Genomic DNA, 57,120 nt, shown 5'->3' on the forward strand with positions numbered 1-57,120 from the left:
GGCACGAGAGTGGTAGCCGAAGGCGGCATCCGGCCTGGACGGCCCGCCACGACCGCTCTGGCCGACCGGTCTCGCCCGGCCGGTGGTAGGACCAGGCGCTATCCGAGACCGCTGACCGCTCTGAGCTACCACGCGCGCGGACCGTGGTAGCCCAGCGCGGCATCCACGCCGAAATACCGCCCTGGCCCACCACTGCCAGCCTGGTCTACCACTCACGTCCGCTCCTACCACCAAACCGCGCCCGGCCACGGCCGCGCCCGGCCACGGCCGCGACCGGCCGCAGCAACGGTGAGCAGGCACCCGGGCGCCTGGCAAGCCGCCCCGACCCCGCACCGGGCGCAAGCGACGGCAACGAGGGTGAGCAGGCACCCCGCCCCGACTCCGCAGGTGGCCACGCTGGCTACTTCGGGCCTCGCCGCCGGCGCGCTGGCACTGACCCCGGGGCCGGCGCAGGCGGCGGCGACCTACGACGGCCAGTGCGGCGCCGGATACAGGCTCGCATCGGAGTTGCAGATCACCGGCGGCACCGTATTCCTGGCCAGGAAACGTGACGCCGGCTGCGCGGTCACCATTCGCACCAACCCTGGCGCCAGAATCCGGATGAGTGTGTGGATCCGGGCCTCCGGCACCACGACGTGGATCAGCGCCCCCGGCAACTACACGCACTACGCCGGTCCGGTCTACAGCTCCAGCCCCTGGCAGTGCTGGGACTACGGCGGCCAGATCAACGGTGCCGGGGGTACCCGGTACGACGTCTGCCCACCTTTCGAGGAGTAGCCGTCAGGTAGACGGTCGGGCCGAGCTGCCGAGGCGTTCCCAAGGCGGAGCTCCGGGACAGGGGTCCTCACTCGAGGGCGCCCCGTGGACCCGGAGCTCCGCCGGCAGCTGTGAGAGCGGCGCCGCCTACCAGGCTCTATGCCGGCGAGCCGCTCAGTTCGGCGCGTCCCTCGCCGATACCGCCGCGCAGGTCATCGAACAGCATCAGCCTGGGTCTTGATCGATACTAAGATCATCTCTATATTGCTGGTGTGAACCATATGCGCGAGCCCACCTTCTGGATCCTCACGTCGCTCGCCTCGGCGCCGCGGCACGGCTATGCCCTGATCCAGGACGCGGAGCGGTTGTCCTCCGGCCGGGTGCGGCTGCAGGCCGGAACCCTCTACGCGGCGCTCGATCGCCTGGTGGCCGAGGGTCTGGTCGCACCGGACCGGGAGGAGATCGTCCGCGGGCGGGCCAGGCGTTACTACCGGCTGACCGACGACGGCGCCGCGGCTCTGGACGCCGAGGCCGCCCGGCTGCAGGCGAGTGTGGACGCGGCCACCGCTCAGCTCTCCGCGCGACGGCACTTCGGGCTCGGGCCCGCCGGCACCGGACTGGTGGCCTCATGACGGCGCACGAGCCGGGCGAGGAGCAGGAGACCACCACGGGGGTACGCCTGGAGCGACGTTACCGCCGGCTGTTGCTCTCCTATCCGCCCGGTCCGAGGCGGGAGGAACTGCTCGACACCCTGATCGAGGGTGCCCACGCCGGCGGACGGCGGCGACCGTCGGTGCGCCAGGTCGCCAATCTGCTGCGGTGCGGGTTGCGCGCCCGGCTGGGACATCCCCGCAGCCGCGGCATCGTGGTCCTCGCCACGCTGATCGCCCTGCTGGCCGGGGTGTTCGGCGCCGCCGCCGTCGCGCCGCTGGGCTGGCGGCCGGCGCCCGCGCTGCCGGGCGGCGCCGAGTCCGACGCGCTGAAACGTGAGGTGTTCCCCGGCCTGGTCGCCTGGGGTGGCGGCGACGCGGCCCGCTGGGTGCCGACCGGTGACGGTGAGGGGGAGCAGTACGGCTTCGCCGACTACTGGGTGTGGCACACGGCCGAGACCCGGGATGTGGCGGCCTACACCACCCGGGTGCGGGACCGGCTCGCCGCGGGCGGCTGGACCATCCGGCACGACGTCGAGCTGACCGGGCCCGAACCGGACAACGTCGGGCCGGCCTGGCGGTCGGCGACCTTCACGGCGACCCGGGACGGCCTGATCCTGCGCTTCGACGACACGGTGGTCGACAAGACGGCCCCGTGGAGCACCGAGGGCAGCGCCGGGTTCGCACTGTCGCGTGCGGCGCCGCCCGTCCTCTGGCTGCTCGTCGCCGTCGCGGGCCTGATCGCCGCCGTGCTCGCCTGGCTGCTGACCGGGTGGGTGGCGCGGCGCGTCGAGGGCCGCCGGCTCCTGCGGGCGGTCATCGTCGTGGCCGTGGTGGCCGGGCTGGCGGTGCTGCTGCCCGCGGCGGCCTTCGCGATGCTGTGGGCGTCGAACAGCGATCATCCTCCGCTGGCCGAGGAGGTCCTGTTCCTCGGGCTGAGGCTGGTCCTCGGGTGGCTCGGGCAGCCGGTCCTGGTCGCCGGGTGCGCGGTGGTCCTGGTGGCGGCGATCCCCGGCCGGAGCGAATGGGCACGGCCGGTGCGCGCGGCGACCTTCGGTGCGGCCGTGCTTGCTCTCCTCGCGGCCGGTTCCGCCGGGCGGCTGCCTGATCTCCTGGACGGCGACCGGCTGCCGGCCACCGCCGCGGCCCAGCCCTGTGTGCCGGTGGCGCCCGCGGGCTCGGGCGCGGTGAGTGAGGACCGGCTCAGCTACGTGTCGCGTGTCTTCGTCCGGCCGGACGCGACACCGGAGCAGCGCAACCTCATCGAGGCGGCGATCGGGCGCACGCCGGGAATCAGGAGCCTCACCTTCTCCTACGACCCCACGTCGCAGGAGTACCGGGACGCCTACTGCCACGGGGCGCCGCTGGTGGCGGGCTCGGGCGGGGCCCTCCCGCACTTCTGGCAGGTCGACCTGAGCAGCCCCGGCGTCCTGCCCGGCCTCGCCGCCGAGGTCGGCGCCATGCCCGGGGTAGTCGCGGTCCGGCCGGCCTGATCCGTCGAGGGTGGCCCGGCACGTCGGGCTGGTGATTCCCGATGGCCGTAAGCGGTCATCCATGCGTTTTCCAACCGTCTCCCATCGTCCTATGGGTACCTGTGGCGCGAGACTGACACTCTCGTAGGTGCGCGAACACGATGAGTGAGGTGGCGATGGCTGACACGATGTCCGACGTTCTCCGGGCCACCGCCGGGCCGGATCTCTATCGCCTGAACGCCTTTCGTGCCAACGGATTGCCGACGGTCGCCGATCGGCGCCTGGTCCGGCAGCGGCGGCAGCAGGTGGTGGCGGCGCTGAGCATGGGCGCCGATGTCGACGGCATCCCGTCCGATGTGGATTCCGACGAGGTGCGCGCCGCGTTCGACCGGATCCTCGAAGATCCGCGGCAACGGCTGATCGACGAGATGTTCTGGCTGTGGGAGGTGCCCGGCACCGACTGCGGCTGCCCGGCCTCGCTGCACGGCGAGCACGACCGGGCCGTGATCGCGCATGGGATGGCGCTCAACCGTGAGTTCCAGGTGACCGATCCGCGCGGCGCCGACCGGGCCGACCTCGATCGGCTCTGGTCCGAGGCGGCCGGCCACTGGGACAAGGTTCTGCGGCGCAACGCCACCTGGGAACACCTGCGCCACCGGGTCCGCAAGCTGGACGACCGCCGGCTGGACGAGTCCTCGGTCGACGAGCTGCGGTCCGGCCTGCCCGCCGCGCTGCTGCGGCCACTGGTCGCGCTGGCCGTCGAGGCCGGCCGCCCGGAGCGGCTGTCCGGCATCATCCGCGGCTGGAAGGGGCAGAACGCCCTGGGACGTGACCTGCTGGCTGAGGCGGCGAGCACGCAGTACGAGGCGGTCGACACCGCCGTCCGGCAGGTTCGCGGACTGCTCGACGAGAGTGCGGTCGACGAGGCGATCCGCACGCTCAACGCGGTCACCGGCTCGGTCACCCGCCTGCGCGCGCTGCTGCCCGCCGACGAGTCCCGCCGCACCGCGAACGCCAGCGAGCTGGTCGCGATCAGCTGGAACAACTGCGCCAACCGGCTGTTCGAGATCAACGGGCCGGTCGGTGAGGATCGCTACGACATGATGTTCGACCAGGCCGAGGCGCTGGCCGTCGTACCGGAGACACGCGCGGCGATCCGGGAGAACCGCGACGACTTCCGGAGGGTCGCCGACGAGCTGGCCGCGCTGCTCGACCGGATCACCCGGCTCGCCGCGTCGGGCCAGCGAGGGGCGGCATGGAGCCTGGCCTCGCAGATGCGCGTTCAGCTGGCGGGGATGCCCGGCGCGGTCGACGAGATCAACCGGGTGACCCGTAACCTCGGGGCGGCCGGCGTGGGCACCAACAGTCGCGCCGTGGGTGCCTGGATCGTCCTGGTCGCGATCGTCATCGGCCTCTGTGTCGGGCTGGCCAACTGCGACGGCGGCAGCGACTCGGCCGCCGGCCCCGGGCCGGAGGTGAGCACGCGGTGGACCGCACGGTAGCGCTGCGGGTCACCGCTCCCGACGGCGCCACGCGCGGCGTCGAGCTCGACGCCGGCACGGTGACCATCGGCCGGCGGGCGCCGGAACAGTCGCCGGACGTGGCGCTCAGCCCCGACCCGCAGCGCTGGGTCGGCCGCCTGCACTGCTCCCTCGACCTGATCGACGGGCGGTGGATGGTCACCGACAACGCCAGCGTCAACGGCACCCTGCTGCGGCGCGACGACACCGTCGAGCGGCTGGTCGGCCGGCGCCCGATCCAGCACGGCGACACGGTTCTGATCCTCGGCGACATGACCGCCGAGGGCGAGCCGGTCTACTGGGAGCTGCTGTTCCTCGACCCGCACACCACCCGGCGGGCACCGATCGAGGCCCGGCCGGCACCCGCCGGACATGGTCCCTGCCTGCGCTACGACTGGGTGTCCGCCCGCGCCTTCCGCTGCGGCGCCGGCGGCGAGGTCCCGGTCACCGGGCTCCGGCCGCAGGGCCACCAGCTGCTGCGCTACATGGCCGGACGCAGCTCGGAGGGCGCCGCCGTGGCCTGCGACCATGCCGAGCTGATCACCGCGTTGTGGGGCGCCCGCGAGGAATGGGCCGCCCACCGGTCGTACAACAGGGGTGATCTGGCCGGGGTGGTCCGGGCCGTGCGCCGCAGCATCGAGGCCGACCCGTCGGTGCCGTTGATCCTGGAAACCGTCAAGGGGATCGGCTACCGCCTCAACGTGTGCGGTGATCCGGCGTGACGTTGCTGTCCAGCGGGGACCGGGTCACCGACACCCTGGTCGTCGACCGGCTGCTCGGCGAGGGCGCGTTCGCCGAGGTGCACCGGGTCCGCCACGAGTATCTCGGCTTCCAGGCGATGAAGGTGTTCAAGCAGGTCGCGTCGCTGGAGAGGACCCGCGAGATGCTCGGCGAGGCGCAGCTGCTGTCGACCCTCGGCCACCCCAACATCGTGCGGTTGTTCGACGCCAACATCGTCGAGACGGCGGCGGGTCTGCGCGGGTTCTTCACGATGGAGTACGTCGCCGGGGGCAGCCTCGAGCGGCTCAACCGGTCGCACAACGGGCAGGTGCCGGTGGACCTGGTCGTGGAGATCACCGAGCAGATCGCCGAGGGGCTGACCGTCGCGCACCGGCAGATCCCGCCGATCGTGCACCGCGACCTGACCTTGGCGAACATCCTCATCGGGTACGACGGCACCGGCATGCGCGTCCGGATCAGCGACTTCGGCCTGGCCAAACGCGCCGACCCGTTCACCCATCTGGCCAGCGCGCAGGGCACGTACGCGTTCATGGCCCCCGAGGTGCTGCGCCAGCAGGGCTACTCCTGCGCCAGCGACGTCTGGTCGGTCGCCACCATCGCCTTCCTGCTGCTCACCAACCACGTCCCGTATCACGACGGCGGGCAGTTCTCGTCGTTCTCGATGGCCCGGTTCCAGCGCCCGCTGCTGCCGCCGAGCGCCTACAACCCGGAGGTCGACCCGGCGCTCGACCGGATCCTGCTGGACGCGCTCGCGGTCGACCCGAAGAGCCGGCTACCCACCGGACGGGCGCTGTCCGAGGCGTTGCGGGAGCGGCGAGCCTCGCTGACACCACAGCCGCGTGCTGTGGGCGTACCCCAGAAAAAGCCGGGCGTGCGCGCCCAGGCCCTCGCCGACGAGGCCTTTGCTCTGTCGCGCCGACCGGGCGCGCTGACGCGTGCCGCCGACCTGCTGGAGGAGGCCGTGAACCTGTCACCGCAACTGCGTGACCGGCATCTGCACACCCTGACCCTGTGGCGCCGAGGGGTGATCATGTGACGTGGCGAGAGCAGTTCCGGCAGCTCCGGCACCACCGGGCCTTCCGCATCCCGCCGCCGGAGTGGCCACCGGAGCAGCAGAAGCAGCTGGCGGCGCTGCTCCGCGCGCTGGACACCGCCAAAGCCGCGGCCGAGCCCGGGCCCGAGATCGACACCAAGGCGCTGGCCACCGCGGCGACCAACCTGTGGCGGGCCCGGCGGCGGCTCGCCCAGCAGACCGGCGGCGACCGTGCCCAGGCCCGGCAGGCCGGTCGCTACCTGCAGGCGTGCCAGGAGGCGCTGGCCGACGCGGGCCTGGTGGTCCGCGATCACGACCGGGAGAGATTCCACTCCGGACGGTCGTTGGAGGCGCTCGTCTTCAACGAGGACCCGGCGGTCGACTTCGAAACCGTGACGGAGACCGTACGGCCGTCCGTCTTCCTCAACGACGAACGCATCCAGATGGGACAGGTGATCGTCAGCTGTCCCGTGCGGGCCGAGAACAACCACGGGAGCAGCCATGCGTGACACCATCGACTTCGGCATCGACCTCGGCACCACCAACAGCGCGATCGCGGTGGTCGAGGACGGCTCGCCGGTGATCGTCAAGAACAACGACGGGTGGGACATCACCCCGTCCGTGGTGTGGATCCCCAAGCCGGGTGTCGTGCACGTCGGCCGGGCCGCCCGCGACCGGGTCGAGTTCGACAGCGGCAACGCGGCCGGCGAGTTCAAGCTGGAGATGGGCCTGGCCGACGCCGGCCGTACCTTCGTCAACGGCCAGGTCACGATGGGTCCGGTGCAACTGTCGGCCGAGGTGCTCAAGTCGCTGCGGGCCGACGCCGCGCACCTCACCGGCGAGGCGCCGGACGCCGCCGTGATCACCGTGCCGGCCGCGTTCGCGCTCAACCAGAACAAGGCCACCACCGAGGCGGCGGCGCTGGCCGGCTTCACCGTGGCCTGCCCGCTGGTGCAGGAGCCGACGGCGGCCGCGTTCGCGTACGGCTTCCAGAAGGCCGAGGACGACGCGTACTGGATGGTGTTCGACTTCGGCGGCGGCACCTTCGACGCGGCGGTGGTCAGCAAGCGTGACGGCGACCTTCGGGTGCTCAACCACGCCGGCGACTCCTACCTGGGCGGCAAGCTGATCGACTGGGCCGTCGTCGAACGGCTGCTCGCCCCCGTCGTGGTCAAGGAACTGAAGCTGACCGACTTCACCCGGGACAACCCGCAGTGGCGGGCGGCGTTCGCCAAGCTCAAGTTCGCCGCCGAGGAAGCCAAGATCATGCTGTCCCGGCGTACGTCGGTGGAGATGCTCGTCGACCTCTCGCTGCCCGGCGGCCGCACCGAGACCATCGAGCACACGCTGCACCGCGACGACGTCGACCGGGTGGCCGAGCCGTTCTACGTGCGCGCGATCAACCTGTGCCGCGGCGCCCTGGCCGAGGGCGGCCTCGACGTCGACGACATCGACAAGCTGCTGCTGGTCGGCGGCGTCACGCTCAGCCCCGGCCTGCGGGACCGGCTCGCCGACCCGGGCCAGGGCCTGGGCATCGAACTGGACCACAGCCTCGACCCGACCACGGTGGTGGCACGCGGCGCGGCGATCTTCGCGGGCACGTTGCGCCGGCCGGCGACCACGCCCGCCAAGGTCGCCGCCGGTGAGTTCGCCGTCGAGCTGGCCTACGACCCGGCCACCACGATCAACACGCCCACGGTGGCGGGTCGGCTGCACTCACCGGACGACGTCGACTGGTCCACCTACCAGGTGACGATCAAGAGCGCCGATTTCCGTACGCCCGCGGTCACGCCGAACGCGGCCGGAGCCTTCGCCACCGAGGTCTTCGTCGACGACCTGACGACCGCCCGGTTCACCGTCGAGCTGCTCAACGGCGCCGGCGAGCCGCAACGCATCACCCCCGACGGCCTGTCCATCACCCACCGCAACGTCGAGTTCGGCGGGGTGCGGCTGGCCCACTCGCTCGGCATCCAGCTGGCCGATCGGGCTTTCGCGCCCCTGGTCCGCAAGGGCGCCACCCTGCCCACCCGCGAACGCGAGGTCTTCCGCACCTCCACCGCGCTCAACCGCTCGGACGCCGACGCGGTCATCCGCATCCCCGTGGTGCAGGGCGAACGGCCGCGCGGCGACCGCAACCGGCAGGTCGGCATCCTGGAGATCCGGCCCAAGGACGTACGCATCGACCTGCCCGCCGGCAGCGAGGTCGAGGTGACCTTCGAGGTGGACGAGTCCAGCCTGGTCACCGTCGTCGCCGACGTGCCGCTGATCCAGACCCAGTTCGAGGCGGAGATCGCGCTGGACGACGTGCGCACCCCCGAACCGGCGGCGCTGACCGGCATGCTGGATGACGCCGAACGGCGCATGGCCCACCTGCGCGGCGCGGTCGGCTCGGGCGACTCCACCGAGGCCCGGGACCGGCTCGAAGCCCTCGACCGGGAAGGCGCCATGACCGGGGCGCGCGAGCAGGTGCAGGCCGCCGGCGTGGACGCGGGCGCGGCCGCCACAGCCGAGGACCGGCTGCGCAACGTGCAGGCCGAGATGGACCTGATCGAGGACGCGGTCGGGCTGCCCGACCTGACCCGCCAGCTGCGCGAGGCTCTGACCGACGCCGACGAACTCGCCGCCACCGACGCCGACCGGCGTGAGGTGGGTGAGCTGCGCCGGCGTGCCCAGGCGGCGATCGACGCCCAGGACCGGGCCGCGATCCAGGCCCAGCTCGACCGGGTGCACGAGTTCCTGGTCGACGTCGAACGGCGGGCGCCCGACTGGCCGGTCAAGGTGTTCTTCATCCTCTGCTCGGAACACGAGAAGATCGGCGTCACCGGCCAGGCCGACCTCCTGATCACGCAGGGCCGGCAGGCCATCGCCGGCCAGAACCCGCGTTCCCTGGACGCGGTGAACCAACGGCTGATCCGGCTGCTGCCGACCGAGGTGGCGGGCAAGATCGGCGGTCTCCAGCGGTGACTGCCCCAGGCCCGCACCACACGCTCGGCGAGGACCTCGACCTCGACCGGGCCCGCCAGGCGGCTCGCTCGGGCGACCTGCACGGCGCGCTCGCCCTGCTGGCCGGCGCGAACTCGGTGGCGGCGCTCGACCTGCGGGCCCGGGTGCTGGCGCAGCGGGGCGAGTTCGCCGAGGCGGACGCGGCCTGGGAGCGGGTGCTCGCCCTCGACCCGGGCCACGAGGGCGCCGCGGCCGGGCGAAAGGCGATCGCGGCGCGCCCCCGGCGGCGTTTGCTGGCGCCGGCCGCCGGCGGGGTGGTCGTTCTGATGCTCCTCGGCGGGGTGCTGTGGTGGGCCCGGCCATCGGGTCCGCCGCCGCCGTCGCAGGCGCTGCCCGCGGCCACGCCGACCACGGCACCGGTCACGCCCACGCCCTTGTCCCCGCCCTCGCCGTCGGCCGGTGATCGGCTCGCGGCTCGGCTCGAGGGTCCCGATCGGACGGTGACGCGGGCGGGGGAGGACGTGCGGGTGGTGTTCGACGATGGGCTGTTCTCGCGTGGCGAGGTGCTCGCACCCGAGGCGGCCGGCCGGCTCGGCCGGGTGGGCCGGGCACTGCGTGGCACCGACGTGACGGTCACGGTCGTCGGCCACGTCGTGCCCGTGGCGGGCGGGCGCACCTCCGGCGGGTCGACCGTGGCGCTGGCCCGCGCCCAGGTGGCCGCCGCCCGGCTGTCGGCCGCCAGCAGACTGCCGCTGACGGCATTCACACTGGTCAGCGCCGATCAGAAAGGCGGCCCGCACGAGTCGGCGGCCCGGAACCGCACGGTCACCCTGCTGATCCACCCGTCATCATGAGGTTCCGCCGGGTGCCGAGGCGGCGGTAATTCTTGCTGCCCGTGGATCGGGGATGAGTCCGTCATGGACTGTCCTTGGCGGACCGGTGGTCCTGGAGCGGGCGACATTTCCTTTGTGTTTCTCTTGCGAGTCGTCTGTGACCCATGGCACAGTCAGTGGCACTCAGTGCCGCGCATCAATGGATTGGCGGCACAGCGTGCTTGCCAGGAGGTCGCAAATGAGTCGAATAGTGCTGGTTCGTGAGCGATCGAAGTGGCTCCCTGCCGGGCTGGCCCTCGCGACCGCGTTGCTGGGTGCGACGGTGGTCTCCGGTCCGGCCACGGCGGCGGTGAGCGCTGCGGCAGCGGCGAGCACAGCCCCGAGATGCGCGGAGCTGGCGGGGGTGGAGATTCCGTCGTCGGCGATCAGCCTGCCGACCCGCGGCGGCCGCGTCGAGTCGGCGTCCCTGGTCACCCAGGTCGTGAGCGGCAGGACCATCGAGTACTGCAGCGTCCGCGCGGCGCTCTTCCCGAGGGACCCGGCCGCTCCGGACATCAAGCTCCAGATCGGAATGCCGGTCGGGTGGAACCGCGCCACGATGATGTTCGGCGGCGGCGGTTACAACGGAACGATCCCCGACGTCACCCAGAACGTGCCGTTCGGCCGTCCCGACTCGCCGGCCCCGCTGGCTCGCGGATATGTGACGTACGGAAGCGATTCCGGTCACCAGGCAGGTCCCACGGCGTCCCTGGACGGATCCTTCGGCCGGAACGACGAGGCCCTTCGGAACTTCGCCGCCGGCGATGCGCTCCGGAAGACCCACGACGCCGCCCAGTACCTCGTCCGTCGTGGCTACGGCGTGAGATCCGGGCGGGCGTTCTTCGCGGGCGGCTCGACGGGTGGTCGCGAGGCTCTGGTCGTCGCGCAACGGTGGCCGGACGCCTTCGACGGCGTCATCTCCGCCTACCCCGCGTGGAACAACATGGCCGAGATCCTGTTTCTCGGGTACCTCGCGCAGCTGATGTCCCGTCCCGGCGCGTTCCCGGGGCCCGCCAAGCAGACCCTGCTCTACAACAGCGTCATGGCGGCATGCGACGGACGGGACGGCGTCGAGGACAGGATCATCTCGAATCTGGCCGCCTGTCACTTCAACCCCCGGGTGCTCCGCTGCCCGGCGGGTGCCGACACCGGGCCCACCTGCCTCTCCGACCCGCAGATCGCGTCGGTGGCAGCAGCGTCGTCACCGTTCAGCTGGCCGTACCGCATCGCCAGCGGCGAACGGTACTACCCCGGCTTCCCCTTCCTGTCGGGCGCTGACATGCGGACGCCGTATCTCGGGTTCGGCACCACCGCGCCCGCCAACCCCATGCCGGCGACGAGCGCGTACGGGTTCCAGTACTGGTCTCAGTGGGTGAAGTACTTCCTGACCAGGGATCCCGGCTACAATTCTCTCGATGTCGACCCGCGGCGGCCCGGGAAGTGGCTTTCCCGGATCAGCTATCTCTCCACCATTCAGGATCGCAACAACGTCGACCTTCGTCCCTTCGCACGTTCCGGCGGACGGCTGATCCTGATGCACGGCGCCGCGGACGAGCTCGTCTCCCATCGGTCCACGAACGACTATTACCGGCGCGTGCTCGCCACGGTCGGCGCCCGGCAGACGAACGAGTTCATGCGGTACTACGTCGCGCCAGGCGCGAATCACGCCAACTTCGGCGCGCCGGCGTTCGCCGCCACCTGGGACTCGCTCTCCGCCCTGGAGCGGTGGGTGGAGGACGGGCGGCCGCCTGCCCGGCCGGTGGTGCAGGACCCCAGGGACGGCCGGACACGTCCGCTCTGCGAGTACCCGCGCTGGCCGAGATACCACTCGGGTGATCCCGGCAGCGCACAGAGCTTCGTGTGTTCGCTGTGACCCCGGGCCGGGTGGCGGTGCGTACGCGGGCCCTGACCAAGGTTTTCCGGGGTTTCCGTGCGGTCGACGCGGTGGACCTGGAGGTTCGCGAGGGGAGCGTGCACGCGCTGGTCGGGCCCAACGGCGCCGGCAAGACCACCTTGTTCAACCTGCTGACCGGCTTCCTGTCCCCGACCTCCGGGGCGATCACGGTGTTCGACGAGGACGTCACCGGCAAACCGCCCGAGCAGGTGGCACGCCGGGGCGTGGCGCGGTCGTTCCAGATCACCAGCCTCTTCGAGACCCTGACGAGCCGCGAGCACGTGGAACTGGCGCTCCAGGGACACGGCAGGCAGGGATTCCGGTTCTGGCGGTCGGAGAAGCTGCTCGGCCGGAACCGGGCCCGCGTGGACGAGCTGCTCGCACAGGTGGGACTGACGTCGCTGGCGGACAAGCAGGTCGGACTCCTTGCGTACGGGCAGAAGCGTGCGCTGGAGCTGTCACTGGTGCTGGCGCTCGACCCACCGGTGATGCTCCTCGACGAGCCGACGGCCGGGATGGGGATCGAGGATGTCGACCGCACCATCGAGCTGGTCCGTCGCATCTCCGCCGGCCGCACCGTGGTGTTCGTCGACCACAACATGCACGTCGTCGGCAGCCTGGCGGACCGGGTGACCGTGCTGCAACAGGGCAGGGTCCTCGCGGAGGGCGGTTACGACGAGGTCCGCAACGACGAACGGGTGATCACCGCGTACCTGGGCGAGGCCGACCATGCTTGAGGTCACCGGTCTGAAGGCGTGGTACGGGCAGGCGCAGGCGTTGCACGGGGTGGACGTACGGGTGGGCGAGGGCGAGGTCGTCTCGCTGGCCGGCCGCAACGGCGCCGGCAAGACCACCCTCGTACGGTGCCTGATCGGCCTGCACCGGCAGGTCGGCGGTGCCGTGTCCCTCCACGGCCGGGACATCACCGGTATGCCGGCGCACCGGAGGGCTCGCGCCGGCATGGGCTGGGTCCAGGACGACCGCGGCATCTACGCCAGCCTGACGGTGGAGGAGAACCTGTTGCTCCCGCCCAGGGTCTCCGACCGGGCCTGGACGCTGGAGCGGGTCTACGAGGCGTTCCCCGTGCTCGCCGAGCGGCGCAAGGCGTCGGGCACCACGCTGTCCGGCGGGGAGCAGCAGATGCTGGCCATCGCCCGGGTGCTGCGGACCGGGGCCCGTCTGCTGCTCATGGACGAGCCCTCCGAGGGCCTGGCCCCGGTGATCGTCGCCCGGATCGGGGCGATCATCCGTGAGATCAAGGCCACCGGCGCCGGCGTGCTGCTCATCGAGCAGAACGTCAAGTTCGCCGCCACCGTGGCCGACCGGCACTACCTGCTCAGCCAGGGCCGCATCGTGGAAACCCTCGACAACTCCGAATTCCGGCGCCGCGAGGGCGACCTCCTCAAACACCTCGGCATCTGACCACTGTGGAGAAGATCATGATGAGCAAGCGAATCTGGGCCGGCGCTTCGGCCATGACGGTCGTCCTGCTTCTCGGCGCCTGCGGTGGCGGGGGCCCCGGGGGGTCGGGTGGCGCCTTCTCGGGGGACAAGCTGGTGCTGGCCGTGCTCAACGACCAGTCCGGGGTCTACAAGGACGCGTCCGGACCGAACTCCGTCAAGGCGGTCAAGATGGCCGTCGCCGACTACCAGAAGAAGTACGGCGACAAGGCGGTCGTCAAGAAGATCGAGGTGACGTCGACCGACCACCAGAACAAGCCGGACATCGCGAACACCAAGGCCTCGGAGCTGTACGAGCGCGGGGGAGCGGACGTCATCCTGGACGTGCCGACCTCGTCCGCCGCCCTGGCCGTCGCCAACCAGGCGAAGACGCACAAGAAACTGTTCCTCGACGTGAGCGCGGCGACCACCGCGCTGACCGGCGCCCAGTGCAACAAGTACACCTTCCAGTGGGCGTACAACACCTACCTGCTCGCGACCGGCACCGGCACGACCGTCACCCAGAGCGGTGGCAAGAAGTGGAACATCATCTTCCCCGACTACGAGTTCGGTCAGAACATGACCAAATCCTTCACCACGGCGATCACCAAGGCCGGCGGCACCGTCCAGGGGACCATTCCGACGCCGTTCCCGAACGAGAACTTCGCGACCTTCCTCACCAAGGCCGGCAGCACCAACCCCGACGTGATCGGCACGATGCACGCCGGCGGTGACCTGATCAACCTGGTGAAGCAGTTCAACGAGTCGGGGCTGAAGGAGAAGGGCGTCGAGCTGGCCGTCGGCCTGATGGTCATCAACGACATCCACTCGCTGGGTGTGGAGCAGTTCGCCGGCACGCTGTTCACCGACCCCTGGTACTGGAACATGGACGCCGAGGCACGCGCCTGGGCCGACCGTTTCCTGGCTGAGACCGGAAACCGCCCGAGCTTCGAGCACGCCGGCAACTACTCCGCCGCGCTGCAGTACCTGGAGGCGGTCCAGGAGGCCGGCACCGACGACGCCGACGCGGTGGTCGCGAAGCTCGAGGGCAAGAAGGTCAACGACGTGTTCCTGCGCAACGGCGAGATTCGCGCCAAGGACCACTCGGTCGTCCACGACGCCAACCTCGCCCGCGTCAAGAAGCCGGCCGACGTGAAGGAGCCCTGGGACTACGAGGAGATCGTGACCAAGATCCCGGCGGCCAAGGGGTTCCCGCCGGCCGAGGCGTCCGGCTGCTCGATGAAGCCATGAGCGCGGTTCTTCAGTACGTCGTCCAGGGACTGGCGGCCGGCAGCTTCTACGCGCTGGCCGCCCTGGGGCTGGCGGTCATCTTCGGTGTCCTGGGCGTGGTGAACTTCGCCCACGGCGCGTTCTACATGCTCGGCGCGGTCACCGCGGCCGTCCTGCTCGACACCCTCGACCTCCCGCTGTGGTGGTCGCTGCTGGTGGTGCCGGTGCTGATGTTCGTCTTCGGCGTCGTGATCGAGCGGCTGCTCGTCCAGTGGCTGCTCCGGCTCGACCCGCTCTACAACCTGCTGCTCACCTTCGGCCTCACCCTGGTCTTCGTCGAGCTGGTCAAGCAGAGGTACGGGGTGTCCGGGCTGCCGTACCGGCTGCCGGGCGGGCTGCAGGGACGCGTCGACCTGGCCGGCGTGGTACTGCCGCGCTACCAGCTGTTCGTCCTGCTGTTCTCGGTAGCGGTCTGTGTGCTCGTCTGGCTGCTGATGACGCGGACCAGGGTCGGCATGATCGTCCGGGCGTCGACCGAGAAGCCGGAGCTCGCGCGTGCCCTGGGCATCAACGTGGGCCGCTGGGTGACTCCGGTCTTCGGCTTCGGCGTCGCGCTCGCCGGCCTGGCCGGTGTGCTCGCCGCACCGTTCCGGGCGATCACCGCCGACATGGGCAACAACTTCGCGATCATCCTGTTCGCGGTCGTGGTCATCGGCGGGCTCGGCTCGATCGTCGGCGCGGTCGTCGCCGGCTTCCTGGTCGGCCTGGTGGAGGCCTTCGGCCAGGCGTACGCCCCGACGTTCGCGCAGATCCTCATCTTCGTCCTGATGGCCCTGGTCATCCTGGTCCGGCCGGCCGGACTGTTCGGACGTCAGGAGGCGACCGCATGACCCAGTCCGCGATCACCGAGGCCCCGGTCGCCGGGCCTGACGTTCCCGTCGCGCGGCGGAGCCCGAGGCTGCGGTGGATCTTGCTGGCCGTCGGTCTGGTGGCGGCGCTGGCGCTGCCCTGGTTCGTCTATCCGCCGGTGGCGATGGACATCGTGGCGATGGCGTTGTTCGCGATCGCCCTGGACATCCTGCTCGGCTACACCGGCCTGCTCTCCTTCGGACACGCGGCGTTCTGGGGCAGCTCGGCGTACGTGACAGCCCTGATCGCGACGCACTACGGCGTGCCGTTCCCGGTGGCCGTCCTCGGCGGCGCGGTCTTCGCGATGATTCTCGCGCTTCCCATCGGGTACGTGTCGGTACGCCGCTCCGGGATCTACTTCGCGATGGTGACCCTCGCCTTCGCGCAGATGGTCTACTTCATCGGCTACCAGTGGAGCGACCTGACGGGCGGCGAGAACGGGCTGCAAGGCGTGCCCCGGTCCTTCTTCGGCATCGAGCTGGTGGAGACCGAGTCGTTCTACTTCTATTACGCGGCGCTGCCGATCCTCCTGTTCGGCATGTGGGCGGCCTGGCGGATCGTGCACTCGCCGTTCGGGCGGGTCCTGGTGTCGATCCGGGACAACAGCCAGCGCGCCCGGGCGCTCGGCTACGAGGTGGAGAAGTACAAGGTCATCGCCTTCGTGCTCTCCGCCGGGCTGACCGGCCTGGCCGGCGGTGTGTTCGCCATCAGCCACGGCTTCGTCGCGCTGACCGAGCTGCACTGGACCACCTCGGGCGACGTAGTGCTGATGACGGTTCTGGGCGGCATCGGCACGCTGTGGGGAGGAGCCGTGGGCGCCTTCCTGACCGTGATGCTCGCCGATTACCTGGCCTCCTCCGGCTTCCACGGCATCGACCTGGTCACCGGCTCCGTCTTCGTCATCGTGGTGCTGCTGTTCCGCCGAGGAGTCTGGGGAACCGTCCGCCACCGCTGGATGGTCCACCGGCAGAGACGTCTGTCGTCGCGCCGGTGAGCCGCCACCAGCATGGTGCGGGGCTACAGTTCGGCGGACCTCACGATGCGCGGGACCGAAGTCCGTGCCACACCACGTCAGGAGAGGGCGCCGGTCGGTGACTTCGCGGAAAATACTCGAGACCAAGTACCGGATCTCGGAGACGGCGATGGCCCTGTTCCTGAAGGAGGGGTACGCGAACGTCACGGTCGAAGCCGTCGCGGAGGCGTCCAGCGTGTCCCGCCGTACCGTCTTCCGGCACTTCGAGAGCAAGGACGAACTGGTCTTCCCGGACCACACCGAGCGCCTCGGCCTGGTCGAGCGGTGTCTCGCGGAGGCCCCGGCCGGCACCGATCCGGTGGATGCCGTCATCGCGGCCACCGAGGAGTCGCTGCGCGAATTCCTCAGCCGGCCCGAGCTCGTCTTCCGGCGGTACAAACTGACACGCATCGTCCCCGAGTTGCGGAAGCGAGAGGTCGTCGAACACGAGCGGTACGTGGCGCTGACCCGATCGTTCCTGCGTGATCACCTCCCACCCGACGCGCCCCCGTTCCAGCCGATGGCCCTCGCGGCCCTCATCGACGCGATCCACCGATCGGCGCTGGGCAACTGGTTACGCGAGGGCGGCGCGACCGATCCCGTCGCCGAGCTGAAGGCGGGCATGGAATGGGTTCGCCGCCTGATGGTCCATCAATCGGCGTTCTCGACCGCTCCCGTGCTTCTCGCGTTGCTCCCCGACACGCCGCAGACCCGCCGCGTGCTGACCTCGTTGAAGGACGCGGCGGAGGAACTGCCCTAGCCATCGCGGTCATCCGCGCCCAGGAGCCATCGTGGTCATCTGCGCCCAGGAGAAGGAGCGGAATTGCCGAACCTGACAATGAACTTCGCGGGGAGAACGGCGATCGTGACCGGAGCGGCGCGCGGGCTCGGGCTCGAGTTCGCCCGCCTCTTCCACCGGTCCGGGGCGACGGTGTTCCTGGTCGACACGGACGCCGCCGAGGTCGCGCAGGCGGCGGACGAACTGGGCGCGACCGGCGCCGCCTGCGACGTCACCAGCACCGAGGCCGTCGAGGCTCTGGTCGACCGGGTGGTCACGGCGTCCGGCCGGCTGGACATCATCGTCAACAACGCCGGCATCCTCCGGGACCGCCGCCTCTGGAAGCTGTCGGACGACGACTGGTCCGAGGTGCTGGACGTCCACCTGGGTGGCACCTTCCGGCTGACCCGCGCCGCGGTGCCGGCGTTCCGGCGGCAACGGTACGGCCGCGTCATCAACGTGACGTCGTACACCGGGCTGCGCGGCAACATCGGGCAGGCCAACTACGGCGCCGCCAAGGCCGGCATCATCGGATTCACCAAGACCGCGGCCAAGGAACTCGCGACGTTCGGGGTCACCGTCAACGCCATCTCGCCCAACGCCGAGACGCGGATGATCGGCTCGATTCCCGACGAGAAACGTCAGGAGCTCGAGGCCGCCATCCCGCTCGGCCGGTTCGCAGCGCCCAGCGAGATAGCCGCGACCACGGCTTTCCTCGCCTCCGAAGAGGCCGGATACATCACCGGAGTCGTCCTTCCCGTGGACGGCGGAATCTCGATCTGACCCCTGGAGATACCGCCGCGTTGGTTCCCCGGGTGTGACGCCGGATGTGCGGACGGGACCCGGTCGGCAGGCTGAGGGCACGACCGTTCGCTTTCCCCGTACCTCATCGCCCCTGTCGTTGGTCTTGGTCTGCTGGTGCCCTCGGTGGCGGTGGCCTCGGAGACTCGGATCGAGCTGCCCGCGCCGGGTGCGCGGGCTGGTGGCCGGGTGGATCGGGCGTCGCCTGGTGACGCCCTGTCCGGAGGTTATGGTGCGCGGGACCGGCGCCGGCGGGGGCCGGCGGCTCGATCGTCGGCGTTCAGCTAGAAGTGCGAGCCGGGTCTCACGTCACCGGCTGCGGCCGGGATGTCTGCCGGAGTTGCGCCCGGACCTCTCCCATGCCGGGATGGCCCAGTTCGGTCAGGACATGCTCGGCGCAGCGCCAGGTCTCGCGGGCCGCGTCCAGGCTCCCGGCGGCGTGCTGCGCGTCGGCCAGACGCAGGAGGATCATCGCCTCGAAGTACCGGTCGCCCGTCTCTCTCAGCAGTGCCAAAGCCTGCTGGTAGCACTGGACGGCCCGGCCGTGATCGCCCCGGTGGTGGTGGGCGTAGCCGAGGCTGTCCCACGTTTCCCCGGCGCCTCGCCGGTTCCCGATCTCCTGTTGCAGGGTCAGCGCCTGCTCGCAGTAGGTCAGCGCCTGCTGGTACTCGCCGAGGTGGGCCAGGTGCCAGCCCACCGCGTTGAGGGTGCGGGCCTGCCCCGGCCGATTGCCCGCGGTGCGGAAGATCCGCAGCGCCTGCCGGTCGTGCGGCAACGCGTCGCGATGGTGGCCCTGGCGTGCCGACACCCGGGCCAGGCTGCGGTAGGTGTGTGCCTTACCGATCTCGTCGCCGATCTCGTCGAACAGCTGGAGAGCCTGCCGCAGGTGGTCCTCGGCCTCCGCGTAGCGACCGAGCCAGGTTTGGGCGAGCGCCAGACCGCGGTGGCTGTGGGCCTCGGCGGAGACGTCGCCCAGCCGATGGGCGGCAGCCAGTGCGGCACGCTGGGTGTCTGCCCGGTGCTGCCAGTGTCCCCGACGGTCGAAGTACGCCGTGAGCGTCCAGGCCAGCTGCCAGGTGTACCGGTCCTGTCCGGCGGACACCGCCTGCTCGATGGTGGCGAGCAGCACCGCGTGCTCGGCGACGAACCAGTCCAGCGCGCGACGACAGTCCGGCAGATCGGCAGCCGGGACTTCGGCCCGTGTCGATGCGGTCACGATCGGTTCCCGGTGCGGGTCGAGCAGGAGAGCCGCGACGTGGGCGGTGTCCAGGTAGTGGTCGAGCAGCCGCTGTTGTGCCACCCGGACCTGGTCGGTGCCGAGTCGCTGCCCCTGCTCGGTGGCGTACAACCGGACGAGGTCGTGCATGCGGTAACGGCCCGGCTGGTGTTCCTGGATCAGGTGAGCGCCGACGAGCCGGCGGAGAACGGCGCGTGCCCGGCTCACCGGCAGGGCGGCGAGCCGGGCGACGGCGGACAGGCAGATGTCCGGGCCCGCGGCGAGGCCGAGCAACCCGGCCAGGGCCGCGGCCCCCACCGGAAGAGCCGCGAACGAGCACGACAACACCGCCCGCAGGTTGACGGCGAGTTCCCCGGCGTCCAGGGCGTCCAGCCGGCTGGACGCATCGCCTAGTTCCTCGGCCAGCGCGGCGAGGGTGAGGCCGGGGTCGAGGGCGGCGCGGGCGGCGACGATACCCAACGCCAACGGCAGGCCCGCGCACACCCGCGACAGCTCTGCCACCGCAGCCGGCTCCGCGGCCGCGCGCCGGTCGCCCAGCCGATCGGTGAGCAGGCGGCCCGCCTCCGGGTCGGTCAGAACGCCCAGCGTCAGCGGACGGGCGCCGTGGGCGCTCAGGAGGCCGGCCAGCTGGTGACGGCTGGTGACCAGCACCGTGCACGTGTCGCCGCCGGGCAGCAGCGGAATCACCTGGGCGCTGTCGCGGGCGTTGTCCGCGACGATCAGCATGCGCCGGCCGGCGACCAGGCCGCGGTAGAGCCCGGCCTGGGCTTCGACGTCCTCCGGGATCGCCGCCGGGTGTACGCCCAGGACATCCAGGAAGCCGCGCAGCGCCGTGGCCGGCGACATCGGTTCCCCCGCCGGGTCGAAGCCGCGCAGGTTCACCCACAATTGCCCGTCCGGGAACCGGTCGATGTTGTCGTGCGCCCAGCGCAGTGCCAGCCACGTCTTGCCCATTCCACCCGTACCTCCGATCGCCGACACCACCATCGGGGCGTGCGGGCCGCTCCGGGCGCACAGCGCGGTGCTGAGCGCGGCGAGTTCCCGCGTCCGGCCGGTGAACGCCGATGGGGGCGCCGGCAGCTGATGGGGGATCACCGGCCGGCCGGCACCCAGCGCCCGCCTCGCCGCGGCCGGTGCCGCCAGCGCCGGGTCGGCGTTCAGCACCCGCAGATGCAACCGCTGCAGGGCCGGGCCGGGATCCGCTCCCAGCTCGTCGGCCAGCCGCTGCCGAAGCCTCTGGTAGAGGTCCAGCGCGTCGGCCCGTCGCCCGCACCGCGAGAGCGCGAGCATGAGCTGGCCGGTCAGGCGTTCATCCAGCGGATGGGCGGCGATCAACCGCGGCGACTGGCCGACCACCGCGGCGTGTTCGCCTCGGCTGAGCTGGAAGTCGTTGTGGTCGAGCTCGGCGGCCAGCCGCAACGCTTCCAGGGCGGCTCGAACCGTGTTCAGCCATGGGGTGTCCAGCCCGGCGAACGCGTCGCCGCGCCAAAGACCGAGCGCCTGCCGAAGCAGGTCGGCGGCGGTGTCCTCGTCTGCCGCCCGGGCCTGGGTGACCAGGTGCTGGAACCGGTGCAGGTCGACGGCGAGGGGATCGACGGTGAGAACGTAGCCGCCGCGCTGGTGCGCGATGCCGGCACCTGTTGCGGGGGCGAGGATCTGTCTCAGCCGGGACAGATAACTGCGCAGGGTGCTGCCGGCCCGTTGCGGGCGCCGGTCGGCCCACACGCGGTGCAGCAGCTGCTCGGTCGGGACGACCCGGTTCGCATCGACCAGCAGAGCGGCCAGCACACACCGCTGCCGGACGTGACCGACGTCGATCGGACGACCGCTGACCTCCAGCCCGATGTCGCCGAGCAACCGAAACTCCACCACTGCCGGTCACCGCCTCGGCCCGGCCGCGCGCCGGGCCAGGTGAATACACCACAGCGAGCGGCGGGATTCGTTGAAATAACCGTCTTTTGTCGCGCACCCGACGCAGCTCGCCGACCCGCGTTCCGTACCCGCCGGCCAGCGCATTCCACGACCGTCCGACGTTCGGCCAGCGCGCGGCGCCCACGCTCGGCGCCATGGACACGAGGGGAACGAGATGAACAGTCCGTCACAGCCGAACGCGAACAAGAAGGGACTCCTCCGATGAGGAACAAGCCGCTCCACCGGATCTTGGCAGTCGCAGGTCTGCTGGCCACCGGGATCGTGCTGGCGCCGGCGTCGCCGGCCCACGCCGCGATCGGGCTCTACCGGGTCTCCGCCGTCAGCGCCGGCGGCGCGGTCTCCCCGCAGACCGCCACGGCGAGCTGCAACGCCGGCGACAAGGCCACCGATGCGGGCGGCCACATCAACAGCGGCAACGGCGACGTGAGCCTGACCCGGGCATTCATCGAGGACACCATGGACAGGGCGACCGCGATGGGCGTGGAGACCATCCCGACCGGGGCGCCGTGGGACGTCACGGCGTGGGTGACCTGCGCGCCGGCCGGGACCATCGCCGGCCAGCAACTGGTGCAGGCGTCGCTGGGCTACGACTCCACCGACAAGAAGGTCACCGCGACCTGCCCGGCGAACAAGATCGCGTACGGCGGTGGCTTCAAGGTGGTATCCGCCGCCGGACAGGCCGCGATCGACGAGAAGGTGTTCAACGGCGCGTTCACCTCGGTGGCGGTCCAGTCCTACGACGCCGGAGCGGTCGGCCCCTACACGCTGTTCGCGCAGGCCGTGTGTGGCACTTCGCTGCCGGCGAAGAGCCTTCAGGTGCACACCTCGGCCAGCAACTCGATCACGCCTAAGGTCGACAGCCCCAACGCCTGCCCGATCGGCCAGGAGGCATCGGGAGTCGGTGGCCTCATCAACGGCCTGACCGGGGACGGCAGCCTCGACACGGTGCGGCCGAAGGCCGGGATGACCACGGGGGAGGTCATCGCGCGGGAGATCGGGCCGAACGCGACTCAGAACTGGACGGTGCAGTCCCAGGTGACGTGCGTGGGCTGAGCGTCTACCCCCACAACGAAGCCCGCGTGCGCCTCACCGGCGCGCGCGGGTCCGTTGTCCGACTGGGAGGGGCCGAACCTGAGGAGGTCGGCCAGCTCGCGCTCGGAGACCTACCGCGTACGCAGGATGGGTGGGTTGAGGTCCTTCTGGCCGCCGGGCCGGTAGAGGGCCGCCGGCCGGCCCACCCCGGGCAGGCGTTTCTCGCCGGTCTCCTCGACGAAGCCCTCCGTGTTGACCACCTTGCGGCTGAAGTTGCGCGGGTCGAGCGGCTCGCCCCACACCGTCTCGTAGACGGCTCGCAGGTCGCCGATGGTGAAGACCGGTTCGCAGAAGGCCGTGGCCAGGGTGGTGAACTCGAGCAGGCGGCGGGCGCGTTCGACCGCCTCGTCGAGGATCTCGTCGTGGTCGAAGGCCAGGGTGCCGCGGACCTCGGCGACGGGACGCCACGCGGCGGTGCTGGCGTCGGAGCCGGCGGTGGGCACCGGCAGGTCGGGCATGATCGCCAGGTAGGGCACGCTGACGACGCGGCCGCGGGGGTCGCGGAACGGCTCGCCGTACACCGAGAGCTGCTCCAGGTGCATGCCGGCGCCGTCGAGTCCCGTCTCCTCGAGGAGCTCGCGCTTCGCCGCCACTTCAATACCTTCATCGGTACGCGTGAAGCCGCCCGGAAGGGCCGCCTGGCCGCGGAACGGGTCGTTGGCCCGGGTGATCGTGAGGACCTGCAGGGCGCTCTCCCGCACCGTGAGGATCGCCAGGTCGACGGCGAGGCGGAGGGTGGCGTGGTCCCGGCTGATCATGGGCCGATCATAGCCCTTATCGTCCAGATGACACAAATTACGGCAGGGTGGGTGCGCCGCGGTAGGAACCCGGTAGATCAGCCGTCGACGATGAGCGGGATTGCCGGGCCGACCAAGGGGGCTGCTGACATGAGCGCGCATCCGCCGATCGTCATCCTCACCGCACGGGAGCCGGACTACAAGGCCGTCCGCGACAGACTGTCCGGAATCCGCGAGCCGCCGGGGGCGTCGGGCACCCGGTTCGAGGTCGGGTCCCTGGGCGTCGGCGAGGTGGTGCTGGCCGTGTCCGGTGAGGGCACGCAGGGGACGGCGGCGCTCGCCGAGCGGGTGATCCGGGTCTTCGCGCCGCGGGCGGTGTTCTTCGTCGGAATGGCGGAGGCGCTGAAACCGGGCATCCGGCCGGGCGACGTCGTCGTGGCCACCCGGGTGTATGCCGGCCGTCCGGGGAAATGGGTCTGGCAGATGGATCACGGTCTGGAGCGGACCGCACGCCGGATCGCCCGGCGCCGCGAGGGCGGACCGCGGATCCACGTCGGGGCGGTGACAGCCTCGGGAATGGGTGAGCCCGACGCGCTGGCGATCGAGACGGACTACGCCGCCGTGGCGAAAGCCGGCGCGGTGCCGGCCGCGGTGATCCGGGCGATCAGCTCCGGCAACGAGGCGGCCGCCGCGGACTTCGCGCTCGCGCTGGCGTCCGACCTGATCGCGAGACAGCCGCCGGCCGGGACGGAACCCCGGGAGGCGCCGGACATCCGGATGAAGTCCAAGGGCGCCCGCCCCGGCGTGGTCGCCGGACTGGTCGGCGGCGGCGTCCGCAACCAGAACAAGCGCCCGGGCTGGTCGTCCGGCCCGGGACGTGAGGAACGGGGCCGGCGGTGAGCGCCGACGGCACGGTTCACCGCGACGGGCACGACTACTACCTGGTCCCGGCGGACGCCTCGCCGCGGCGGAAGCTGCGGTACGCCCTGCGGTTCCTCGAGTCGGGGCAGGCCACCACCGCGCGACGGCTGCTGGCCGAGTGCGTCGAGTACATCGACGAGCCGAGCGTCTGGTTCCACTGGCTGCTCGCCTTCTACAGCGGGCGTACCGCCTGGGAACTGTCCGGCGAGGACCGGGAGAGCCTGGACGCGGCGCGGGAGCGGATACGCGCGACCGCCGGGAACTCCTGCTGGTCGCGGGGGATCGACGCGGTGGATCGCCTGATCGAGGCGGGCGACCCGGCGGCGCTCGACGACCTGGACGAGGGCATGCGGGCGGCCGTTCTCCGGCACCTCGACCGGGTGCTGGGCGGGGCGGTCAAGGACCGGATCTGGCGCCGGTCCGTCGATCAGGCGCGTGCGGACCGGACCGCCGACCGGCGGGCGGATCGGGTGGGGAAGTTCTTCGAGCCCGATCCGGCGGGACCGCGCGCCGGCCCGGTGCGGCCGCCCGAGGTCGACGCCGGTCAGCTCACGCTCGCGATGCTGACCAGCCTGATCGTGGTCGGCGCCGGGTGCCTGCTCGGGTGGCTCGCGTTCCGGCGGGGTGATTCCACCGCGCTGGTCGCGATCATGATCGGGCTCGCCGCCGCCTTCGTGGCGCTGGCCAACGGCGCCGAGTGGCGGTTCCGGGACGAGCGGCGCCGGGCGGAGGAGCGGGAACGCAAGTCGTGGCGGTTCCCGGGCGACGATCCGCCGGTGGCCGGCTTCACCGGCGAGGTGGACCGGATGTACCGGCAGTACGTCGGCCGGACGGTGACCGGCGAGGCGGAGCGGATCGCGTGGATGCGGGAGGCCTACGTCCCCCTGTGCCGGTGGCGGGACGAGGTGATCGAGGCCTACCGCGGAACCCGGGTCGCCGCCGCGGAGATCCGGTGGCTGATCCGGTTCCAGCTGAGGGAGCTCGAACGCCGGTGGCGCAACGGTGAGCTGTCCGGTGGCGGGGAACGCCGGTCGGTCAAGGTAGCCGGGGTGGCGGGCGTCGTGGTCGCCGTGATCTGCATGCTGATCGCGGGGCGGCAGGACCTCGGCGCCGCGGTGACGATCATCGTGGCCGGCTGGGCGGCCACCGGTCCGGTGCTGCGGATCGCCGCCGAGAACAAGCGCGTCGCCGAGGAGGCCGAGGACCGGCGGGAACGCTGGAACGCCGCCTGGTTCGAGTATCAGCGGTGCCGGCATCACCTCGACGACCGGCCGTCCGACGGCGAGATGGCCCGGTGGCTGGACTGCGATCGCCGCCTTCTGCTGTGCCGGGCGCTCGAGGTCTGCGGGCTGGGGTGGAGCGACGTCAGTGCGTACGCGTGCATGGAAGCCCGCGCCGATCGCAGCAGCCGGGCGAAGGTCGTGAACGGGCCGTGGCGCTACTCGAGGTATCGGCTGACGGTGTTCCTGCTGACCGCGGACGGGATTCGCCAGGTCACCGCCGAACTCGACGTCGCGCGGGCCTCCTTCGAGGACTGGCGGCTGACCGGCTACGGCTACGACGAGGTGGTGGCGGCTCGGGTGGCGCGGCGCGGCGACGGGACGCGGGAGCTGCGGCTCGTCCTGCGGGACTCCTCGGAGGTGGAGATCGGGCTGGTCGAGGCCGGCTGCGGTGAGGACGGTGAGCTGGATGTCACCGGGTTGCGGAGCACGCTGTTCGTCCTCGAGGGCGCCGCGGGAGTGCTCAATCAAGGCGCGGGAGTGCCCCATCGAGGCGCGCGAGTGATCGATCAAGACGCGGGAGTGCTCGACGAGGAGAGGGGACGCCCCGCCGCCCAGACCCGCTCGAACTCGCCGGCGAAGTGCCGGAACCACTGAATGTCGCGGCCGGCGTGCAGCGGCAGGCTCGGCTCGGGTGTGCCGCACCGGTGCGAGTAGATGTCCACGCGCAGCTGGCCGGACGCGGTGTCGGTGTCGACCCCGACCAGCCCGAACGCGGGGACGAAGTCGAGCAGCCGCACCTCCAGGCGGCCGGGGCCGGTCGCGGCCTCCGCGGCGAGGGCCGCCAGCAGGTCCAGGGTCGGCAGCAGGCGGTGCTCGAAGATCTCCGGGTGGTCCGGGATGGTGTTCCGGCGTGCGGCTTCGGCGACGGTCGAGGCCTCCGGAGCGATCAGGGCGATGCGTACGCACGCGCCGGCCGCGAGCCGGTCCCGCAGCACCGAGTAGTGGTTGCGGACCGTGCGGGCCAGGGTGACCCCGACGATGCGGATGTCGCGCGCCTCGCTCAGGTCGAGATCCACCCCGGACGTCGACGGCGCCAGCAGCCGGTCGGCGCTCGCCTGGTCGCCGACGTGATCGCCCAGCTCCCGGACCGACCGGGTGAGCGTGCTGACCGCGGACCGGCCGTGCAGCGAGTTGAGGGCGAGCAGGCCGAGCGTGGTGAGCGTGGCCCCGCCGATGACCGTGGGGCCGACCACGTCGAGGGTGCCGAGCACGCCGACGACGACAGCGACGGCGATGGTCAGGACCAGGTCGAGCTGCCGCATACGAGACATCTGATTCACCTCATGAACCCGGAGTGACGGGGGATAAGCTCAGAGTAACAGCATTAATGTCAGATTGACAGTAAGCTGCTACGCTCAGGCGATGTCGGAGGTGTGCGGGAAGATCCGCCGGAGGCAGCCAGCTGAGCTCCGCCGGTCCGGCCGCGGGCAGCGTGGGCGCGGCCGGCAGCGACGGATGCACGACGATCACGGCCTCGACCAGGCACCCCCGGGGCATCGTGCGGCGGAGCCGATGCACGGCGCCGACCAGCTGCCGCACCGACTGCCCGATGTAGACGCCGTCGCAGAGGATGTTGCCGTCCGGGGTGGTCGAGTAGGTGCCGGCCGGCCAGGCGACCGCGTCGACCAGCACGACCAACGGGCCCTTGCTGATCGCGTACGGGATCGGGGTCTGCCCGGCGCCGGCCGGCACCGGGCCGAACAGCCGGACCCCGGGCCTCCTGGTGAAGACCGCCAGCATCCGGCCGGTCCGATCGTTGACCTCGTCCACGCTCGCGCCGATCGGTCGCAGGGGTCGCCGTTCGCTGTCCATCACGCCGTCCACGAGCCACCTCAGCCACACTCTGGACCCCGCCTCACTTCCGGCCGATCGACCGGACAGGCCCCTACGGCGATTCGGTCATGCCGAGCTACCGAAGGGCTTCCGCAGGCCTTCCGAAGGTGTCGATTGCGTACCGCTACGGTGGCGTCACCGACGGGTTATCTCATACGGTCAAACGGTGCGGTTCTGTGGCGGCAGGACGGGAGGCACGATGATCTACTCACTGCTCGGTGAGGTCGAGGTGCGGGACGCTCAGGGGCATCCCGTGGAGCTTCCGCGCGGGCATCACCGCACCGTGCTGGCGATGCTCCTGGTCCGGGCCAACCACCAGGTGTCCACTGCGGATCTTGTCCGGGCCGGATGGGGCGAGGGCGGGGTGAGCAACGCCCAGCTCTACAAGGCGATCTCCGCGCTGCGCAAGCTGCTCGACGACGCCGGGCATCCGGACGCGATCAAGACCGCCAACCGGTTCGGCTACCTGCTCCAGGTCTCCGACGAGGAACTGGACACGCTGGCCTTCCAGCGCCTGGTGGAGCGGGCCGACGCGGCGCGGATCCCCGGTCACGGGGACGAAGAGGTGGATTGCCTGCGGGCGGCGCTCGCCCTCTGGCGCGGCCCGGATCCGCTGGCCAATGTCAGTCACGAGCCGTTCCGGCAGATCGTCGAAAGTCTCAAGGCCCGGCGCCGGCGGATCGCGGTCCGGCTGTTCACGCTGGAGAACCGCCGAGGCGAGCACGCCGCGATCGTGGACGACCTGCACGCCTTTGTGGCCGAGGACCCGGCCCAGGGCGAGCTCTGCCGGCAGCTGATGTTCGCGCTCTACCGCAGCGGGCACCGGCTGGACGCCATCGACGCCTACGAACGGCACGTCGAGGCGCTCGATCGGGCGACCGGCGGTCCGCCGGAGGCGAGCCTGCGTGCCCTGAACTACGCGATGATCAACGACGAGAGCGACGTGGTCGCCTCGGTGCTGGGTGTCACGCCCGAGCCGGAGGTCCGCCCGGATCCGATGCCCCGGCAGCTGCCCGCGGCCGCCGCCGACTTCGTCGGGCGTGCCGACCTGCTGGCCGAGGTCACCTGGCTGCTGAGGCGTCCGTCGATGCCGGTGCTGGTGATCTCCGGACCGGGCGGGATCGGCAAGACCGCGCTGGCGTTGCGGGCGGCGCACGACGCGGTGGGGGAGTTCCCCGACGGTCAGCTGTGGGCCGAGCTGCGCGGCACCGCGGGCCGACCGGCCGATCCGTCCGAGGTGCTGGCCCGGTTCCTGCGCGCGCTGGGCGTCGGCACGGTCCCCGAGTCGCTGCATGAACGCGCGACGTTGTACCGCTCGCTGCTGTCCGAACGCCGGGTGCTGATCGTCCTGGACGACGCCGCGTCCGGCACGCAGGTGCGCGACCTGGTGCCCGCGAGCACGGGATGCGTCGTGCTGATCACCGCCCGGCGCCGGCTGCCGGACATCCCCGGCGGCGTCCACCACGTCGCGCCTCTGGAGCCGTTCGACCATGTGGTCGGCGACGAGCTGTTCCGCACCATCGTGGCCGCCGGGCAGGTCGATCTCGCCGGGCAGGACGCCGACGTCGAGGCGGTGGTGCGGATGTGCGGCGGCCTGCCACTTGCCCTGCGCATCGCCGCCGCGCTGCGGATCGAGGACTTCCATCGGCCCACGGCCGATCTGCGGCGCCGGCTGGACGAGCACGGTCCGGCTGCTTTCGAGTACGGCGACAAGTCACTGTCCCGGACTCTCGGAGCAGGCCTCGCCCCGCTGGACAAGCTGGTCCGACGACTGTTCCTGCTGCTCGGGCTGCCGGCCGGTCCCACCTTCGGCGAATGGACCGCGGCGGCGCTGCTCGGCCTGCCGGTCGGGGCGGCCGGGGACGCGCTGTCCCAGCTCGCCGCGATCAGCATGATCGAACCGGCCGGCGACGGCCACGGCTACCGCTTCCACGACCTGACCCGCGAGTACGCCCGCCGCCGCGCCGAGGCCGAGCTCCCCGCGGACGAGCGCGCCGCCGCCGAGCTGCGGGTCCTGCGCGCGCTGCTGACGCTGGTCCGCAAGGCACACGCCGCGGAGTACAGCGGCGATTTCGAGGTCGTGCACAGCGACCTGCCCGACGTCGCGGTGCCCGCGCGGGCGATCGCCGAGATCGAGGAGCGGCCGCAGGTCTGGTTCGAGCGGGAGCGCGCGAACGTGCGCTCCGCGGTGGAACGCGCCGCCGCGCTCGGCGAGGTCGGCCTGTGCTGGGACCTGGCCGTCTCGTCGCACGAGTTCTACACGATCGGGGACTGGTTCGAGGACTGGCGGGTGACCCACGAGGTTGCCCTCGCCGCGGTGCGGTCGGCAGGGGACCGGCGGGCCGAGGGCGTGCTGCTGGCGGTGCTCGGACAGCCACCCCTGGTGGCCAGCGGCAGCCGCGGCGTCTCGGGGGTTCCCGAGCTGGAGGAGGCCGTCCAGCTGCTCGCCGCGGCCGGGGAGAACCACGGGCTGGCGATCGCTTTGCGTACGCTCGGGAACGCCCTGCGCCGGCGCGGTGAGCTGACGCGTCCGCTGATGGTGTTCCAGGACGCGCTCGAGCACTACCGGGCGGCCGGGGACACCGCGGGCGTGCTGCAGACGCTGCGTTTCATCGGGCAGACCTATCTGGACCTCGGCGACCTCGGCGCCGCGCGGGACATGCTCCGGCAGGCCGAGGCGGTCGCGCGGGAGCTGGGCCGGGAACGGCTGGTGGCGCAGGCCAGGTACTGGGCCGGGCAGGCGGCGCTGGCCCTGGGCGACCTCGCCGACGCGCGTGCCGCGTTCGGGGACGTGCGGGCGGCGTTCCCGGAACGGTCGCCGGCTCAGGCGTACGCGGAGCACGGTTTTGGTGATCTTGCTGTCGCCGAGGGTGACCCGGATCGGGGCCGGCGGCTGCTCGCCGAGGCCGAGTCGCTGGCGCGGGCGGGTGCCGACGTGATGCTGGAGGGCCGGATCGCGCTGTCGGTCGCCGGTCTGGAGAAGCGGCACGGCGAACCGGTGGACCAGCTCGTCGCGTTGCTGCGGGCGGTCGCGCGGTTCCAGGCCTGCGGTGCGGCCTACCTGGAGATCCGTGCGCAGGGGCTGCTGGCGGACGCGTACGACGAGCTGGACGACGTGATCGCGGCCGTCGCCGCCCGGGAGCGCATCGAGGAACTCTGCGCCGCCGTGCCGCCCGTGGACCGCTCGAAGCGTTGATTGTGTCTTCTTGACATAAACCCCGGTCACGCTTTATTGTCAACGTGACATCAAGACGTGGTCCGGAACTCGGCTTGACGTCACCGCGCGCAGGCGCGCGCGTGGGGGCCGGCCAGCCCTCGGATGAACGCGCGCGCCGCAACTCCCATCACTTCCGCATTTCCGAAAGGAACAGTCATGCGCGCACGTCGTCGTAACCTCGTCGCGAATCTCGTGGTCGCCGTCGCCATCGTTCTGGGTGCCTTCACCGCACCCGCCGACGCCTCCGTACAGGCCGACGGGGACACGCCCGTCTGCCCGGCCGGTTCGGCCTGGGACAACCGTCTGAAGCGCTGCGTCTGACGGAACACCGGCGGCCCCGTTCCCACGGGGCCGCCGGTCCCACTTCCGGGGCGCTCGGTAGAAAACCGGAAGGCTTTGTCCATACGGTCCCGTTCGCAATTCCGTACGCCGTACAGGAGAACCGATGACCTTCCCGCACCAACGTGTCGACGTCGTGGTGCTCACCCTCCTCGATCAGGAGATCCGGGCGGTGCGGGCCGCGCTCCGGCAGATGTACGACCACCGGGAGAGCGTGGGCGGCTGGTCGGCGTGGCTGCCCGCCCCGGGCGGGCGGCCCATCCGGGTGGCGGCGGTGCGGTCGGCCGGCGCGTACCGTCCGGTGATCGAGGAGTGCCGGCCCGCGGTCGTCCTGCTGGTCGGCATCGCGGGCGGCGTGCGCCCCGGGATCGAGGCCGGCGACGTGGTGCTGTCCAACGAGGTGATCACCGGCGACGGCGGATCACCGGTCGTGTCGGCCGCGCTCGGGCGTCGCCTCGACGACTTCTTCGCGGCCGTGCCCTCGGAACAACTGCGCTCCGGCGAGGACTCGTACCGGGTGTACCGCGGCCCGGTCGGCGCCGGCGACTTCGCCGAGTTCGTCCGGGCCGACGCCGGGCAGCGTGGCTGGCTCGTCGTCCGCGGCATCGCCGGCCCGGCGGACGGGCACCAGGCGCACGCCGGGGTCGCCGCCCGGCACGCCGCCGAGGTCATGGCGATGCTCCTGCCGCACCTCGGCTTCGATCGATCTCACACCTGACCAAAGCGGCGGGTGCGGAGCGCTCGTGGCCCGGATCGCGGCCGGCCGGGGCCGGGGCTACGCGGGGCGGCCGGCGGCGAGGGTGCCGGCGATGAAGGTCACGGCCGCGGCGGCCGCGGTGATCCCGCACAGCAGCGGCGTCGTGCGGTGGCAGGGTCAGCCCACCCGCCAGCAGGGCGACCGCGAGACCGCGCACCTCCGGCGCGCCGGGCGCCTCGACCCCGGGTGATCAGGACCAGCCCGAGGCCGCCGAGCCCGGTCACCGCGACGGCGTAGGCGCGCGTCGGCCGCCGATCGAACCGCCGGCCCAGCAGCCGGCTCACGACGATGCCACCCAGCGCGTACGCGGAGAGGGCGACCCCGATCCGCACCGGATCCAGATGGCGGACATCGGCGAGGTAGAGCACGAGGTAGGCGCCCACCATCGCGTCGGCCACCCCGAGCAGCAGGACGGCCGCGGCCAGGACGATCGAGGAGCGGCGCAAGAAGACCAGGTTAGGCGCGGCGCTCAGCCGGTGGCACCCGGACATCCTGCCGTGCGGAACCCGATCTTCGATGTCCCCGGCTGTTAGGTTAGGCTCGCCTTATGAACGCGCTGACCGGCCACGACCTGACGCTGGCCTATGACGGCCGGACCGTCGTGCGCGGCGCCGGCATCGAGTTGCGCGCGGGTCACGTCGTCGCGCTCGTCGGGCCCAACGGCTCCGGCAAGTCGACCCTGCTGCGCGCGCTCGCCCGCCTGCACAGCCCCCAGTCCGGCACCGTGCAGCTGCCCGACGGCGACGCGCTCGCGCTGCGGCCCAAGGAGTTCGCGCGCAAGGTCACCCTGCTCACCCAGTCGCGGCCGACGCCGGGCGGGGTGCGGGTCAAGGACGTCGTCGGGTACGGGCGGCACCCCTACCGCGGCCGGTTCGGCGCCGGCGACCCCGACGGCCACCAGGTGGTGGACCGGGCGATGCGGCTGACCGGCGTGGACGCGATGGCCGAGCGGGCCGTCGACGAGCTGTCCGGCGGCGAGCTCCAACGTGTCTGGCTGGCCACCTGCCTGGCCCAGGACACCGGCGTGGTGCTGCTCGACGAGCCCACCACCTTCCTCGACCTGCGCTACCAGGTGGAGATCCTGGACACCGTCCGCGAACTCGCCGACGACCACGAGGTCGCCATCGGCGTGGTGCTGCACGACCTGGACCAGGCCGCCGCGGTGGCCGACCACGTCGTCCTGCTCGACCAGGGCACGGTGCGCGCCAGCGGGCGCCCGGCCGACGTGCTGACGGCCGACCTGCTCACCGAGGTCTACGGCCTGCGCATCGACGTGCACGTCGACGACGACGGACGCGTGCGCACGCAACCCATCGGCCGGCACACCCACCGGCCGGTGGCCTGATGAAGAGAAGAAGGGGTTTCCCCATGGTCCTTACCCGCCGAGCCTTCGCCGCCACCGCGGCCGCGCTCACCGCGATGGCCCTCGCGGCCTGCGGCACCACCGAGGAACCGACCGGCCCGGCCGCCTCGCCGGCCGCGCCCGCGACCGGCCCGGTGGACCTCACCGACGAACGCGGCCCCGTCCACCTGGACAAGCCCGCCGCCAACGTCGTCTCGCTCGAGTGGGGCCTGACCGAAAACCTGGTGGCGCTCGGCGTGAAGCCGGCCGGCCAGGCCGACGTCAAGGGCTACAACGCCTGGAACGCGGTCATGCCGATCGACGCGAAGACCCCGGACGTGGGCCTGCGCGGCGAGCCCAGCCTGGACGCCATCGTCGCGCTCAAGCCGGACCTGGTCGTCACCACCACCGACGTGCCGGAGAACGTGCTCGCCCAGATCGCCAAGCAGGCGCCGGTCATCGCGCTGAAGGGCTCGGACGGCGCCGCCGCGATCGCCTACATGAAGAAGACGGTCACCACCCTGGCCAAGGCCACCGGCACCGACGCGCAGGGCGCCAAGCTGATCGCCGGCTTCGACGCGAAGATCACCGCCGGCAAGGAGGCGCTGGCCGCCGCGGGAAAGACGGGCGCGCCGTTCACCATGTCCGACGGCTGGGTCGACTCCGGCACGGTCTCGCTGCGGATGTACACGCCGACCTCGTTCTTCGGCGCCATCGGGGCCCAGCTCGGCCTGCAGAACCAGTGGACCGCGGGCGGCGACAAGGACTACGGCCTCGCACAGACCGACGTCGAGGGCCTCACCAAGATCACCAACAAGGACAACACCTTCGTGTACGTGGCCAACAAGGCCGACGACGGCGAGGCGTACGTCAACGCCCTCCAGAAGAACAAGATCTGGACCGGGCTCCCGTTCGTGCAGTCGCAGAAGGTGAAGCGCATCCCCGACGGCATCTGGATGTTCGGCGGCCCCGCCTCGGCCGGCGCCTACGTCGACGCGCTCGTCGCGGCCCTCACCGAGTAAACCCATGACCAGCACGATCAGCGCACCACCGGAACAGCGGCCGACGCCGGGCGCCGCGCGCCGGGCGTACGGAATCACCGCGGTCTTCATGGGTGCGATCGTGCTGCTGCTGGCCCTGGCCGCGGTGCACCTGACCCAGGGCACCGCGAGCCTCGGCCTCGGCGAGCTGCTCCGCGCCGCCCTGCCCGGCGAATCGACCGACCAGGCCGTCGCCGTGCTCATCGAAAGCCGGCTGCCACGCCTGATCGCGGCGATCCTCGTCGGCGTCGCGGTCGGCGTGGCCGGGGCGGTCCTGCAGTCGGTGGCCCGCAACCCGCTCGCCTCACCTGACACACTCGCGGTGAACGCCGGCGCCTGGGTGGCGGTGGTCGCAGTGGCCGCGTTCGGGATCTCGCTGCCGTTCTTCGTCAACGGGCTCGTCGCGTTCCTCGGCGGCCTGCTCGCCGCCGGCCTGGTCCTGGCCGTCGCCCGCGGCGGCGCGGCCGGACCCACCCGCCTGGTGCTGGCCGGCTCGGCGGTCGCCCTGGCGCTGCACTCGCTCACCTACATGCTGCTCATGCTGTTCCAGGCCAACACGCCCGGCCTGTTCGGCTGGGGTAGTGGCACCACCGTCCAGTCCGGAACCCGGCAGGTCACCCTGGCGGCGCCGGTGATCGTGGTGACGGTGCTGGTCGTGCTGCTGCTCGCACACCAACTCGACGTACTCGGGCTCGGCGACGACTCGGCCCGGGTGCTGGGCGTCGACGTCCGGCGTACCCGGGTCATCGCCGTCGTCCTGGCCGTGCTCCTCGCCGCGACCTCGGTCACGGTCGCCGGCCCGATCGGCTTCGTCGGCCTGAGCGCGCCGGTGATCGCACGCCTCATCGCCGGCCGCGTCCCCGGCATGGGCAAGCACCTGACCCTGCTGCCGTTCGCGGCGCTCGTCGGCGCACTGGTCGTGGTCGGCGCCGACGTGCTGCTGCGCCTGATCCTGCCGTCCGCACGGTCCATCTCGGTGCCCACCGGCATCCTCACCACCCTCGCCGGGGCGGTGCTGCTGGTCTGGCTGGCGAGGCGGTTGCGCGACGGCGGCTCGACCGCACAGGCACACGGCACCGTGCGTACGCGGCGCTGGATCCTGGGTGTCTCGGTGTTGCTGGGCACCGGCCTGGTCGCGGCGTTCGTGGCGGCCCTGCTGCTCGGCGACCAGCTGGTGCTGCTCGGCGACGTGGCCAACTGGCTGTCCGGCAGATCCGGCCGCGTCGTCACCTTCGTCCTCGACCAGCGCTGGCCGCGGGTGCTGGCGGCGTTGCTCGGCGGCGCGGCGCTCGCCCTGGCCGGCTCGATCGTCCAGGCGGTGTGCCGCAACCCGCTCGCGGAACCCAGCCTCCTCGGCATCACCCCCGGCGCCTCGGTCGGCGCGATCGCGGTGGTCCTGCTCCTCCCCGGCGTCGGCGTCTGGCCGGTCATGGGAGTCGCCACGCTCTTCGCGCTCGGAACGTTCGCCCTGGTCTACCGCCTCGCATCCGGCCGCGGCCCCACCTCGGACCGCATCGTCCTGGTCGGCATCGGCGTCAGCGCGGCAGCCACCGCCCTGACCACCCTGACCGTGCTGGTCGTCTCACCGTGGAACACCAATCTGGCCCTGACCTGGCTGTCCGGCTCCACCTACGGCCGCACGGCCGCCCAGATCCTGCCCGTCCTGGTCGTCCTCGCGGTCGCCCTGCCGCTGACCCTCGTCGGCGCCCGCAGCCTCGACCTGGTCTCCCTCGACGAAGACGTGCCGCGCGTGCTGGGTGTGCCCTTGAACCGGTCACGCCTCGCCTTCCTGTCGCTGGCCGCGGTGCTGACGGCCAGCGCGGCCTGCGCGGTGGGGGCGCTCGGGTTCGTCGGTCTTGTCGCGCCGCATGCCGCGCGGGCGCTGGTCGGATCCAAGCACGCGCGGTCTGTTCCGGTGGCTGTGGCGCTCGGGGCCTTGCTTGTGTCGGTGGCGGACACGCTGGGGCGTACTGTGCTGGCGCCTACGCAGCTGGCCGCTGGGCTGGTTACGGCGCTGATCGGGGCGCCGTACTTCGTGTTGCTGCTCTGGCGTAGCCGGCCCGCCTGATCGGGACTCGGCCGCTTGCGCGCGGTGTTCGGACGGCCGGGTTGCCGGACGTCCGGGTGCCCGGCCGGCGCGTCTGGGCTCGTGCGCGCTGGCTCCTGCACGTGGTCGGGTGGGGCACGTGGGCGGGTGGCTGCATGCGGGTGGGCGGCGGACTGTACCCGACTGTCTGGCGTGAGCGATTGAGCACGAATCGTGGTTCTGAGCACGCGCGGTGGGGTGGGCGTCGCGCGCAGTGCAAATGGTCTTGATTTCAAGGTTGTGAATTGCATGTGTCGGGGTGAGTGATTACGGAACGTTATGGAGAAGGGCGTTGTGTAGATCACGTCGCCCGTGACAGTTAGGCATATCACTTTGGCGACCGTGTGCGTTTGTGCGCATCGCTTTGGGTCACCGGGGCAGGGCTGTCGCGTCGCCCTTGTGTCGCCAGTTGCAGGGGTGGTGAGCTGGTAAAACCCTCGTCGGGAGTGACTCTGAAACGATTTTGGACACATCGACGGTCAGAATTTCGTGGTCGTGCAAATTCGGTCCGGATGCGCTTGGATAAGCGTGATTACCGGTGAGTACTGAACCAGTCACCGCTGTACTGCGTGATCACTGAGAGGTACAGCGAGGAGTAGGGGGACTTGATGTCGGACTCGTTCGGACTGGGGCCGGGCCCACTGTCCAGGCCCGAACCGGTCGAGCCGCCGCGGCGGTCGGGCGGGGTGCGTTTTCTGCTGTGGCTGCTCGTGATCTTCGTGATCGTGGCCGTGGCGCTCACCGGTGGCGCGTACGCCGCGGGTCTGATCGGTGGTGACGACGACCCGGCGGCGGCCCCGACCGGCGCGCCCACCGGCGGCGTCGCGCCCACCGGCGGCGTCGCGTCGACCGACCCGGGGACCGGTGGCACGGCGGCCAGCACGCCGGGCCCCGGCGACGGGACGGCCACCGTGCGGACCGTCGCGCTGCCGGAGAGCCTGGGCGGCACCGCGCGGGCCAAGGGCGATAAAGACAAGGCCGCGCCCGGCATCTTCCCGGTGACCGCGCACGCCGAGGGTGTCTTCGGCGACGCCGCGCAGCGCAACATCATGTACGTGCTCGCGGTCGCCAGCGACGAGCCCGAGGGGGAGCGGTCGGCGCTGTTCAGCACCGAGATCGGCGACCGCTTCGACACGGGCTCGCTGGTCTCCGTCGAGCCCGGTCCGCTGGGCGGCTCCGCCGAGTGCGGCGACGGCACCTGGAACGGGCGTCCCGCCGCCGTCTGCGTCTGGTCGGACGACCGCACCAACGGGGTTCTGGTCGACAGCCCGGGCAACGCCGAGGCCTTGGCCGGCAAGCTGCCCGCCCTGCGCGCCGAGGTGGAGCGCACCGCCGCCTGATCCACCGTGAGTCCTGCGCCGAGTCGGGCGCGCCCGCAAGCCCAGCCGGGATCGGGCGCGAACAAGACGAGCGTCGAGACTGCGGGTGCGGGAGGAGCACGCCCAGCGGCGTGTGGGATGGGCGGGTTCGGCGGCGATGGGGACGGGCGGGCTCAGCGCATCTGACCGGCGGCCAGGCCGCTCTGGACCTGGCGGTGGAAGATCACGTAGCCGATCAGCACCGGCAGCATGGCGATCGTCATCCCGGCGAAGAGGGCGCCGTAATCGCCCTGGTAGCCCTCGTTGACCGCGAGCGCCGTCAAGCCCTGCGCCAGCACCCAGCGCTTCTCCGCGCCCTCGCCCTGCATCAGGACGATCGGCAGCACGTACTGGTTCCACTGGAACAGGAACGTGAAGATGCCGACGCTGACCAGGCCCGGGCGGGCCATCGGCAGCATCACCTGGAAGAAGAGGCGGAAGTGGCCGCAGCCGTCGACCATCGCGGCCTCGGCGACCGACGTCGGCAGCGTACGGAAGAACGCCGTCAGGAAGAACACCGTGAACGGCAGCGAGTAGGCGGCGTACACGAGAATCAAACCGGGAAGCGTGCCCAGCAGACCCAGATTGCGCACGACGAAGAAGAGTGGCACCAGGGCCAGGAAGACGGGGAACATCATGCCGCCGACGAAGGCGAAATACACCACCCGGGCGCCGCGGAAGCGGTAGCGGGCCAGCACGTAGGCGGCCATCGCGCCGAACAGCATGGTGAGGACGAGCGCTCCGGCCACGACGATGGTGCTGTTCAGGAAGTAGCGGCCGATGTGCGCGTCGTTCCACGCCCGCGCGAAGTTGCTCCAGCGCAGGTCGGCGGGCAGCCCCCACGGGTCGGTGAGGATCTCGTTGTCGCTCTTCAGCGAGCTCACCACCGCCCACAGCAGCGGAAGGGTGGTCAGCACCGCCCAGCCGATCAGGAAGGCGTGCGACAGGACCGAGAAGCCCCCGAGGCGGCGAGACGGCGCGGCGGGCGCGGTGACCGCCGGCGGAGACAGGACGGCGGTCATCAGAGTTCCACCCGCTCCCGCCGCGTGACCCGCAGGAAGACGGCGGCGACCGACAGGGTCAGGAAGAACATGGCGACCCCGATCGCGGACGCGTAACCGAACTGGGACTCGTCGAACGCGGTCTTGTACAGCCGCAACCCCACCACGTCCGACGAGTAGCCGGGCCCGCCGTTGGTGATGATCTGCGCGACCGCGAAGGCGTCGATGGCGATGATCGCCAGGTACACCCACGCCACCTGGATGCTGTCCCACACCAGCGGCACCGTGACGCGGAACAGGGTGGCGCCCCGGCCGGCGCCGTCGAGCAGCGCCGCCTCGTAGATGTCCCGGGGAATGGACTGCATGGCCGCGCTGAACAGCACGACGTAGAAGCCGACGTTGCTCCACAGCAGCACGATCGCCAGGCACCAGAACGAGAACCGCGGATCGCCCAGCCACGGGCGCGCCAAGCCGTCCAGCCCGGCCGCGTGGAGCAGGCCGTTGATCAGGCCGCTGTTCGGGGCGAACATCTCCTTCCACAGCACGCCGACGATGGCCACCGACAGCACCTGCGGGAAGAAATAGACGATCCGATAAACCCGGCGCCGCGTACGCCGTGCACACCCGCCCGGTCCGCCCGGCCGCCGACGCTGATCATCGACGCGAGGAACAGGCCGAGCAGGATCGTCACCACGGGCAGCAGCAGGAGCAGGATCGCGTTGTGTTTCAACGCGTTCCAGAACGTGCCGTCGCCCAGCAGGCGGTCGAAGTTGGCCAGGCCGACGAAGTCGAAGTCCGGCGCCAGGCCGCCCCAGTTCGTGGTCGAGATCTGGAAGGCCTGCGCATACGGCGACACCACGAAGACGCCGTAGAGCAGCAGCGGTGGGATCAGGAACGTGGCTATGAAGAGGCGCTTTCCCCGCAAGGTCAGGCCCGCTTGTACTTCTTGATCGACGGGTCCTGCGCGATCGAGTCGGCCGCCTGCTGGCACTTGGTGACCCACCCGGCCGCGGTGATGCGCTTGGCGAGCAGGTCCGCGGTGGCCGCGTTGACGAGCTCACGTTCGAGCTTGCGGTAGTAGGCGTTGTACAGCCAGTTGAACGTGTTGGCGTCGCCCGCGGTGTCGATCATCTTCGTCACCGAGGTGAGGCCGGGGCCGAGTTCGACGCCGTCGCTGGAACCGGTCACCACGGTGAGGCTGCTGACCTTGCGGGTGAAGTCGGAGGCGCCCTGCCTGGACAGCATCACGCGCAGGTACTCGAGGCCGCCACGGGCGTTCTTCGCCTTCTGCGGGACGATGAACGGCTCACTCCCCGTACCCCGGAAAGCCTGGAATGGCAGTTTGTCGGCCGAGGAGAGACTCGGCGTCGGGTGGGCGGACATGCGGAAGCCGGGCGGCGTGACCTTCTTCTGCTCGTTCTCCAGCCAGGAACCGCACGAGATGAACGCGGCCTTGCCGTTGCACCACTCGGTCTGCGCCTGGATGTGGTCCATGCCCTCGGCGCCGGGCTGCAGGAATCCGTCGGTCGCGAGCTGCGACCAGGCGTCCACGGCGGTCTTCACCGCGTCGTGCTTCCAGGCGTTCGGCTCGAGGTTGTCGATCGCCTTGAGCACCTCGACGCCGCCCAGCTTGGCCGCCGACGCGAGGATCGGCCAGCTCATGTAGCGCGCGTGCACGCCGGTGTAGGTCCACGGCGCGATCCCGGCGGCCTTGATCTGCCGGCACAGCGCGATCATCTGGTCCCACGTCTTCGGGTACTCCCAGCCGCGGGCCTCGAAGAGCTTGTCGGACTGCCAGATCGCGTACGCCGAGTAGGCGTAGTTCAAGGACAGGAACTTCCCGTCGTACGACCCGAGCTCGACCATCCCGGGGCGCAGCGTGTCCTTGACCTTCTTCGCCGGGTCGTCCAGGCTCGGCGCCTCCAGCAGGTCGCCGAGGTCGGTCAGCGCGCCCTGCGAGACGAGGCCGTTGAAGTCGATCTGGTTGCCGCCCGAGTTGTTCACCACGTCGGGCGGGTCGCCGGCGACGAACCGGGGCTGCAGCGTCTGCGAGATCTGCTGGGTCGCCGAGTGCTTCACGGTCGACTGCGGGTGCCGCTGCTCGTACATGGTCTCGTGGGCCTTGGCGTACTCCTCGCCGAAGCCGCCGTTGAAGATCACCACCTCGAGCGGCGCGTCCTCCTTGACTCCCAGCGGGTTCACGGCACTGCTGTCACCCTTCGCGCCGCCCTCGTTCTCGTCCCCGCCGCCCATCGCGCAGCCACCCAGCGCGGTCGCCGCACCGGCCGCGGCGCCGCCCTGCAGCAGCCCGCGCCGGCTGATCGTCGTCCCTGACATATCCCCGCTCCTAAGAATTCGTGAGGGTCCATCCGTCCGCGCGCAAGCCGTCCCCGCGGAACAGCGTCGCGCCGTGATCGTCGACGAGCACACGGTCGACATAGACGCCGCGGCCCTGAGAGCTGATGTCGGTGGTGTACGTCCAGCGGACCTGGGCGACCCCGGCCGGCAGGGTCGCGATCACCTGCCACCAGACCCGGCCGCCGAAGCCGGTGAGCGTTCCGTCGCTGTCGAAGATGCCCGCGCCGGGCGCCCGAAGATGCAGGGGCAGCAGCGTCCACGCGACACCGTCGGCCGAGGTCTGCACGCGGACCACGTCGGTGCGCGGCTCGGTGTCGTACCAGAGCTGGGCGCTCAGAACCGCCCCCGCCCTGCTGGGACTCTTCAGTGGCGCGGTGAGCGTGGCCGTCCGCTGATCATTGTCGACGGCCCGCCACGCCTGCCCGGTCGGCGACCGCACCGGGTGCGCGTCCGAGAACGCTCTGGCCAGGGCCCACCGCGCGACGTTGTTGCTGCCCCAGTTCCGGTCGGGGTGCACGCGGTTGCTGAACAGGATCAGGAACGAGTGCGCCAGCGGGTCGATCACGATCGTGGTGCCCGTGAAGCCGGTGTGCCCGAACGTCACCGGGGAGCTCAGCCCGCCCATGTACCAGTGCTTGTCGAGCTCGAAGCCCAGCCCGCGGTCGCTCTCCGGGTAGGTCTGCTCGAGTGCGGCGTTGTAGTTGACCAGCGCCGCGCGCACGGTGCTCTCGGCGAGGACACGCCGGCCCGCGTACGTGCCGCCGTTGAGCAGCATCTGGCAGAAGATCGCCATGTCGTCCACGGTGGAGAACAGACCGGCATGTCCGGCCACGCCGCCGAGGCTCCACGCGTTCTCGTCGTGCACCTCGCCCCAGACCATGCCTCGGTTGACGTACGGCTCGTACTCGGTGGCGGCGATTCGCGGCTTCAGCGACGCGGCGGGGTTGTAGCCGGTGTCCTTCAGGCCCAGCGGCCCGATCACCGCGTCGTTCACGGCCCGCGCCAGGCCCTTGCCGGTGACCCGCTCGACCAGCACGCCGAGCACGATCAGCCCGATGTCGGAGTAGACGTACTGCCCGCCGGGCCGGGTACCCGCGGTAACCGGCGTGGTGATCGCGGCCCGCAGCCGGGTCTCCGGGGTCGGGTACGAGCTGTAGAACGGCAGGAACGCCGGCAACCCGGCGGAGTGGGTCAGCAGATGGCGCACCGTGATCTCGGGCTTGGCGAAGTCCGGCACGTACTGCGCCACGGGCGCGTCCAGCGACACGCGGCCGGCCTCCACCTGCTGGAGCAGGGTGACCGTGGTGAACAGCTTGGAGATCGACGCCAGGTCCCAGATGGTGTCCGGGCGGGCCGGGATGCGCTGCTCCGGAGGCAGTTCGACGCCCTCCCGGGCGGGCGCCGGCCCGACGGCCGAGTAGCGCACCGCGTCACCGACCGCGAAGCGGGACACGATCACTCCGTTGTGGGCGGCGAGCACGGACGCGCCGGCGTACGCGGGCCAGGTGGGGTGATCGGGGGTCGGCGCGAGGTAGGACGTGGCGATGCCGGGCATCGAGGCCACCTGCTCGGGCAGCAGGCCGACCGAGCGGGCGGCGCCGGTGCGCAGCACGTCGTTGCGGAATGTGATGTCGGCAGGGGTCACTGTGGGCGGTCCCGGATCAGCGGCGCCGGCGGGGGATCCGGATGCCGCGCCCGCCAGCGGCGCGATCAGGCAGACGGTCAGGACGCTTCTTCGCCTCATCATCCACACCCTTCCATGCGTCGATAGGATGGTGCTTTCCTTCGGATTCTTCAAGTGGAGCGAAGGTTATTGCCAGAAAAGCCTGCCGGGCGGTACGGTCGCCGCCATGCGGTGGAGTGTCCAGATAGGTCGGCGCCATCTGCTCGCCGCCGCCGGCGCGGGGGTGGCCGGCGGAGTGGCAGCGGCGGGGTCCTCGCCGGCCGAGGCCAAACCGGGTCTCATCCCACGCATCCCGGTGCGTACCGGGATGGACCGGCTCGCCGCATCGGGGTGGGAAGCCGTCCGCGGCGAACGCATCGGCGTGATCTCCAATCCCACCGGGGTCGACCGCGGATACCGGCACCTTGTCGACCGTATGCACGCTGATGGCGTGACGATCGGGGGCGTGTTCGGCCCGGAGCACGGATTCCGCGGTTCGGCCCAGGCCGGCGGCAGCGAGGGCACCGGCCTGGACGCCCGCACCGGCCTGACCGTGTACGACGCGTACGGCGCCAACCAGGCCAAGTGGGCCGACATGTTCACGGCGGCCGGCGTCCGCACGGTCGTCTTCGACATCCAGGACGTCGGCTGCCGCTTCTACACCTACATCTGGACGCTCTACGACTCGATGTGCGCGGCCGCCCGCCTCGGCCTGCGTTACGTCGTCCTCGACAGGCCCAACCCCGTCGGAGGCCGCGCGTACGGGCCGATGATGACGCCCGGCTACACCAGCGGCGTCGGGCGCAAGGAGATCGTCCAGCAGCACGGGATGACCGTCGGGGAACTGGCCCGGTACTACAACGGCGAACTGCTGCCGGCCGAGGCGGGGCGCCCGGTCGGCCTCGAGGTGATCGCCTGCCTCGGCTGGACCGGGCGGCTGCGGGCCGGCGACACCGACCTGCCGTGGGTGCTGCCCAGCCCCAACATGCCCACGCCGGACACCGCGATCGTCTACCCCGGCACCGGGATGTTCGAGGGCGTGGCGTCGCTGTCCGAGGGGCGCGGGACGACCCGGCCCTTCGAGCTGATCGGCGGCCCCGGCTTCGACTACCACTGGTCAGACCTCGCTAACGGTTACGACGTGCCCGGCGTGGAGTTCCGCGAGGCCTACTTCACGCCCACATTCAACAAGTTCGCCAACCAGATGTGCGCGGGCATCGAGGTCAAGGTCACCGATCAAGGTGCCTTCGACCCGATCCGTGCGGCCGTGACGATGCTGGTCGCGGCCCGGACCTTCCCGGCCTTCGCGTGGCGCAACGACGGCGGCGCCCGGCCGTTCTGGATCGACCTGCTGACCGGGTCGACGCGGCTGCGCACGATGATCGACGCGGGGGCGCCGCCGGACGAGGTGATCGGGGCGTGGGGGCCGGAGTTGCGGGCCTTCGACCAGCGCCGGCGCCGCTACCTGCTCTACTCGCGGATCGGCTCGTGACGCCGCCAGGCTGTGGACAGCCGTCGGAAATTGTCGTACCCGTGGCCTACGTTGATGCCCACCCAGTACAGGGGTGGGGGAGGTGGCGGCCCCGCGATTCCGCATTTTTGATCTTGGGATTTTCGGTTTCCGGCGAGGTTTCAGCTGGTCAGCCGGGCGTGGACCTCGGCGGAGACAGGCCCGCCGATGAGCCTGGCGATCGCCATGGTCGCGGCGCCGCCCGCGCCGTCACGCGCTTCGGACGGCTCGATGTGGGTGCGGGCGCGCAGACCTCTGCGGACGGCGCGCCCCACCGGGCCGGGCGAGAGCAGCACCGACCCGGCCAGCACCACCGCGCCGCCCTGCGACTGGTCGCCCGGCGGTCGGCTACTCGGCGATTGTCTACTCGACGGCTGGTCGCCCGGCGGCTGGTCGCCCGGCGGCTGGTCGCCCGGCGGCTGGTCGCCCGGCGTTCGGCCGACCGCGTCGAACGTGTGCAACAGCCGGGTCGCGGCCTCGGCGCAGATCGCCTGAGCGACCGCGTCGCCCACGTCGGCGACCGCGCTCACCGCCGGCGCGAGCAGCCCGAGCTCGGCGGGCGGCCGTCGGAAGGCGTCGGCGAGGACGGCCTGGGCGAGTGCCTCTCGATCGCGCACCTCGGCGATGCCGAAGATGTCGCGGGCCGCATCCACCAAGGTCGTCGGGGCGCCACGGCCGTCGAGGGCGGCCAGCACGGCGCGCAGCCCCCGGATGCCGATCCACACCGCCGAGCCCTCGTCGCCGAGCAGCCAGCCGTATCCGTCGCACCGGCGGACCAGGACGCCGGCGGAGAAACGCGCGGCCAGGGCGCCCGTGCCCGACAGCAGGAGCGTGCCCGCCCGGCCCGCCGTACCCGCGGCGAACGCCACCTCCAGATCGGTGACCGTGACCGGCTCGCCCGGCAGGCCCAGCGACCGCCACGCCTGGACGGCCGCCGTACGGAACACCGCCCGCCCCGCCCCGGCCGAACCCGCGGCGCCGAGCACTCCTGCCCGTACGCCGGAAGGGTCTGTCTCGGAAAGCGCCGCGCCCAGCGCGGCCCGCAGCGTCTCCGCCAGGCTCGCACCGCTGCTGTTGAGGTTGGCGCCACCCGCGCTGCCCCGGCCGATCACGCGCCCGTCGGACGTGGCCAGCACGCTGCGGGTGGACGAGGCGCCCGCGTCGACGCCCACCACGAGGTTCATAGTGGTGTGAACCTACCGACCGAAGGAAGTCCCTGTCGATGACCGACCGCTCACCCACCGAGGTGCGGGCGCGTGGCCTCCTGCCGTCGCTGTCGCCCGCCGAGCGGCGGGTCGCCCAGGTGATCATCGACGAGGCGGCGACCGCCTCCCGGCTCACCATCAGCGACCTGGCCGCCCGCGCCCGCTCGTCGGAGACCACGGTCATCCGGTTCTGCCGGGCGATGGGCTTCAGCGGCTACCCGCAGCTACGGCTGACGCTGGCCGCCGAGGCGGGGCGCGCCGACCTCGACGCGGAACCGGTCGGCGGCGACATCAGCGAGACCGACGACCTCGCGCAGGTGGTCAAGAAGATCGCGTTCGCCGACGCGCGGGCCGTCGAGGAGACCGCCACCCAGATCGACATCGCCGTGCTCGAGCAGGTGGTCGAGGTGGTCGCGGGCGCGCGGCGGGTGGACATCTACGGGGTGGGCGCGAGCGCCTTCGTCGCCGCGGACTTCCAACAGAAACTGCACCGGATCGGCCGGATCGCGTACGCCTGGAGCGACATGCACATGGCCCTGACCAGCGCGGCGCTGCTCGACGAGCGGGACGTCGCGTTCGGCGTCTCGCACACCGGCACCACCGTGGACACCATCGAGGCGTTCACCGAGGCCGGCCGGCACGGCGCGCGCACGGTGGCGTTGACGAACTTCCCGAAGTCGCCGATCACCCGGGCCGCCGACCTGGTCCTGACCACGGCCGCCCGGGAGACCACCTTCCGCTCCGGCGCGATGTCCAGCCGGCTGGCCCAGCTCACCGTCATCGACTGCGTCTTCGTCGGCGTCGCGCAGCGCACCTACCCCGAGACCCGCGCGGCGCTCGACGTCACCTACGAGGCGGTCCGCAGCCGGCATGTGAGGAACTCATGAGCTTGTCCCGCCCCTCGCTGTCCCGGACCGAGCAGCGCAATCCGCTCAGCACCGGCCTCGACCGGATGCCGACCACCGAGCTGCTGGCGCTGATCAACGCCGAGGACCGCACGGTCCCGCTCGCGGTCGCCGCCGTCCTGCCCTCCCTCGCGGTGGCGGTCGACATGGCGGTGGCCGCGCTGTCCGCCGGCCACCGTGTCCACTATGTGGGCGCAGGCACCTCCGGCCGGATCGCGGTCCTGGACGCGGCCGAGCTGATCCCCACCTTCGGGGTGTCGCCCGACCTCGTCGTCGCGCACATCGCCGGTGGCGTGCCCGCGCTGACCCGCCCCTCCGAGGGCGCCGAGGACGACGAGGCCGCGGGTGCGTCGGTCGCGGCCTTCGAGGCCGGCGACCTGGTCGTGGGCGTCACCGCTTCCGGGCGTACGCCCTACGTCCGCGGCGCGCTGACGGCGGCCCGGGCATCCGGGGCGGGCACGGTCCTGATCTCGGCCGACCCGGCATCGCCGCTGGCCGCCCTGGCCGACGTGCACGTGGCGCCGGACACCGGCCCCGAGGTCCTGACCGGTTCCACCAGGATGAAGGCCGGCACCGCCCAGAAGCTGATCCTGAACGCCTTCTCGACCGCCACGATGGTCCGCCTCGGCCGGACGTACTCGAACCTGATGACCGACATGCTGGCCGCGAACGCCAAACTCCGCGACCGGAGGCTGCGCATCCTGGCCGAGGCCACCGGCGCCGACGAGCCGGCCTGCGTCCAGGCCCTCGCCGACGCGGACGGCGACACCAAGCTGGCGGTCGTCATCCTGATCTCCGGCGCCCCGGCCGACCGCGCCCGGCAGGCGTTGTCCGACGCGCGGGGCCACGCCCACACGGCGCTGACCTCCCTCAACGGCCACCACACCTGATCCGGCGGGCCATGCGCCGAACTGGGGTGGTGACAGGCGCCAGCCCGGGAACCGGATCGGCCGCGGCCGACGCGCGCGCCCGGGCCGGCGTCCACGTCGTGCTGCTCGGCCGCGATCCGCGACGGCCGGCGGATGCGATGTCGCGGGTTTCCGATTGAACGATCACCGTCATCGTTCGTTGGATCGGGTATCGGGTTCCAATACGGCCCAGCCCAGTGCTGGTGGATCCGATGCGCCGCCGCCTGCCTGTCCGAGGTCCCGGGCGGCGACGACCCGCCCGGCGTCCTAGAACGTGCCCCAGGACGCCGGGCGGCCACCACAGCGGGCGCGGCCTATCGTGGGGCCATGACGGTTCTTCCCATCCGGCTGATCGGCGACGAGGTGCTGCGCGCCCAGGCCGAGCCGGTCACCGACTTCGACGCCGAGCTGCGGACCCTGATCGCCGACCTGAGCGAGACGCTCGAGGCCACCGGGGGCGCCGGGCTGGCCGCGCCTCAGCTCGGTGTCAGCCTGCGGGTCTTCGCGATCAGCCCGAAGATCACCGACGGCGAGATCCACCACCTGGTCAACCCGGTGCTCGACTTCCCGGACTCCGAGGACCAGGACGGGCCCGAGGGCTGCCTGTCCATTCCGGGCGTCTACCTGGACACGCGGCGGCGGCGGAACGTGATCGCCAAGGGCTTCAGCGCGCACGGCGACCCCGTCCAGGTGGTCGGCGAGGGACTGCTGGCGCGGTGCATCCAGCACGAGACCGACCACCTCGACGGCGTGCTCTTCGTCGACCGGCAGCGGCCCGAGCAGCGCGACCGGCTGCTCGCCACGATCCGCGAAGCGTCCTGGTACGACGGCGCGTCGCTCCCCGAGGTGCGGGTCAGCCCGCACTGATCAGCGCGGGCCCGTGCTGGATCCGCTCGGTGATGCGGCGGGCCAGCGCGGGGTCGGCGCGGTCGATGTCGCTCAGCGCCTCGCGCCACAGGCGGCGGGCGTGTTCCGGCTGGCCGTCCGCCCACAGCGCGTCGCCGATCAACGTCAGGGTCTCCGCGGCGTTCATCGGCGACTCGGCCAGGCGGAACGCCGCCACACCCTGGTAGAGGCTGGCCAGCCGGCGGTCGTCGTCGTGCAGGCGGCCGTACGCCTCGCCGGACCAGGCCAGCGCGGTGCCGACGCCGTGCAGGTCGTTCGCGCTCTCGTAGAGCAGGCCCGCCTCGCCGAACATGGCCAGCGCCTCGACCGGGGAACCGTCGGTCAGCGTCGACTTCGCGATCACCATCAGCGCGCCGCCCTGCCCGCGCCGGTGGCCGGTGCTGCGGAACAGCTCCAGCGCCCGCCGCCCGTGCCGGATCGCGTCCGCGTACCGTTCCTGGTCGAAGCGGATCTCGGCGATGTTGTTCTCCACGTGCGCCTGCTCGTCGCACCGGCCGAGCCGTTCGAAACCGGCCCCCGCCAGCTCCAGATGTTCCAGCCCGGTGGTGAAGTCCGAGCGGAAGTAGCAGACCCCGGCGAGGCTGCGCCGCATCAGCGCCTGCCCGAGCGGGTCGTCGCCGGCCGCCGCCAGCCCGGCTTCGGCGGCCGCCGCCCACGCGTCGATCTGGCCGGTGTACTGCAGGAACGTCTGCACGGTCAGGGCCGTCTCCCAGGCCGGCTGACCGGCACCGGCGGCCTGCGCGGTGTCCACGGTGGCCAGTACGTTGTGCTGCTCGGCCAGGAACCAGCTCATCGCCTCGTGCTGGTCGGCGAAGATCCCGGGGGTCACCCCGGCCGGTGGGGGTCCCGGTGGGGGAGCGGGCACCTGCGGGTGCAGAGCCAGATGACCCGCGTACGCCGTGTGGTGGAAGTAGGCGAGCAGGCGGTGCTCGGCCGTCCGCCGCGCGTCGGGTCCGTCGTGTTCCTCGCCGAGCTCCGTCGCGTACCCCCGGAGAAGGTCGTGCATCCGCCAGCGGTCGCCGATCGACTGGACGAGCAGATGCGACCGCAGCTCGGACAGGAGCCCGGCGGCGGCGTGCGGGGCCAGCCCGGCGAGCGCGGCGGTGGCCGGAGTGCCGAACTCGACGTCCGGGTGCAGCGGGAGCAGGCGGAACAGGCGGGCGGCCCGGTCCGACAGCGCGTGGTACGACCAGGAGAAGATCGCGTTCAGGTCGAGGACCGCGTCGCCGAAGCCGTCCAACCGTCCGGATGCGGCCTCCAGCGCGTCGGCGATCGGGCCCAGCCGCAGCTCGGGGTGGATCGCCGAGCGGGTGGCGACCAGGGCCAGGGCCAGCGGCAGCCGCCCGCACCGCTCGATGATCTTGTCGATGGCCTGCGGCTCGGCGGCCGTCCGGTCCTCGCCCAGCCGCTGGGCCAGCAACTCGCGCGCCTCGCCCGCGGGCAGCGGCTCCAGCGACAGGGCGTGTGCGCCGGCCGTGGCCAGCATCCCGGTGATCGAACGCCGGCTCGTGGTGATCACCAGGCTCTCGCCGGTGCCGGGCAGCAGGTGCCGGACCTGCTCCCAGTCCCGGCAGTTGTCCAGCAGGATCAGCACCTTACGGTCGGCCAGGATGCTGCGCAGCAGACCCGCCTGCGCGTGCAGCTCGGCGGGGATCGCCGCCGGCGCCACGCCCAGCGACCACAGAAAGCCGCGCAGCGCCTCGCCCGGCGACATCACGTTCTCCTCGGCGGCGAACCCTCGCAGGTCGGCGTAGAGGCAGCCGTCCGGATAACAAGGGGCAAGATCATGAGCCAGGTGTACGGCCATGGTCGTCTTGCCGACCCCCGGCATGCCGTCGATGACCAGCGCACGGGTCGGCCGGCCGGCCCGGCGGTCGTCGGCGAGCAGCCGCATCGCCCGGTTCAGGTCGTCGCGGCGGCCGACGAAGTGCGGATGATCCGGCGGGAGCTGCGACGGCACCGGGGTGTTCCGCGGGCCCGCCGGCTTCGGGGGCACGTCCTGGCTGAGCAGCCGGGCGTACGCCTCGCGCAGCTCCGGACCGGGCTGGATGCCGAGCTCGTCGGCCAGCCGCCGGCGCACGTCGGCGTACCGGCTCAGCGCCTCGGCCTGGCGTCCCGTGGCGGCGAGCACCAGCAGCAGGCGGGCCTGGAGCGCCTCGTCGAGCGGCTCCATCGTGGCGCAGCAGCGTACGGCCTCCTCGATCGCACCGGCCCGGCCGCACCGCAACGCGGCGTCCGCGGCATCGCGCACCACGGCGAAGCCCTCACCGTCGATCGCGGTGAAGTCCGGATGGACCGGGCCACCGGCCCGCAGCTCGGCGGCGCAGCGGTCCTGCCACAGACCCAGAGCCTGCCGGAACAGGTCCACGGCATCCGGGTCGGAGGCGTCCCGGGCCCGCGCCGCCAACCGCCGGAAAAGCACCAGGTCCAGGCCGTCGTCGTCCAGCCGGATGCGGTACTCGGCGCCGTCGCGCAGCAGGTAGGAGCCGGTCGCGCGGGTCGGCAGGCCGGGTTCGAGGATGCGGCGGAGGGCGCCGACGTGGCGGTGCACCACGTTCATCGCGCTGGCCGGCGGATCGGCCGGCCACAGCAGGTCGACCAGCTCGGTCAGGCTCGCCCCCGCGCCGGACGCGGCCCGCGCCACCAGGAGGGCGAGGATCAGCCGGGGCTGGCGGGCGGCACCCAGCCCCAGCTCGGTCTCGCCACGCCACGCCCGGATCGGGCCCAGGATGGAGAACCGCACGTCGCGCACCGATGCATCGTATGCGGATCATCGATGGAGATCAGCTGTCCGGTAGCTGACCATGCACGGATGGACAACGAGCAGGTTTCGTTGCCTCCGGGATGTATCAGCGAGAGGGTTCCGACGCCTCCGCGAGGCGCGCCATCAGGCCGGCGAAGGCGGCCGGGGTGAGCGCGGCGTCCGCCATCGGGGCCAGCAGGCGGCTACGGACGGTCGCGGTCAGGCGGGACTGCACCGTCGTGACGCGCCGCCGGCCACGCTCGGTGAGCACCACCTCGTAGACGCGCAGGTCACCCTCGTACGCGACACGCTCCACCGAACCGGTGGCCTCCAGACGGTCCACCACCCGGCTCAACCGGCTGCGCGCGATGCCCGCCGCCTCGGCCAGGTGCGCCATCCGCATCCGCTCGTCCGGCGCGTCGGCGAGCACCAGCAGGGCCGCGTACATGGAAAGGGTCAGACCCGACGCGAACCGCAGGTCGCGCTCCACCGCCGTGGGTATCAGCAGCAGCGCGCGAACCGTCGCCCGCCAGAGCTGCTCCTCGCCCACATCGAGTTGATCCGCCGTAGGGATCATGGCCTGCTCCTCGTCCGGTGCCCGATACGGAGAGGCCGCGCCGAGTCCCCAATGTCTCGGCGCGGCCGCGGAAAGCGATGACGTCATCACATATCGCTGTACTCCGCTGGAGCGGCGGCGTCGTGGCCCCCCATCGGCAACCGCGCGACTCCACCGGTTCAAACGGACGCGAGGCCGCCCGGTTCAAACGGATCGAAAGAATCTCTCCGCCTCGGCGATCCTGGGCGCCTGGCCCGTCATCCCCTGGAGGTGGTCCCCGGCATAGTCTGGCCTCCGGTACATCGGCGGCGGCGAATGGGTGCGGATGAGCGCGGCGGACAACCCGCTGGTGGCGACGCCGGCCGAGGACGGGCCGGCGCCGTGGGCGGGCATCTGGATCGCCGAGGACATCGAGCAGATCGTTCTCGCCGTGCGGAACGGATCCTGGATCGACGGCACGCTGGGCGTGGTGGGCGCCGGGCTGGACGGGCTCGCGCTGGTGTCCGACCCGGCCGGGGCGCTCCTCCAGTACGGCATCGCCTGGCTGATCGAGCATGTGCGGCCGCTGTCCGAGGCGCTGGACTGGCTCGCGGGCGACCCCGCGCAGATCGCGGCCCACGCGCAGACCTGGCGCAACGTCGCCGCGAGCGTCCGCGACGAGGCCGAGGAGCTGCTGCGCTCGGTGCGGTGGGACGTCGAGGAGTGGACGGGCGCCGCGGGCGACGCCTACCGCGCCCACGCGGACTTCGGGGCCCGCCGGCTACAGACCCTCGGAACGGCGGCCGACGGCATGGCCCTGATGACCGAGGGCGCGGGCGTGCTGATCGGCACGGTGCGGATCATGGTCCGGGACGCCGTCGCGACCGTGGTGTCCCGGCTGATCGTCTACGCCGGCGAGCTCCTGGCGTCGTTGGGCGCCGCCACGCCGCTCGTGGTCGAGCAGGTCGCCACGCTGTGCGCCTCGTGGGGCGCGAAGATCGCGCGCTGGCTGAGGGGCCTCATCGCCAGCCTCCGCAAGCTGGCCGAGGCCATGCGCGGCCTCGGCAAGGGCGTCGACGACCTCAACCGGATGGACTCCGAGCCAAGCGGTGGAGGTCCAGGCTCCGGCGGTTCTCCCGGTTCTTCCGGCGGTGGTCCGGTGAGCCGTCCCCCGTGGACGGCGCGGGACGACATCGCGGGTCCGGCCCGGGGCAAGGATCTCCTGCCGCCGCATCCTCGCCACACCCTGTCAGGTGTGCGCAGTGGGGAGGTCGGCAAGGTCAACAGCGTGATTCTGAGAGGCAACGAGGCCGCGGTGCGAGGCGATATCGAACAGATCGCGGCGGGCAACGCGGCGTGGCTCGGCGATCAGGGCCGATATGAGATCAACGGCCGGACCTACGGCATAGAGTCGGCCGGACGGGTGTACCCGGACGCGGGACCTGGCATCGCGAGACTGGATCGGAACGAGTACGCGGCCTTGAAGGAGATAGCGATACATCACGGTGATGTGGGCGCTGTCCGGGCGTTCCGCCAGAATCCCCGTTTCCTCGAGAATCCTGAGGTCATCGCGAAGGCGAAAGCGATCTATGACGGGACGTGGGCCGGATGACGATGACCTATGACTTCCTGCTCGTCGGCCCCCTCGCACCGGAGCGGCTCAGAACGACGCTGGCTGAGGTGGCGGGCGTCGGCCTCGAGGACGTGGAGGTTTCGCCGCCGGACACGGACGGGCGGAACTGGAACGCCGCCGTGCTGTGCGGCTACGAGCCGGTGTTCGGCGACGTGTCATATGCGCTCGACATCTATCTGGCGGACCGGATCGGACGGCCCGAACCGGGCGAGGACGAGATGGCACGCGCGGTGGCGGTGGGGGTGGGCGCCGGGGTCCTGTATTCGGCGCAGCCGTATCCGCCCAGCGCGCATTGGCTTGTCACGCCGGACGGGGTGCGGACTCGGGCGCGCGTGTTCGACGTGGATCCCGAGGACTGGCCCGCCCTCGGCATCGGGCCGGACGGCGCCATCGCGATGACGGTCGACGCCGTGGAGCGGCCGGTCACGCTGCTGCCCAGGGTGCGGGTCGCGGCTCTGCCCGAGGTGATCCGGGAGCATCGGATGGCCACGCCGGTGGTGGAGGGACTGCGGGATTGGCTCGGCTCAGAGGCGTTGATCCCGGAGACCGGCAGCGTGCTGTGGAAGGCGCTCGACCGGCTGGCGGTCTGGGAGGCGTTCACGGTTCGGATGAACTCGGGGTGGCCGCCGGACGGGTGGTATCCGGTGGAATATCTGCGGGAGGACCTGGCCAACCGGGACGCGCTGGCGGGCGCCGCGGCGGAGGTTCCGGGTGAGGTGGCCGGGCGGTTCGGGGCGGCGCTCGAACGGGTGGACGCCGCGTTCCGGGACGGGACGCGGGAGGACCCGGACGCGCCGGCCGACGCCGTCTGGTGGCGGCGGCGGGTGGTGGGGCTAGGGCAGGGGCCTCAGGGGGCGGAAGAAGGCGCGTAGGTCCTCGGCCAGGAGTTCGGGCTCCTCGAAGGGCATGAAGTGGCCGCCCCTCTTGGGCTCGCGCCGGAGGCGGATGTCCGGGTAGAGGTGGCGGCGGGGCGGGGCGGCCGTGGTGCTGAGCGTGAAGGCCGCGGGGACGGTGCAGATCGGCAAGGGTGGGTCGGCCGCGGCGTGGTGGTCGACGCCGAGCGCGGTGCCGATGGACGACGTCGTCCAGTACAGGGTCGTCAGGGTCAGGAGCTCGTCCTTGGTCCAGCGGGTCTCCAGCTCGCCGTCGCAGTCGGTCCGGGTGCGCAGCTCGTCGAGGAGCCAGGCGGCCAGGCCGGCGGGGGAGTCGATCAGCGCCGCGGCCACGGTGTCGGGGCGGGACGGGGCACGCGGGGACGGGGACGTCAGGTGGACGCCGGCTACGCGGCGGGGGTGGCGGGCGGCCAGCCAGTGGGAGATCTCGGTGCCGTAGGTGCCGAACGTGAGGTGGCCGAGGCCGGTCATCAGGTCGGCCATCCGGTCGGCCAGCCAGGGTGTGTCCGGCCGGACGCCGTGGGGGAGCGGGCTGAAGACGCTGCCGGGGACGGACGGGATGATCACGTCGAAGGCGTCCGCGGGATCGGGTGGGTCGGTGAGCAGCGGGAGGATCTTCGTCATCTCGGCGAACGAGCTGAGGTGGCCGTGGATCATCAGCAGCGGGAACGGGGCGGGGCCGTTGCCACGGGCGTGCACCACGTGCAGGTCGTCGGCCATGAACTGGGGTAACCGGTTGAGGCGGTGTTCGACGGCACGCCAGTCGAAGCGGTGGCGCCAGTAGGTGAGCAGCTCGCTGAGGTAGAACGGGTCGGTGCCGGCTCGCCACGCGACCGGGTCGGACGGGCGGGCGAAACGGCTTCGGGCCAGGCGTAACGCCAGGTCGTCGAGGACGGTTTCGTCCACCCGTACGCGGAAGGGCTTGATCTCCACGGTCTAGTTCTGTCACAAACGGAGGGCGCCTGTGGACGTGATCAGGAACGTCGGCATCGTGGGCGCGGGCATCGTCGGGCTCGCGATCGGCCGGGAGATCGCCCGCCGCCGCCCCGGGACGCGGATCGTGGTGTTCGAGAAGGAGGACCGGGTCGCCGCCCACCAGACCGGCCACAACTCCGGGGTGGTGCACGCCGGCATCTACTACCGGCCGGGCAGCCTCAAGGCGCGGCTGTGCGTCGAGGGCGGCGCGATGCTGCGGGAGTACTGCGCCGAGCGCGGCATCCCGCTGATCCCGGTCGGCAAGCTGGTCGTCGCGGTCACACCCGAGGACGAGGTACGGCTGGACGCGCTGGCCTCGCGGGCCGCCGCGGTGCCGGGGCTGCGCCGCATCGGGCCCGCCGGGATCCGGGCGATCGAGCCGTACGCGGCCGGCCGGGCCGCCCTGCACTCGCCGCACACCGCGATCACCGACTTCCCGGCGATCGCCCGGGCCTTCGCCGAGGACATCGTGGCCGCCGGGGGAGAGATCCGCCTCGGGCATGAGGTGCGCCGCCTGGACGAGCTCGGCTTCGACCGGCTGATCCTGTGCGCGGGGCTGCACAGTGACCGGGTGGCGGCGCTGGCCGGCGACGATCCGTCGCCTCGCATCGTCCCGTTCCGCGGCGAGTACCTGCGCGTCCTCCCGCCGAAGGCGCACCTGGTCCGCGGCCTGATCTATCCCGTGCCCGACCCGCGCTACCCGTTCCTGGGCGTGCACTTCACGCGCCGCGTCGACGACACGCTCGAGGTCGGGCCGAACGCGGTCCTGGCCGGCGCCCTGGAGGGCTACCGGTGGCGGGACGTCTCGCTCGGTGACCTGGCCCGGGTCGCGGGCTGGCCGGGCAGCTGGCGGATGGCGGCCCGGCACTGGCGGACGGGCGTTCGCGAGGTGCACGGCTCGCTCAGCAGACGGGTCTACATGGCGGCGGCCCGTCGTTACGTGCCGTCGATCGGCGCCTCGGACGTCGTGCGCGCCGGGTCCGGCGTACGCGCGCAGGCTCTGGACCGCGACGGCGGTCTGGTCGACGACTTCCGCATCCACCGCCTCGGCCCGGTGACCGCCGTCCGCAACGCGCCGTCACCCGCCGCGACCTCCTGCATGGCCATCGCCGCGCACGTCGCAGACCTGATCCTTTCCTAGAGAAGTGTTGACGCACTTGCGCCATCGCTCACGCGCCATCAGAAGCAGCCCCGGATCTTGGTCTGGACGGCCCGCCACAGCCCGAAGTCGGAAGGCGGTTCGCCGATCGGCACGTCAGCCTCCCCGCAGGTCGAAGCGCCCGGCCACGTCGGTGTTCGCGCCGCCGTAGACGCCGGCCGAGAACGTGCCGGCGTCGGACAGCTCGGTGAACCGCGGCGGCAGAGCGTCCGCGGCGGTCCGTACCTGCTCGCTGACAGGCCGGTACGCCGACCGGAAGGCGTCCGCGAGCCGCCCGGCGCCGAGCCGCCCGGCGCCGAGCGGGCCATCGCCGAGCGCGGCCTTCACCGCGTCCCAGTCCTCGGCGAGCTGGTCACCGGTCCGACCGACTCGCCGCGCGGCCTCCTCGAACCCGCCGGTCTCCATCGAAAGGTCCATCTGCTCACCCTGCCGGGGCGAGCGGCGGGCAGGCCGGGGTTTGACCGTTAGCTGCCAACCGGCCTGGGCGCGGAGGACCTCGCCGACCAGGCGGCCAGGGCGGTGCCGACGCAGAGGGCGGCCGCGCTGAGTGACAGCGACCAGTGGATGCCGATCGCGGCGCCCAGCAGCCCGACCGTCACCCCGCTGCCGAAGCGCAGGCCGTTGGCCGACATGTTGTAGACGCCGATCACCCGGCCGCGTTCGCCCGGCGGAGCCAGCAGCTGCACCACGGTCTGGCCGATGGACATCGAGGCGAGGTTGGCGACGCCGCCGATGACGAGCAGCGCCACCGACAGGGGATAGCTCGGCGACACGGCGAAGAACAGCGTGCTCAGCCCGTACACGAAAGTGCTGATCACCGCCGCGCCCACCGTGGCCGGAATCCTGCCCGTCGCTTCCATCAGGATGCCGCCGATCACTCCGCCGGCGCCGTTGGCGAAGAGCAGGATTCCGTACGCCGTGCCGGCCGCCCCGGCGCCGAGGTCCTGGGCGAAGATCGGCATGGACGACTGCAGGGACGCGCCGACGAAGAACGAGCCCAGCCCGCCCAGGATGATCATGCTGACCAGGGTGCGGTTGGTGCTCACCTCGCGGAGGGTGCGGACGGCGCCGAGCACGCCCATCCGGCGGCGGGGCGTGGTGTCGCGCTGGTGGCCGGTGAACTTCGTGCGGAACAGGAAGAGGGTCAGCGGCAGGTAGAACGCGATGTTCGCGAAGATGCCCCAGGTCGGGCCGAGGCCGAGGAGCAGCGCCGAGCCGATCACCGGGCCGAACAGCACGCCCAGGCTGCGGAAGGTCGCGTTCAGCCGGACGGCGCTGGGCAGGTCCTCGTCGCCGACGAAGTCGTGCAGCATGAGCTGCTCGGCGGGACCCCACAGGGCGCCCGCGACGCCGTGCAGCACCAGCAGCAGGCAGGCCGACCAGACCTCGAGGGTGCCGGTCAGGAAGAGCACGCCCCAGCCGGCCGACACCAGCATGAACAGCGTCTGCGCGAACTGGATCACCCGGCGGCAGTCGAACCGGTCGGCCAGCCCGCCGAACCA

At 71.8% G+C, this 57,120-nt stretch carries 50 protein-coding genes (1 of these 50 cut by a window edge); 34 read left to right on the forward strand and 16 right to left on the reverse strand.

The features are described 5' to 3' along the window. Nucleotides 1-357 precede the first annotated feature (357 nt). The 17 genes from QSK31_RS27975 to fabG all read left to right on the forward strand — a co-directional run bounded on the left by QSK31_RS27975 (nucleotide 358) and on the right by fabG (nucleotide 18,032). Complete coding sequence (locus QSK31_RS27975; protein ID WP_285687393.1) at nucleotides 358-777, forward strand: hypothetical protein; 420 nt, start codon at nucleotides 358-360, stop codon at nucleotides 775-777. Nucleotides 778-1,037: 260 nt separating this feature from the next. After that, complete coding sequence (locus QSK31_RS27980) at nucleotides 1,038-1,388, forward strand: PadR family transcriptional regulator (protein WP_285687611.1); 351 nt, start codon at nucleotides 1,038-1,040, stop codon at nucleotides 1,386-1,388. Continuing rightward, nucleotides 1,385-2,899: a hypothetical protein gene (locus QSK31_RS27985; RefSeq protein WP_285687394.1), complete on the forward strand. Its 1,515-nt coding sequence runs from the start codon at nucleotides 1,385-1,387 to the stop codon at nucleotides 2,897-2,899. The genes QSK31_RS27980 and QSK31_RS27985 overlap by 4 nt, the downstream gene beginning before the upstream one ends. Before the next feature lie 155 nt (nucleotides 2,900-3,054). Beyond that, nucleotides 3,055-4,380, forward strand: coding sequence for a hypothetical protein (locus tag QSK31_RS27990; protein WP_285687395.1), 1,326 nt, complete (start codon nucleotides 3,055-3,057; stop codon nucleotides 4,378-4,380). After that, nucleotides 4,365-5,120, forward strand: a complete 756-nt coding sequence (locus QSK31_RS27995) for an FHA domain-containing protein (protein WP_285687396.1) — start codon at nucleotides 4,365-4,367, stop codon at nucleotides 5,118-5,120. Before QSK31_RS27990 ends, QSK31_RS27995 begins: the two co-directional genes overlap by 16 nt. After that, nucleotides 5,117-6,175 carry a serine/threonine-protein kinase gene (locus QSK31_RS28000; protein ID WP_285687397.1) on the forward strand — a complete coding sequence of 353 codons (1,059 nt, stop codon included), beginning with the start codon at nucleotides 5,117-5,119 and terminating at the stop codon, nucleotides 6,173-6,175. The genes QSK31_RS27995 and QSK31_RS28000 overlap by 4 nt, the downstream gene beginning before the upstream one ends. Then, complete coding sequence (locus QSK31_RS28005; RefSeq protein ID WP_285687398.1) at nucleotides 6,172-6,681, forward strand: hypothetical protein; 510 nt, start codon at nucleotides 6,172-6,174, stop codon at nucleotides 6,679-6,681. Before QSK31_RS28000 ends, QSK31_RS28005 begins: the two co-directional genes overlap by 4 nt. Further along, nucleotides 6,674-9,136 (forward strand): Hsp70 family protein, encoded by a 2,463-nt coding sequence (locus QSK31_RS28010; RefSeq protein ID WP_285687399.1) that lies wholly within the window; start codon nucleotides 6,674-6,676, stop codon nucleotides 9,134-9,136. The genes QSK31_RS28005 and QSK31_RS28010 overlap by 8 nt, the downstream gene beginning before the upstream one ends. After that, entirely contained in the window at nucleotides 9,133-9,969 is an 837-nt protein-coding gene (locus QSK31_RS28015; protein ID WP_285687402.1) for a hypothetical protein, read from the forward strand. The genes QSK31_RS28010 and QSK31_RS28015 overlap by 4 nt, the downstream gene beginning before the upstream one ends. A gap of 217 nt (nucleotides 9,970-10,186) precedes the next feature. Next, the gene (locus QSK31_RS28020; RefSeq protein WP_285687404.1) at nucleotides 10,187-11,860 is read left to right on the forward strand and encodes a tannase/feruloyl esterase family alpha/beta hydrolase; all 1,674 of its coding nucleotides are present in this window, start codon (nucleotides 10,187-10,189) and stop codon (nucleotides 11,858-11,860) included. Further along, nucleotides 11,857-12,618, forward strand: a complete 762-nt coding sequence (locus tag QSK31_RS28025; RefSeq protein WP_285687612.1) for an ABC transporter ATP-binding protein — start codon at nucleotides 11,857-11,859, stop codon at nucleotides 12,616-12,618. Before QSK31_RS28020 ends, QSK31_RS28025 begins: the two co-directional genes overlap by 4 nt. Then, the gene (locus QSK31_RS28030) at nucleotides 12,611-13,303 is read left to right on the forward strand and encodes an ABC transporter ATP-binding protein (protein ID WP_285687407.1); all 693 of its coding nucleotides are present in this window, start codon (nucleotides 12,611-12,613) and stop codon (nucleotides 13,301-13,303) included. The genes QSK31_RS28025 and QSK31_RS28030 overlap by 8 nt, the downstream gene beginning before the upstream one ends. A gap of 20 nt (nucleotides 13,304-13,323) precedes the next feature. Further along, complete coding sequence (locus QSK31_RS28035; RefSeq protein ID WP_285687409.1) at nucleotides 13,324-14,571, forward strand: ABC transporter substrate-binding protein; 1,248 nt, start codon at nucleotides 13,324-13,326, stop codon at nucleotides 14,569-14,571. Continuing rightward, the gene (locus QSK31_RS28040; protein WP_285687410.1) at nucleotides 14,568-15,440 is read left to right on the forward strand and encodes a branched-chain amino acid ABC transporter permease; all 873 of its coding nucleotides are present in this window, start codon (nucleotides 14,568-14,570) and stop codon (nucleotides 15,438-15,440) included. Before QSK31_RS28035 ends, QSK31_RS28040 begins: the two co-directional genes overlap by 4 nt. Continuing rightward, nucleotides 15,437-16,453, forward strand: a complete 1,017-nt coding sequence (locus QSK31_RS28045) for a branched-chain amino acid ABC transporter permease (RefSeq protein WP_285687411.1) — start codon at nucleotides 15,437-15,439, stop codon at nucleotides 16,451-16,453. The genes QSK31_RS28040 and QSK31_RS28045 overlap by 4 nt, the downstream gene beginning before the upstream one ends. A 97-nt stretch (nucleotides 16,454-16,550) precedes the next feature. Continuing rightward, entirely contained in the window at nucleotides 16,551-17,231 is a 681-nt protein-coding gene (locus QSK31_RS28050) for a TetR/AcrR family transcriptional regulator (RefSeq protein ID WP_285687412.1), read from the forward strand. 63 nt (nucleotides 17,232-17,294) lie between these two features. Further along, entirely contained in the window at nucleotides 17,295-18,032 is a 738-nt protein-coding gene (gene fabG / locus QSK31_RS28055) for a 3-oxoacyl-ACP reductase FabG (RefSeq protein ID WP_285687413.1), read from the forward strand. A gap of 322 nt (nucleotides 18,033-18,354) precedes the next feature. On the opposite strand, the gene QSK31_RS28060 is transcribed toward fabG, so the two are convergent. Further along, nucleotides 18,355-21,159 (reverse strand): AfsR/SARP family transcriptional regulator, encoded by a 2,805-nt coding sequence (locus QSK31_RS28060; RefSeq protein ID WP_285687414.1) that lies wholly within the window; start codon nucleotides 21,157-21,159, stop codon nucleotides 18,355-18,357. Between the two features lie 261 nt (nucleotides 21,160-21,420). Between QSK31_RS28060 and QSK31_RS28065 the strand changes: the two genes are divergently transcribed. Further along, nucleotides 21,421-22,272 carry a hypothetical protein gene (locus tag QSK31_RS28065; protein ID WP_285687415.1) on the forward strand — a complete coding sequence of 284 codons (852 nt, stop codon included), beginning with the start codon at nucleotides 21,421-21,423 and terminating at the stop codon, nucleotides 22,270-22,272. 110 nt (nucleotides 22,273-22,382) lie between these two features. Here the strand turns inward: QSK31_RS28065 and QSK31_RS28070 are convergent, their stop codons facing one another. After that, nucleotides 22,383-23,069, reverse strand: a complete 687-nt coding sequence (locus QSK31_RS28070; RefSeq protein ID WP_285687416.1) for an NUDIX hydrolase — start codon at nucleotides 23,067-23,069, stop codon at nucleotides 22,383-22,385. A 129-nt stretch (nucleotides 23,070-23,198) separates the two neighbouring features. Here QSK31_RS28070 and QSK31_RS28075 point away from each other — a divergent pair, with 129 nt between their 5' ends. Beyond that, nucleotides 23,199-23,948 carry a 5'-methylthioadenosine/S-adenosylhomocysteine nucleosidase family protein gene (locus QSK31_RS28075; RefSeq protein WP_285687417.1) on the forward strand — a complete coding sequence of 250 codons (750 nt, stop codon included), beginning with the start codon at nucleotides 23,199-23,201 and terminating at the stop codon, nucleotides 23,946-23,948. Then, nucleotides 23,945-25,846, forward strand: coding sequence for a hypothetical protein (locus QSK31_RS28080; protein WP_285687418.1), 1,902 nt, complete (start codon nucleotides 23,945-23,947; stop codon nucleotides 25,844-25,846). Before QSK31_RS28075 ends, QSK31_RS28080 begins: the two co-directional genes overlap by 4 nt. On the opposite strand, the gene QSK31_RS28085 is transcribed toward QSK31_RS28080, so the two are convergent. Both QSK31_RS28085 and QSK31_RS28090 read right to left on the reverse strand, forming a co-directional pair. Then, a complete protein-coding gene (locus QSK31_RS28085; RefSeq protein WP_285687419.1) occupies nucleotides 25,759-26,523 on the reverse strand; it encodes a hypothetical protein in 765 nt (254 codons plus the stop codon). The two genes, QSK31_RS28080 and QSK31_RS28085, sit on opposite strands and share 88 nt — an antisense overlap. A gap of 10 nt (nucleotides 26,524-26,533) precedes the next feature. Continuing rightward, a complete protein-coding gene (locus QSK31_RS28090) occupies nucleotides 26,534-27,076 on the reverse strand; it encodes a hypothetical protein (RefSeq protein ID WP_285687420.1) in 543 nt (180 codons plus the stop codon). 208 nt (nucleotides 27,077-27,284) lie between these two features. Between QSK31_RS28090 and QSK31_RS28095 the strand changes: the two genes are divergently transcribed. The 3 genes from QSK31_RS28095 (at nucleotide 27,285) to QSK31_RS28105 (ending at nucleotide 31,359) form a co-directional block, all read left to right on the forward strand. Continuing rightward, nucleotides 27,285-30,281 carry an ATP-binding protein gene (locus QSK31_RS28095; RefSeq protein ID WP_285687421.1) on the forward strand — a complete coding sequence of 999 codons (2,997 nt, stop codon included), beginning with the start codon at nucleotides 27,285-27,287 and terminating at the stop codon, nucleotides 30,279-30,281. 177 nt (nucleotides 30,282-30,458) lie between these two features. After that, a complete protein-coding gene (locus QSK31_RS28100; RefSeq protein WP_285687422.1) occupies nucleotides 30,459-30,623 on the forward strand; it encodes a hypothetical protein in 165 nt (54 codons plus the stop codon). A 124-nt stretch (nucleotides 30,624-30,747) separates the two neighbouring features. Continuing rightward, nucleotides 30,748-31,359 carry a phosphorylase family protein gene (locus QSK31_RS28105; RefSeq protein ID WP_285687423.1) on the forward strand — a complete coding sequence of 204 codons (612 nt, stop codon included), beginning with the start codon at nucleotides 30,748-30,750 and terminating at the stop codon, nucleotides 31,357-31,359. 98 nt (nucleotides 31,360-31,457) lie between these two features. Here the strand turns inward: QSK31_RS28105 and QSK31_RS28110 are convergent, their stop codons facing one another. Next, nucleotides 31,458-31,889, reverse strand: coding sequence for a hypothetical protein (locus QSK31_RS28110; RefSeq protein WP_352244504.1), 432 nt, complete (start codon nucleotides 31,887-31,889; stop codon nucleotides 31,458-31,460). Nucleotides 31,890-31,945: 56 nt separating this feature from the next. On the opposite strand from QSK31_RS28110, the gene QSK31_RS28115 reads away from it, so the two are divergent. From QSK31_RS28115 to QSK31_RS28130, 4 genes are all read left to right on the forward strand, one after another. Further along, on the forward strand, nucleotides 31,946-32,743 hold the full coding sequence (locus QSK31_RS28115) for an ABC transporter ATP-binding protein (RefSeq protein WP_285687425.1): 798 nt from the start codon (nucleotides 31,946-31,948) through the stop codon (nucleotides 32,741-32,743). A 23-nt stretch (nucleotides 32,744-32,766) separates the two neighbouring features. Continuing rightward, nucleotides 32,767-33,762, forward strand: coding sequence for an iron-siderophore ABC transporter substrate-binding protein (locus QSK31_RS28120; RefSeq protein WP_285687426.1), 996 nt, complete (start codon nucleotides 32,767-32,769; stop codon nucleotides 33,760-33,762). A gap of 4 nt (nucleotides 33,763-33,766) precedes the next feature. Beyond that, nucleotides 33,767-35,848, forward strand: coding sequence for an iron ABC transporter permease (locus QSK31_RS28125; protein ID WP_285687427.1), 2,082 nt, complete (start codon nucleotides 33,767-33,769; stop codon nucleotides 35,846-35,848). Between the two features lie 704 nt (nucleotides 35,849-36,552). After that, a complete protein-coding gene (locus tag QSK31_RS28130; protein WP_285687428.1) occupies nucleotides 36,553-37,206 on the forward strand; it encodes a hypothetical protein in 654 nt (217 codons plus the stop codon). A gap of 152 nt (nucleotides 37,207-37,358) precedes the next feature. Here the strand turns inward: QSK31_RS28130 and QSK31_RS28135 are convergent, their stop codons facing one another. The 5 genes from QSK31_RS28135 to QSK31_RS28150 are packed head-to-tail and all read right to left on the reverse strand — an operon-like array spanning nucleotide 37,359 to nucleotide 42,327. Continuing rightward, nucleotides 37,359-38,246, reverse strand: a complete 888-nt coding sequence (locus QSK31_RS28135; RefSeq protein WP_285687429.1) for a carbohydrate ABC transporter permease — start codon at nucleotides 38,244-38,246, stop codon at nucleotides 37,359-37,361. Beyond that, nucleotides 38,246-38,785: a carbohydrate ABC transporter permease gene (locus tag QSK31_RS48890; RefSeq protein WP_352244505.1), complete on the reverse strand. Its 540-nt coding sequence runs from the start codon at nucleotides 38,783-38,785 to the stop codon at nucleotides 38,246-38,248. Before QSK31_RS48890 ends, QSK31_RS28135 begins: the two co-directional genes overlap by 1 nt. Then, on the reverse strand, nucleotides 38,731-39,150 hold the full coding sequence (locus tag QSK31_RS48895) for a carbohydrate ABC transporter permease (RefSeq protein ID WP_352244506.1): 420 nt from the start codon (nucleotides 39,148-39,150) through the stop codon (nucleotides 38,731-38,733). The genes QSK31_RS48890 and QSK31_RS48895 overlap by 55 nt, the downstream gene beginning before the upstream one ends. A gap of 2 nt (nucleotides 39,151-39,152) precedes the next feature. Continuing rightward, nucleotides 39,153-40,562, reverse strand: a complete 1,410-nt coding sequence (gene ngcE, locus QSK31_RS28145; protein ID WP_285687430.1) for an N-acetylglucosamine/diacetylchitobiose ABC transporter substrate-binding protein — start codon at nucleotides 40,560-40,562, stop codon at nucleotides 39,153-39,155. Between the two features lie 10 nt (nucleotides 40,563-40,572). Next, on the reverse strand, nucleotides 40,573-42,327 hold the full coding sequence (locus QSK31_RS28150; RefSeq protein WP_285687431.1) for a serine hydrolase domain-containing protein: 1,755 nt from the start codon (nucleotides 42,325-42,327) through the stop codon (nucleotides 40,573-40,575). Between the two features lie 106 nt (nucleotides 42,328-42,433). On the opposite strand from QSK31_RS28150, the gene QSK31_RS28155 reads away from it, so the two are divergent. After that, the gene (locus QSK31_RS28155; protein ID WP_285687432.1) at nucleotides 42,434-43,738 is read left to right on the forward strand and encodes an exo-beta-N-acetylmuramidase NamZ family protein; all 1,305 of its coding nucleotides are present in this window, start codon (nucleotides 42,434-42,436) and stop codon (nucleotides 43,736-43,738) included. A gap of 140 nt (nucleotides 43,739-43,878) precedes the next feature. Here the strand turns inward: QSK31_RS28155 and QSK31_RS28160 are convergent, their stop codons facing one another. Continuing rightward, nucleotides 43,879-44,940, reverse strand: coding sequence for an N-acetylglucosamine kinase (locus QSK31_RS28160; protein ID WP_285687433.1), 1,062 nt, complete (start codon nucleotides 44,938-44,940; stop codon nucleotides 43,879-43,881). A 38-nt stretch (nucleotides 44,941-44,978) separates the two neighbouring features. Between QSK31_RS28160 and QSK31_RS28165 the strand changes: the two genes are divergently transcribed. The 3 genes from QSK31_RS28165 (at nucleotide 44,979) to def (ending at nucleotide 47,641) form a co-directional block, all read left to right on the forward strand. Next, nucleotides 44,979-45,848 carry a MurR/RpiR family transcriptional regulator gene (locus QSK31_RS28165; protein WP_285687435.1) on the forward strand — a complete coding sequence of 290 codons (870 nt, stop codon included), beginning with the start codon at nucleotides 44,979-44,981 and terminating at the stop codon, nucleotides 45,846-45,848. Then, on the forward strand, nucleotides 45,845-46,756 hold the full coding sequence (gene murQ, locus QSK31_RS28170) for an N-acetylmuramic acid 6-phosphate etherase (RefSeq protein ID WP_285687436.1): 912 nt from the start codon (nucleotides 45,845-45,847) through the stop codon (nucleotides 46,754-46,756). Before QSK31_RS28165 ends, murQ begins: the two co-directional genes overlap by 4 nt. Nucleotides 46,757-47,101: 345 nt before the next feature. Beyond that, nucleotides 47,102-47,641, forward strand: coding sequence for a peptide deformylase (gene def / locus QSK31_RS28175; RefSeq protein ID WP_285687437.1), 540 nt, complete (start codon nucleotides 47,102-47,104; stop codon nucleotides 47,639-47,641). Here def and QSK31_RS28180 read toward each other — a convergent pair. Further along, nucleotides 47,628-50,432 (reverse strand): AfsR/SARP family transcriptional regulator, encoded by a 2,805-nt coding sequence (locus tag QSK31_RS28180; protein WP_285687438.1) that lies wholly within the window; start codon nucleotides 50,430-50,432, stop codon nucleotides 47,628-47,630. The genes def and QSK31_RS28180 overlap by 14 nt on opposite strands. Nucleotides 50,433-50,529: 97 nt before the next feature. Then, on the reverse strand, nucleotides 50,530-51,000 hold the full coding sequence (locus QSK31_RS28185) for a MarR family winged helix-turn-helix transcriptional regulator (protein WP_285687440.1): 471 nt from the start codon (nucleotides 50,998-51,000) through the stop codon (nucleotides 50,530-50,532). 304 nt (nucleotides 51,001-51,304) lie between these two features. Between QSK31_RS28185 and QSK31_RS28190 the strand changes: the two genes are divergently transcribed. Both QSK31_RS28190 and QSK31_RS28195 read left to right on the forward strand, forming a co-directional pair. Beyond that, complete coding sequence (locus QSK31_RS28190) at nucleotides 51,305-52,570, forward strand: WXG100 family type VII secretion target (protein ID WP_285687441.1); 1,266 nt, start codon at nucleotides 51,305-51,307, stop codon at nucleotides 52,568-52,570. Continuing rightward, nucleotides 52,567-53,463 (forward strand): hypothetical protein, encoded by an 897-nt coding sequence (locus QSK31_RS28195; protein ID WP_285687442.1) that lies wholly within the window; start codon nucleotides 52,567-52,569, stop codon nucleotides 53,461-53,463. Before QSK31_RS28190 ends, QSK31_RS28195 begins: the two co-directional genes overlap by 4 nt. Here the strand turns inward: QSK31_RS28195 and QSK31_RS28200 are convergent. Next, nucleotides 53,425-54,417, reverse strand: a complete 993-nt coding sequence (locus tag QSK31_RS28200) for an epoxide hydrolase family protein (protein ID WP_285687443.1) — start codon at nucleotides 54,415-54,417, stop codon at nucleotides 53,425-53,427. The genes QSK31_RS28195 and QSK31_RS28200 overlap by 39 nt on opposite strands. Nucleotides 54,418-54,448: 31 nt before the next feature. Between QSK31_RS28200 and lhgD the strand changes: the two genes are divergently transcribed. Beyond that, complete coding sequence (gene lhgD, locus QSK31_RS28205; RefSeq protein ID WP_285687444.1) at nucleotides 54,449-55,600, forward strand: L-2-hydroxyglutarate dehydrogenase; 1,152 nt, start codon at nucleotides 54,449-54,451, stop codon at nucleotides 55,598-55,600. 114 nt (nucleotides 55,601-55,714) lie between these two features. Here the strand turns inward: lhgD and QSK31_RS28210 are convergent, their stop codons facing one another. Both QSK31_RS28210 and QSK31_RS28215 read right to left on the reverse strand, forming a co-directional pair. Then, the gene (locus QSK31_RS28210; protein ID WP_285687445.1) at nucleotides 55,715-56,035 is read right to left on the reverse strand and encodes a hypothetical protein; all 321 of its coding nucleotides are present in this window, start codon (nucleotides 56,033-56,035) and stop codon (nucleotides 55,715-55,717) included. Nucleotides 56,036-56,082: 47 nt separating this feature from the next. Then, nucleotides 56,083-57,120, reverse strand: the 3' portion of a protein-coding gene (locus tag QSK31_RS28215; protein WP_285687446.1) for an MFS transporter. It continues 216 nt past the right edge of the window; the window shows 1,038 of its 1,254 coding nt (coding positions 217-1,254); its start codon lies off the right edge, out of view; the stop codon is at nucleotides 56,083-56,085.

Origin of the sequence: Actinoplanes sp. NBRC 103695, from assembly GCF_030269485.1 — a bacterium.
In the GTDB taxonomy this organism is placed as follows: domain Bacteria; phylum Actinomycetota; class Actinomycetes; order Mycobacteriales; family Micromonosporaceae; genus Actinoplanes.

Bases quoted from the DNA above. Each gene is read 5' to 3' on its own strand.
- QSK31_RS27980 (WP_285687611.1), top strand. From the start codon at position 1,038: ATGCGCGAGCCCACCTTCTGGATCCTCACGTCGCTCGCCTCGGCGCCG.
- QSK31_RS27985 (WP_285687394.1), top strand. From the start codon at position 1,385: ATGACGGCGCACGAGCCGGGCGAGGAGCAGGAGACCACCACGGGGGTA.
- QSK31_RS27990 (WP_285687395.1), top strand. From the start codon at position 3,055: ATGGCTGACACGATGTCCGACGTTCTCCGGGCCACCGCCGGGCCGGAT.
- QSK31_RS28010 (WP_285687399.1), top strand. From the start codon at position 6,674: ATGCGTGACACCATCGACTTCGGCATCGACCTCGGCACCACCAACAGC.
- QSK31_RS28020 (WP_285687404.1), top strand. From the start codon at position 10,187: ATGAGTCGAATAGTGCTGGTTCGTGAGCGATCGAAGTGGCTCCCTGCC.
- QSK31_RS28030 (WP_285687407.1), top strand. From the start codon at position 12,611: ATGCTTGAGGTCACCGGTCTGAAGGCGTGGTACGGGCAGGCGCAGGCG.
- QSK31_RS28035 (WP_285687409.1), top strand. From the start codon at position 13,324: ATGAGCAAGCGAATCTGGGCCGGCGCTTCGGCCATGACGGTCGTCCTG.
- QSK31_RS28040 (WP_285687410.1), top strand. From the start codon at position 14,568: ATGAGCGCGGTTCTTCAGTACGTCGTCCAGGGACTGGCGGCCGGCAGC.
- QSK31_RS28045 (WP_285687411.1), top strand. From the start codon at position 15,437: ATGACCCAGTCCGCGATCACCGAGGCCCCGGTCGCCGGGCCTGACGTT.
- QSK31_RS28065 (WP_285687415.1), top strand. From the start codon at position 21,421: ATGAGGAACAAGCCGCTCCACCGGATCTTGGCAGTCGCAGGTCTGCTG.
- QSK31_RS28070 (WP_285687416.1), bottom strand. From the start codon at position 23,069: ATGATCAGCCGGGACCACGCCACCCTCCGCCTCGCCGTCGACCTGGCG.
- QSK31_RS28075 (WP_285687417.1), top strand. From the start codon at position 23,199: ATGAGCGCGCATCCGCCGATCGTCATCCTCACCGCACGGGAGCCGGAC.
- QSK31_RS28085 (WP_285687419.1), bottom strand. From the start codon at position 26,523: ATGTCTCGTATGCGGCAGCTCGACCTGGTCCTGACCATCGCCGTCGCT.
- QSK31_RS28095 (WP_285687421.1), top strand. From the start codon at position 27,285: ATGATCTACTCACTGCTCGGTGAGGTCGAGGTGCGGGACGCTCAGGGG.
- QSK31_RS28100 (WP_285687422.1), top strand. From the start codon at position 30,459: ATGCGCGCACGTCGTCGTAACCTCGTCGCGAATCTCGTGGTCGCCGTC.
- QSK31_RS28105 (WP_285687423.1), top strand. From the start codon at position 30,748: ATGACCTTCCCGCACCAACGTGTCGACGTCGTGGTGCTCACCCTCCTC.
- QSK31_RS28110 (WP_352244504.1), bottom strand. From the start codon at position 31,889: ATGTCCGGGTGCCACCGGCTGAGCGCCGCGCCTAACCTGGTCTTCTTG.
- QSK31_RS28115 (WP_285687425.1), top strand. From the start codon at position 31,946: ATGAACGCGCTGACCGGCCACGACCTGACGCTGGCCTATGACGGCCGG.
- QSK31_RS28120 (WP_285687426.1), top strand. From the start codon at position 32,767: ATGGTCCTTACCCGCCGAGCCTTCGCCGCCACCGCGGCCGCGCTCACC.
- QSK31_RS28125 (WP_285687427.1), top strand. From the start codon at position 33,767: ATGACCAGCACGATCAGCGCACCACCGGAACAGCGGCCGACGCCGGGC.
- QSK31_RS28135 (WP_285687429.1), bottom strand. From the start codon at position 38,246: ATGACCGCCGTCCTGTCTCCGCCGGCGGTCACCGCGCCCGCCGCGCCG.
- ngcE (WP_285687430.1), bottom strand. From the start codon at position 40,562: ATGTCAGGGACGACGATCAGCCGGCGCGGGCTGCTGCAGGGCGGCGCC.
- QSK31_RS28150 (WP_285687431.1), bottom strand. From the start codon at position 42,327: ATGAGGCGAAGAAGCGTCCTGACCGTCTGCCTGATCGCGCCGCTGGCG.
- QSK31_RS28155 (WP_285687432.1), top strand. From the start codon at position 42,434: ATGCGGTGGAGTGTCCAGATAGGTCGGCGCCATCTGCTCGCCGCCGCC.
- QSK31_RS28160 (WP_285687433.1), bottom strand. From the start codon at position 44,940: ATGAACCTCGTGGTGGGCGTCGACGCGGGCGCCTCGTCCACCCGCAGC.
- QSK31_RS28165 (WP_285687435.1), top strand. From the start codon at position 44,979: ATGACCGACCGCTCACCCACCGAGGTGCGGGCGCGTGGCCTCCTGCCG.
- murQ (WP_285687436.1), top strand. From the start codon at position 45,845: ATGAGCTTGTCCCGCCCCTCGCTGTCCCGGACCGAGCAGCGCAATCCG.
- def (WP_285687437.1), top strand. From the start codon at position 47,102: ATGACGGTTCTTCCCATCCGGCTGATCGGCGACGAGGTGCTGCGCGCC.
- QSK31_RS28185 (WP_285687440.1), bottom strand. From the start codon at position 51,000: ATGATCCCTACGGCGGATCAACTCGATGTGGGCGAGGAGCAGCTCTGG.
- QSK31_RS28190 (WP_285687441.1), top strand. From the start codon at position 51,305: ATGAGCGCGGCGGACAACCCGCTGGTGGCGACGCCGGCCGAGGACGGG.
- QSK31_RS28195 (WP_285687442.1), top strand. From the start codon at position 52,567: ATGACGATGACCTATGACTTCCTGCTCGTCGGCCCCCTCGCACCGGAG.
- QSK31_RS28210 (WP_285687445.1), bottom strand. From the start codon at position 56,035: ATGGACCTTTCGATGGAGACCGGCGGGTTCGAGGAGGCCGCGCGGCGA.